The sequence below is a fragment of the Rhizobium sp. T1470 genome (assembly GCF_042140505.1).
Taxonomy (GTDB): Bacteria; Pseudomonadota; Alphaproteobacteria; order Rhizobiales; family Rhizobiaceae; genus Rhizobium; species Rhizobium favelukesii.
Map to the genome: position 1 here is coordinate 3,602,102 of NZ_CP148091.1, position 56,765 is coordinate 3,658,866.

The 56,765-nt window shown below is 60.9% G+C and carries 53 protein-coding genes, 1 other RNA gene and 2 pseudogenes (2 of these 56 running past the window's edge); 20 read left to right on the forward strand and 36 right to left on the reverse strand.

The features are described from left to right. Both WGT02_RS18155 and WGT02_RS18160 read right to left on the reverse strand, forming a co-directional pair. A protein-coding gene (locus tag WGT02_RS18155; RefSeq protein ID WP_208249749.1) for a bifunctional diguanylate cyclase/phosphodiesterase crosses the window boundary here: on the reverse strand, positions 1-535 show its 5' end (the start). It extends 1,556 nt beyond the left edge of the window; 535 of the gene's 2,091 nt are visible here — the first part of the coding sequence; it begins with the start codon at positions 533-535; its stop codon lies beyond the left edge, outside the window. 169 nt (positions 536-704) lie between these two features. Then, complete coding sequence (locus WGT02_RS18160; RefSeq protein ID WP_208249747.1) at positions 705-1,127, reverse strand: helix-turn-helix domain-containing protein; 423 nt, start codon at positions 1,125-1,127, stop codon at positions 705-707. Between the two features lie 71 nt (positions 1,128-1,198). Here WGT02_RS18160 and WGT02_RS18165 point away from each other — a divergent pair, with 71 nt between their 5' ends. Next, entirely contained in the window at positions 1,199-3,457 is a 2,259-nt protein-coding gene (locus WGT02_RS18165) for a heavy metal translocating P-type ATPase (protein ID WP_208249745.1), read from the forward strand. A gap of 62 nt (positions 3,458-3,519) precedes the next feature. Here WGT02_RS18165 and WGT02_RS18170 read toward each other — a convergent pair. Then, a pseudogene (locus WGT02_RS18170) lies at positions 3,520-4,686 on the reverse strand (transporter substrate-binding domain-containing protein). Positions 4,687-5,012: 326 nt separating this feature from the next. Between WGT02_RS18170 and WGT02_RS18175 the strand changes: the two are divergent. Continuing rightward, entirely contained in the window at positions 5,013-5,183 is a 171-nt protein-coding gene (locus WGT02_RS18175; RefSeq protein ID WP_157997367.1) for a hypothetical protein, read from the forward strand. A 145-nt stretch (positions 5,184-5,328) separates the two neighbouring features. On the opposite strand, the gene WGT02_RS18180 is transcribed toward WGT02_RS18175, so the two are convergent. The 15 genes from WGT02_RS18180 to ybgC form a co-directional block, all read right to left on the reverse strand. Then, positions 5,329-5,487: an entericidin gene (locus WGT02_RS18180; RefSeq protein ID WP_072378177.1), complete on the reverse strand. Its 159-nt coding sequence runs from the start codon at positions 5,485-5,487 to the stop codon at positions 5,329-5,331. A 135-nt stretch (positions 5,488-5,622) separates the two neighbouring features. After that, positions 5,623-7,218, reverse strand: coding sequence for a phosphoglycerate dehydrogenase (gene serA / locus WGT02_RS18185; RefSeq protein WP_208249743.1), 1,596 nt, complete (start codon positions 7,216-7,218; stop codon positions 5,623-5,625). Between the two features lie 86 nt (positions 7,219-7,304). Then, positions 7,305-8,483 (reverse strand): phosphoserine transaminase, encoded by a 1,179-nt coding sequence (locus WGT02_RS18190; RefSeq protein ID WP_208249741.1) that lies wholly within the window; start codon positions 8,481-8,483, stop codon positions 7,305-7,307. Positions 8,484-8,633: 150 nt separating this feature from the next. After that, positions 8,634-9,434, reverse strand: a complete 801-nt coding sequence (locus WGT02_RS18195) for an outer membrane protein (RefSeq protein WP_208249739.1) — start codon at positions 9,432-9,434, stop codon at positions 8,634-8,636. A 182-nt stretch (positions 9,435-9,616) separates the two neighbouring features. Then, positions 9,617-10,384 (reverse strand): outer membrane protein, encoded by a 768-nt coding sequence (locus WGT02_RS18200; RefSeq protein ID WP_208249737.1) that lies wholly within the window; start codon positions 10,382-10,384, stop codon positions 9,617-9,619. Positions 10,385-10,563: 179 nt separating this feature from the next. Continuing rightward, positions 10,564-11,916, reverse strand: a complete 1,353-nt coding sequence (gene glmM / locus WGT02_RS18205; RefSeq protein WP_024315425.1) for a phosphoglucosamine mutase — start codon at positions 11,914-11,916, stop codon at positions 10,564-10,566. A 238-nt stretch (positions 11,917-12,154) separates the two neighbouring features. After that, a complete protein-coding gene (gene ftsH / locus WGT02_RS18210; protein WP_024315424.1) occupies positions 12,155-14,086 on the reverse strand; it encodes an ATP-dependent zinc metalloprotease FtsH in 1,932 nt (643 codons plus the stop codon). A 98-nt stretch (positions 14,087-14,184) separates the two neighbouring features. After that, positions 14,185-15,510, reverse strand: a complete 1,326-nt coding sequence (gene tilS, locus WGT02_RS18215; protein ID WP_024315423.1) for a tRNA lysidine(34) synthetase TilS — start codon at positions 15,508-15,510, stop codon at positions 14,185-14,187. A 12-nt stretch (positions 15,511-15,522) separates the two neighbouring features. Next, positions 15,523-16,527, reverse strand: a complete 1,005-nt coding sequence (ybgF, locus tag WGT02_RS18220; protein WP_024315422.1) for a tol-pal system protein YbgF — start codon at positions 16,525-16,527, stop codon at positions 15,523-15,525. Positions 16,528-16,687: 160 nt separating this feature from the next. Next, positions 16,688-17,218: a peptidoglycan-associated lipoprotein Pal gene (gene pal, locus WGT02_RS18225; protein WP_208249734.1), complete on the reverse strand. Its 531-nt coding sequence runs from the start codon at positions 17,216-17,218 to the stop codon at positions 16,688-16,690. Positions 17,219-17,374: 156 nt separating this feature from the next. Beyond that, positions 17,375-18,685: a Tol-Pal system beta propeller repeat protein TolB gene (gene tolB / locus WGT02_RS18230; protein WP_024315420.1), complete on the reverse strand. Its 1,311-nt coding sequence runs from the start codon at positions 18,683-18,685 to the stop codon at positions 17,375-17,377. Positions 18,686-18,707: 22 nt separating this feature from the next. Continuing rightward, complete coding sequence (locus WGT02_RS18235; RefSeq protein ID WP_024315419.1) at positions 18,708-19,844, reverse strand: hypothetical protein; 1,137 nt, start codon at positions 19,842-19,844, stop codon at positions 18,708-18,710. Between the two features lie 8 nt (positions 19,845-19,852). Beyond that, on the reverse strand, positions 19,853-20,308 hold the full coding sequence (gene tolR / locus WGT02_RS18240) for a protein TolR (protein ID WP_024315418.1): 456 nt from the start codon (positions 20,306-20,308) through the stop codon (positions 19,853-19,855). A 23-nt stretch (positions 20,309-20,331) separates the two neighbouring features. Beyond that, the gene (tolQ, locus tag WGT02_RS18245; protein WP_024315417.1) at positions 20,332-21,051 is read right to left on the reverse strand and encodes a protein TolQ; all 720 of its coding nucleotides are present in this window, start codon (positions 21,049-21,051) and stop codon (positions 20,332-20,334) included. 462 nt (positions 21,052-21,513) lie between these two features. Then, on the reverse strand, positions 21,514-21,969 hold the full coding sequence (gene ybgC / locus WGT02_RS18250) for a tol-pal system-associated acyl-CoA thioesterase (RefSeq protein WP_024315416.1): 456 nt from the start codon (positions 21,967-21,969) through the stop codon (positions 21,514-21,516). A gap of 119 nt (positions 21,970-22,088) precedes the next feature. Between ybgC and WGT02_RS18255 the strand changes: the two genes are divergently transcribed. The 7 genes from WGT02_RS18255 (at position 22,089) to WGT02_RS18285 (ending at position 28,286) form a co-directional block, all read left to right on the forward strand. Next, the gene (locus tag WGT02_RS18255; protein WP_024315415.1) at positions 22,089-23,309 is read left to right on the forward strand and encodes an NAD-dependent epimerase/dehydratase family protein; all 1,221 of its coding nucleotides are present in this window, start codon (positions 22,089-22,091) and stop codon (positions 23,307-23,309) included. Then, the gene (locus WGT02_RS18260) at positions 23,306-24,136 is read left to right on the forward strand and encodes a glycosyltransferase (RefSeq protein ID WP_024315414.1); all 831 of its coding nucleotides are present in this window, start codon (positions 23,306-23,308) and stop codon (positions 24,134-24,136) included. Before WGT02_RS18255 ends, WGT02_RS18260 begins: the two co-directional genes overlap by 4 nt. Then, entirely contained in the window at positions 24,133-25,017 is an 885-nt protein-coding gene (locus WGT02_RS18265; protein WP_024315413.1) for an NAD(P)-dependent oxidoreductase, read from the forward strand. Before WGT02_RS18260 ends, WGT02_RS18265 begins: the two co-directional genes overlap by 4 nt. 77 nt (positions 25,018-25,094) lie before the next feature. Continuing rightward, positions 25,095-25,817 (forward strand): hypothetical protein, encoded by a 723-nt coding sequence (locus WGT02_RS18270; protein WP_024315412.1) that lies wholly within the window; start codon positions 25,095-25,097, stop codon positions 25,815-25,817. Between the two features lie 96 nt (positions 25,818-25,913). Beyond that, the gene (locus WGT02_RS18275) at positions 25,914-26,501 is read left to right on the forward strand and encodes a 5-formyltetrahydrofolate cyclo-ligase (protein WP_024315411.1); all 588 of its coding nucleotides are present in this window, start codon (positions 25,914-25,916) and stop codon (positions 26,499-26,501) included. A 2-nt stretch (positions 26,502-26,503) separates the two neighbouring features. Continuing rightward, positions 26,504-27,328 (forward strand): TIGR00282 family metallophosphoesterase, encoded by an 825-nt coding sequence (locus tag WGT02_RS18280; protein WP_024315410.1) that lies wholly within the window; start codon positions 26,504-26,506, stop codon positions 27,326-27,328. Between the two features lie 121 nt (positions 27,329-27,449). Next, complete coding sequence (locus tag WGT02_RS18285) at positions 27,450-28,286, forward strand: MBL fold metallo-hydrolase (protein ID WP_024315409.1); 837 nt, start codon at positions 27,450-27,452, stop codon at positions 28,284-28,286. Positions 28,287-28,318: 32 nt separating this feature from the next. On the opposite strand, the gene WGT02_RS18290 is transcribed toward WGT02_RS18285, so the two are convergent. Beyond that, complete coding sequence (locus WGT02_RS18290; protein ID WP_024315408.1) at positions 28,319-28,822, reverse strand: pyridoxamine 5'-phosphate oxidase family protein; 504 nt, start codon at positions 28,820-28,822, stop codon at positions 28,319-28,321. Between the two features lie 173 nt (positions 28,823-28,995). Between WGT02_RS18290 and WGT02_RS18295 the strand changes: the two genes are divergently transcribed. After that, the gene (locus WGT02_RS18295) at positions 28,996-29,742 is read left to right on the forward strand and encodes a YebC/PmpR family DNA-binding transcriptional regulator (RefSeq protein ID WP_024315407.1); all 747 of its coding nucleotides are present in this window, start codon (positions 28,996-28,998) and stop codon (positions 29,740-29,742) included. Between the two features lie 66 nt (positions 29,743-29,808). Here WGT02_RS18295 and WGT02_RS18300 read toward each other — a convergent pair whose 3' ends face one another. Beyond that, positions 29,809-30,597, reverse strand: coding sequence for an anti-sigma factor (locus WGT02_RS18300; protein WP_024315406.1), 789 nt, complete (start codon positions 30,595-30,597; stop codon positions 29,809-29,811). Next, positions 30,594-31,358 (reverse strand): sigma-70 family RNA polymerase sigma factor, encoded by a 765-nt coding sequence (locus WGT02_RS18305; protein WP_024315405.1) that lies wholly within the window; start codon positions 31,356-31,358, stop codon positions 30,594-30,596. The genes WGT02_RS18300 and WGT02_RS18305 overlap by 4 nt, the downstream gene beginning before the upstream one ends. Before the next feature lie 306 nt (positions 31,359-31,664). Between WGT02_RS18305 and WGT02_RS18310 the strand changes: the two are divergent. Both WGT02_RS18310 and WGT02_RS18315 read left to right on the forward strand, forming a co-directional pair. Beyond that, a pseudogene (locus WGT02_RS18310) lies at positions 31,665-32,640 on the forward strand (MBL fold metallo-hydrolase). A 23-nt stretch (positions 32,641-32,663) separates the two neighbouring features. Continuing rightward, the gene (locus WGT02_RS18315; protein WP_208250563.1) at positions 32,664-33,110 is read left to right on the forward strand and encodes a tetratricopeptide repeat protein; all 447 of its coding nucleotides are present in this window, start codon (positions 32,664-32,666) and stop codon (positions 33,108-33,110) included. Between the two features lie 136 nt (positions 33,111-33,246). Here the strand turns inward: WGT02_RS18315 and WGT02_RS18320 are convergent, their stop codons facing one another. The 8 genes from WGT02_RS18320 to WGT02_RS18355 all read right to left on the reverse strand — a co-directional run bounded on the left by WGT02_RS18320 (position 33,247) and on the right by WGT02_RS18355 (position 41,829). Beyond that, entirely contained in the window at positions 33,247-33,582 is a 336-nt protein-coding gene (locus WGT02_RS18320; RefSeq protein WP_024315402.1) for a cytochrome C oxidase subunit IV family protein, read from the reverse strand. Between the two features lie 9 nt (positions 33,583-33,591). Beyond that, positions 33,592-34,317, reverse strand: a complete 726-nt coding sequence (locus WGT02_RS18325; protein WP_024315401.1) for a heme-copper oxidase subunit III family protein — start codon at positions 34,315-34,317, stop codon at positions 33,592-33,594. Positions 34,318-34,327: 10 nt separating this feature from the next. Beyond that, entirely contained in the window at positions 34,328-35,038 is a 711-nt protein-coding gene (locus WGT02_RS18330) for a cytochrome c oxidase subunit 3 (protein ID WP_208249733.1), read from the reverse strand. Beyond that, positions 35,035-36,810, reverse strand: coding sequence for a cytochrome c oxidase subunit I (gene ctaD, locus WGT02_RS18335; protein ID WP_024315399.1), 1,776 nt, complete (start codon positions 36,808-36,810; stop codon positions 35,035-35,037). Before ctaD ends, WGT02_RS18330 begins: the two co-directional genes overlap by 4 nt. 55 nt (positions 36,811-36,865) lie before the next feature. Beyond that, positions 36,866-37,675: a cytochrome c oxidase subunit II gene (locus tag WGT02_RS18340; protein WP_024315398.1), complete on the reverse strand. Its 810-nt coding sequence runs from the start codon at positions 37,673-37,675 to the stop codon at positions 36,866-36,868. A 141-nt stretch (positions 37,676-37,816) separates the two neighbouring features. Beyond that, positions 37,817-38,203 (reverse strand): cytochrome c family protein, encoded by a 387-nt coding sequence (locus WGT02_RS18345; RefSeq protein WP_024315397.1) that lies wholly within the window; start codon positions 38,201-38,203, stop codon positions 37,817-37,819. Positions 38,204-38,393: 190 nt separating this feature from the next. Then, complete coding sequence (locus tag WGT02_RS18350) at positions 38,394-39,395, reverse strand: LLM class flavin-dependent oxidoreductase (protein ID WP_208250562.1); 1,002 nt, start codon at positions 39,393-39,395, stop codon at positions 38,394-38,396. A 124-nt stretch (positions 39,396-39,519) separates the two neighbouring features. After that, positions 39,520-41,829 (reverse strand): methyl-accepting chemotaxis protein, encoded by a 2,310-nt coding sequence (locus WGT02_RS18355; protein ID WP_208249730.1) that lies wholly within the window; start codon positions 41,827-41,829, stop codon positions 39,520-39,522. A 242-nt stretch (positions 41,830-42,071) separates the two neighbouring features. Between WGT02_RS18355 and ruvC the strand changes: the two genes are divergently transcribed. The 6 genes from ruvC to WGT02_RS18385 all read left to right on the forward strand — a co-directional run bounded on the left by ruvC (position 42,072) and on the right by WGT02_RS18385 (position 45,663). Then, positions 42,072-42,584, forward strand: a complete 513-nt coding sequence (gene ruvC / locus WGT02_RS18360; RefSeq protein ID WP_072378081.1) for a crossover junction endodeoxyribonuclease RuvC — start codon at positions 42,072-42,074, stop codon at positions 42,582-42,584. 55 nt (positions 42,585-42,639) lie between these two features. After that, positions 42,640-42,903 carry an AbrB/MazE/SpoVT family DNA-binding domain-containing protein gene (locus WGT02_RS18365; RefSeq protein WP_024315393.1) on the forward strand — a complete coding sequence of 88 codons (264 nt, stop codon included), beginning with the start codon at positions 42,640-42,642 and terminating at the stop codon, positions 42,901-42,903. Continuing rightward, positions 42,884-43,300 (forward strand): type II toxin-antitoxin system VapC family toxin, encoded by a 417-nt coding sequence (locus WGT02_RS18370; RefSeq protein ID WP_208249728.1) that lies wholly within the window; start codon positions 42,884-42,886, stop codon positions 43,298-43,300. Before WGT02_RS18365 ends, WGT02_RS18370 begins: the two co-directional genes overlap by 20 nt. 13 nt (positions 43,301-43,313) lie before the next feature. Continuing rightward, the gene (ruvA, locus tag WGT02_RS18375; RefSeq protein ID WP_024315391.1) at positions 43,314-43,931 is read left to right on the forward strand and encodes a Holliday junction branch migration protein RuvA; all 618 of its coding nucleotides are present in this window, start codon (positions 43,314-43,316) and stop codon (positions 43,929-43,931) included. Between the two features lie 79 nt (positions 43,932-44,010). Continuing rightward, the gene (gene ruvB, locus WGT02_RS18380) at positions 44,011-45,051 is read left to right on the forward strand and encodes a Holliday junction branch migration DNA helicase RuvB (RefSeq protein WP_024315390.1); all 1,041 of its coding nucleotides are present in this window, start codon (positions 44,011-44,013) and stop codon (positions 45,049-45,051) included. Between the two features lie 48 nt (positions 45,052-45,099). After that, a complete protein-coding gene (locus WGT02_RS18385) occupies positions 45,100-45,663 on the forward strand; it encodes a DinB family protein (RefSeq protein WP_024315389.1) in 564 nt (187 codons plus the stop codon). Between the two features lie 23 nt (positions 45,664-45,686). On the opposite strand, the gene WGT02_RS18390 is transcribed toward WGT02_RS18385, so the two are convergent. The 7 genes from WGT02_RS18390 to WGT02_RS18420 all read right to left on the reverse strand — a co-directional run bounded on the left by WGT02_RS18390 (position 45,687) and on the right by WGT02_RS18420 (position 54,326). Continuing rightward, entirely contained in the window at positions 45,687-47,069 is a 1,383-nt protein-coding gene (locus tag WGT02_RS18390) for a virulence factor family protein (protein WP_024315388.1), read from the reverse strand. Then, complete coding sequence (gene mprF / locus WGT02_RS18395; protein WP_024315387.1) at positions 47,066-49,669, reverse strand: bifunctional lysylphosphatidylglycerol flippase/synthetase MprF; 2,604 nt, start codon at positions 49,667-49,669, stop codon at positions 47,066-47,068. The genes WGT02_RS18390 and mprF overlap by 4 nt, the downstream gene beginning before the upstream one ends. A 240-nt stretch (positions 49,670-49,909) precedes the next feature. Continuing rightward, complete coding sequence (locus WGT02_RS18400) at positions 49,910-52,039, reverse strand: mechanosensitive ion channel family protein (protein ID WP_208250561.1); 2,130 nt, start codon at positions 52,037-52,039, stop codon at positions 49,910-49,912. Between the two features lie 107 nt (positions 52,040-52,146). After that, a complete protein-coding gene (gene gnd, locus WGT02_RS18405; RefSeq protein WP_208249726.1) occupies positions 52,147-53,166 on the reverse strand; it encodes a phosphogluconate dehydrogenase (NAD(+)-dependent, decarboxylating) in 1,020 nt (339 codons plus the stop codon). A 261-nt stretch (positions 53,167-53,427) separates the two neighbouring features. Continuing rightward, positions 53,428-53,586: non-coding RNA, 6S RNA (gene ssrS / locus WGT02_RS18410), on the reverse strand. A gap of 73 nt (positions 53,587-53,659) precedes the next feature. Then, on the reverse strand, positions 53,660-54,037 hold the full coding sequence (locus WGT02_RS18415; RefSeq protein WP_007802567.1) for a cell division protein ZapA: 378 nt from the start codon (positions 54,035-54,037) through the stop codon (positions 53,660-53,662). Positions 54,038-54,050: 13 nt separating this feature from the next. Then, a complete protein-coding gene (locus WGT02_RS18420; protein WP_024315384.1) occupies positions 54,051-54,326 on the reverse strand; it encodes a DUF4164 domain-containing protein in 276 nt (91 codons plus the stop codon). Positions 54,327-54,660: 334 nt separating this feature from the next. Between WGT02_RS18420 and tkt the strand changes: the two genes are divergently transcribed. Continuing rightward, on the forward strand, positions 54,661-56,634 hold the full coding sequence (tkt, locus tag WGT02_RS18425) for a transketolase (RefSeq protein ID WP_024315383.1): 1,974 nt from the start codon (positions 54,661-54,663) through the stop codon (positions 56,632-56,634). Between the two features lie 64 nt (positions 56,635-56,698). Further along, positions 56,699-56,765: the 5' end (the start) of a type I glyceraldehyde-3-phosphate dehydrogenase gene (gene gap, locus WGT02_RS18430; protein ID WP_024315382.1), read on the forward strand. Its footprint extends 944 nt past the window's final position; 67 of the gene's 1,011 nt are visible here — the first part of the coding sequence; the start codon lies at positions 56,699-56,701; its stop codon lies beyond the right edge, outside the window.

Genomic DNA, 56,765 nt, shown 5'->3' on the forward strand with positions numbered 1-56,765 from the left:
TCGGGTCATAGCCGACGATGCCGCCGCAAGCCTCGTTGAAAAGGATGTAGCGGCCGTCTTCGTCCATGTCCTTCACGAAGACGCCGACGGGCAGGTTGTCGACGATGCTGTCTAGCATCGAGCGCGTATCGCTCACCTGCTGCTGGGCTGCGTTGACCTCGGTCCGGTCCTGAACGATCGCGAGGATCGCATCCCGCCCGTCAAAACGAACCGCCCGCCCATAGGTAAGGACTTCCAGGGTTTCGCCGTTGGCCTTCACGTGCGTCCAACGCTCGGCGCGTTCCATGTCGGTTTTGCGCTGCACGGCATCGAGCATTCGCTTGCGCTCCTGCTCCGGCCGGATGTCGAGGACCGTCATGCGCGCATAGTCCTGGCGCGAATAGCCATAGAGATCGACAGCAGCGTTGTTGACGATCAGGAAGCGAAGGCTGCCGGGATCGTAAACCCACATCGGCGAGGGATGGGTTGCAAACAGCGACCGAAAATCGTCGTTCGGCGCATCGATCGGAACAAATGCTTTTTGAAGACCGGTCATGAGGAAATCACATGAAACAATGGCAGCGGATCGGCAGGTTATAGACAGAAAAGCTAAATAAAATCAGAATCATAGTGCGCACAAACTTTAGGCGAAACGCCCTTAGATTGGGCAGCATGTCTTCCGGCTCTGTTGTCGTTTCTTTAGCTTATCGATCCGGTATCCATCGTCAGTGATGGGCGTGACTGCACTGACCGTGATCCGCCAGAACCTCGATGACCCGGCACTGATCGACGCGACCATGACCGCAGCCTTCCACCATCAGTTCCAGTTCCGCCTTCAAGGCCATCAGGCTTCGGATTCTCTGCTCGACTTCGACGAGACGGGCCTTGGCGATCGCGTCCGCTGAAGCGCAGGACTGATGTGGATCGTCCTGCAGTGTCAGGAGCGCGCGGATCGCTTCCACCTCGAAACCAAGCTCGCGGGCATGACGGATGAAGGCGAGCCTGCGCAGATCTGCGGGCTCGTAGGAGCGTTGATTGGCCTCGCTGCGGTTTGGCTCCGGCAGGAGGCCGATGCTTTCGTAGTAGCGGATCGTCGGTACCTTAACGCCGCTTTTTCGGGAGGCCTCGCCGATCGTGATCTTTTTCATGATTTTCCTCTTGCACCTCTAGTCGCTAGAGGATGTAGGAAGGATGCCTCTGTCTGACAAGGAAGCGGATCATGGGTGAAACGGTGGAGAAACGTTACAGGGTTGCCGGCATGGATTGCGCCGGCTGCGCAGCCAAGATCGACACGGCCGTCCGGCGTATGCCAGGCGTCGAAGACGTTTCGGTCTCCGTGACGGCAGGAACGATGACGGTGCGCCACGATGGCAACAGCGACCTTGTCGCGATCGAAAGGAAAGTGACGAGCCTCGGCTATTCCGTCTCTCAGGTCGCCGGAAGGTTGCCGGCAGAAACACCACCGGCAAATCATGCACACCAGCACCACGACCACACTGACCATGACCATGACCATGACCATGATCATGCTAACCACGATCACACAGGTCGGGAACATACCGAGGAAAAGGCGACGGACGCACCGGAGGGCCTCCACGGTCACGACGTCCCAATCGCTGGACCTTGGTGGCAAGGCAAGAAGGGCCGCCTGACAATCCTTTCCGGCGCAGCGCTCGTTGTCGCCTACGTCATTGGTCACCTCGTGCCGGCAATTGCGCCCCATGCATTCATCGTGGCGATGCTCGTCGGGCTTGTTCCAATCGCTCGGCGCGCCGTCGTCGCCGCCTTCGCAGGCACACCCTTCTCGATCGAGATGCTGATGACGATCGCGGCAGTCGGCGCGGTGATCATCAATGCAGGCGAGGAAGCCGCGACAGTGGTCTTCCTGTTCCTGGTCGGCGAACTGCTGGAAGGCGTCGCCGCCGGCAAGGCGCGCGCGAGCATCCAGTCTCTGGCGACCCTGGTTCCGAAGCGTGCCTTCCTCGAAGAGGGTGGTGCGACCCGGGAAGTGCTGGCCGAGGGCCTCGCCGTCGGTTCGACCATTCTGGTTCGTCCGGGCGACCGCATCGCGGCTGATGGCACCATTCTGTCCGGCGAGAGTGCCATCGACGAAGCGCCGGTCACCGGCGAGAGTACGCCAGTGCGCAAAGGCGAAGGCGACATGGTTTTTGCCGGCACCGTCAACGGTGACGCAGCGCTTCGGGTAAAGGTGACGGCGGCGGCGGCCGACAACACGATTGCACGCGTCGTCCGTCTCGTGGAGGAGGCGCAGGAATCCAAGGCGCCGACGGAGCGCTTCATCGATCGTTTCTCTCGCTATTACACGCCTGGCGTCGTCGTCGTTGCAGCCCTCATCGCCATCCTGCCACCGCTTCTTGCAGGCGGCGCCTGGGACGAGTGGATCTACAAGGGCCTCGCCATATTGCTGATCGGTTGCCCCTGCGCACTGGTGATTTCGACCCCGGCCGCAATTGCTGCCTCGCTTTCTTCGGGAGCGCGCCGTGGCCTGCTGCTGAAGGGTGGCGCGGTCCTCGAGACGCTTGGCAAAGTCACCGCCGTCGCCCTCGACAAAACAGGCACGCTGACGGAAGGCAAGCCGCAGGTGACTGATGTGATTGCTTTCGGACTGGACGAAGCCGAAATCCTCAAATATGCCGCCGCCCTTGAGACAGGGTCTAGCCATCCGCTGGCGCTGGCGATCCTGGCAAGGGCAACGGCCTCGGGGATCACGCTCCCCGCAACGACAGACGCCAAGGCTCTAGGGGGCAAAGGCATTGCCGGGAGGGTCGAGGGCCAGCCGGTGTTCTTCGGGTCTCCCAAGGCCACCGGCGAGCGAATTCCTCTTTCGTCCGATCAGACGGCGCGCATCACGGCGCTCAACGACGATGGAAAGACGGTTTCGGTGCTCGTCGTCGGCGACACGCTGGCAGGAGCCATTGCCATGCGCGACGAACCGCGTGACGACGCCAAGTCCGGGCTCGAGGAATTGACTGAGGCAGGCATCAAGATCGTCATGCTCACCGGCGATAACCGCCGCACCGCCGAGGCCATTGGCAAGCAGCTCGGCATCGAGGTGCGCGCCGAGCTGATGCCGGAGGACAAGCAGCGCATCGTGAACGAGCTGAAGCGTGGTGGTTTGATCGTTGCCAAGGTTGGGGACGGTATCAACGACGCTCCGGCGCTTGCTACAGCCGATGTCGGTATCGCCATGGGTGGCGGCACCGATGTGGCGCTCGAAACTGCCGACGCCGCCATCCTGCATGGCCGCGTCAGCGATGTTTTGGCATTGATCGCGCTTTCCAAGCGCACCATGCGCAACATCGTCGAAAACATCACTATCGCGCTCGGCCTGAAGGCCGTGTTCCTGGTGACCACCATCGCTGGTATCACCGGCCTGTGGCCCGCGATCCTGGCCGACACCGGCGCCACGGTACTGGTCACCATCAATGCGCTGAGACTGCTGAAACCGGCCAAATAAGGATCGCCGGTCTCGCGTCTATCCACAGCGAGCGTCGGTCACGGAGACATCGGTCGTTCGTTCTACCGTTTCTCTCCGAGGTACTGAAACAGTGTCCGCCTCCAACGCTGGTCGTGGATTGCCTCGAGGACGGCAACGTCGATTGCCTTGCGATACGGGCGGGCGAGCGGCATGGCGAGCCCGTAGCTCTGCGGCTCGAAGTCGATGTCCAGGACTTGCACGGTGCTGGAGAAATGTTGCTCCACTGTCCAGGCGAGAAGCGGCTTGTCGTACACGAAGGCATCGATCGATCCGGCGTCGAGCGTCTTGAGCCCGTCGCCGATCTGGGCAAACGTGCGATGCTTGATGCGCTCGCCGTCCAGGAAGCCGATGGTTGCCGAGTTGGCCAGCGTCCCGACGTGCACGTTCGGCAGATCATCCACGCCGTTGACCAGTCCGCGCATCTGCCTGGTCGTCAATGCAGAAGGGACGCTGGCTGTAAAAACTGCGATCGTGATGATCGAGACCACCATCCAGATAATCGCGAGCGCCCTGCCCGCGATCGTGATCGGTCCGCGATGTCCGGTGCTGGCTTGCGTCATTGCCTCCGCGGACCACCAAATGCTCGCGCCCAATCCGCGTCCCACCGTTCCTCCGAAGTCGTCGTTATGGCGCCGCTCAAACAGCCATACCAGCGCGCCAACGAGCAGCGAGATGCCGATCAGCGCTCCTGCCGCCTGCAGGAAGCCCGCTGAGATCATCGTCCGGATGATTTCGCGCCACACCGACACGCTGTTGACGGATACCGCGATCCCCAGGCCGGTATCGTAGAAAGGCTGGCAGAAATCCACGCTGCGTTCGCGTTCGGCCGTGATCGTGATCGCCGCCACGGAAACATCGTAGTCGCGCCCCGCGACGTCGCTTCGATGAGCTTCTGGACATCAGGTTCTTCGGAGTCCGAGCTTTTGTGCAACCTCGCGCCAGAGCTCGATAGAAATGCCGCTCCAATTGCCGTCAGCATCCTTCATCGCGAAGGGCGGCGCCTCCTTGGTACCGATAACAAGCTCTCGCTGAGGAAAGTCCTGCCTTTTTGTTTGCTGCGGCATCTGGCCGTAGACACTGCCTTCACCAACCGCAGCTGCGCCGAGCGCCGCGAGACCAATTAGCGCGCGCCCGACATAGCGGAGCGCGCCGTGCAGCCAATTGCGTCCGCTGCTCGCGTCAGACACTGCAAGGGAGACTGCCATCATACCCGTTCCACCAGCCTCCAACGCCCGAAAAGAACCGCCCGCAGGGCCCCCAGTCCGCGCGATCGCCGGCTGGTCACCCCGGTTGGGCGGTGCTCCGAAGCGAGCCACGGAAGTGCGGAAATTGGAAGTACGTTACGGTAAAATTGCTCTTGGCTTAATGGCGTTGGTGTGCCTGCAAACCTCTTGCGCGGTTTACCCTTGGAATTTGCACGCGGCCCGGAACATTTTGCGCGCTAGGGAGTTAACGTTAAGAGGAGGAGTAACATGACGAATGACTTCAACAAACCAAACCCGATGAATACCTCAGCGTCCAAGAGCAAGACGCTATGGATTGTTTTAGCAGCCATTGTCGTTATCGTAGCTCTAGCAGCGACTTACTGGCCGAGATCACAGAGCAGCTCGACCGCGACAGCTCCGAACGCACCGGCCCCGACCACTTCCGAGCCGGCTTCGCCGCCACCCGCATCGACTACACCGGCAACACCGCCGGCAGCTAATCCGCCAGCAGCGAATGCGCCCGCTGAGGCTCCGGCAACTCCTGCGGCTCCTGCCGCTCCGGCTCCTGCGAACCCGCAGTAATCGCGAGCCCGCTTGCTCAGGCGGGCTTTACTGGTTCCCCAGAATAGAGGCCGGCTGTTGGACTTAGTTCGCGCCGGCCTTGAGGACACGATGCGTGCTGGCATCGAGCGCATTGCCCGCCTCCCTGCCGTCCCTGGCAAGACCATTCGCCGTGTTTGCGCAGGACGAGAGGCCGATTAGCGATGCAAGCGCAATGGCGATAGCGACGGCTGACTTTGTCATGGCAGCTCCCGAATTGACCATGAAAGAACGATAGTCGCCCGCGTGACGGTGATCAACTTGGACGACTGAGAGGCAAAACGAGAAAACCGGCGCAAGGTTCCCACGCCGGGTTTTCTCATTGCCTTGGGAGCAAACTCAATCGACCGCAAAGACCAGCGACTTTGCCTGGCGGATCGCCGTGTTTGCCGTCAGCTTGGCAAGCACCTCATCGCCAATCGGACCATCGACGTAAAGCAGCGCGATCGCATCCCCACCCTGCTTGTCACGGCCGAGTTGGAAATTCGCGATATTGACGCCGGCGGTGCCAAGCGTCGTGCCGATGAAGCCGATCATGCCGGGCACGTCGGTGTTGGTGATGTAGACCATGTGCGAGCCGACGTCGGCATCGAGGTTGATACCCTTGATCTGGATGAAGCGCGGCTTGCCGTCCGAGAACACCGTACCAGCGATGGAACGGGTCATCGAATCGGTCTTGACGGTCAACTTAATGTAGCCGTCGAACACGCCGGTCTTGTCCCGCTTGACCTCGGAGAGCACGATGCCCTTTTCCTTGATCATGATCGGCGCGGAGACCATGTTGACGTCGGCAACCTGCGTGCGGATCAAGCCGGCAAGCAGTGCGCTCGTCAGGGCGCGCGTGTTCATCGTGGCTGTCGCACCGTCGAAAAGGATCTCGATTTCCTTGATCGGCTCTTCGGTAACCTGGCCGACGAAGGCGCCGAGAACGTCGGCGAGCCGGATGAACGGCTTAAGGATCGGTGCTTCTTCCGCGGTGATCGACGGCATGTTGATGGCGTTGGAAACGGCACCCTTCACCAGGTAGTCCGACATCTGCTCGGCAACCTGCAGCGCTACGTTTTCCTGCGCTTCCGTGGTCGATGCGCCGAGATGCGGGGTGCAGACGACGTTCGGCAGGCCGAAAAGCGGGCTTTCCTTGGCCGGCTCGACTTCGAAGACGTCGAAACCGGCACCAGCGACATGGCCGGACTTGATGGCTTCGGCAAGGGCCGCCTCGTCGACGAGACCGCCGCGAGCGCAGTTGATGATGCGAACGCCGGGCTTTGTCTTCGCAAGGTTTTCAGCGCCGAGAATGCCGCGCGTCTTGTCCGTCATCGGCACATGCAGGGTGATGAAGTCGGCCTTGGCCAGCAGCTCGTCGAGCTCAACCTTGGTGACGCCCATTTCCTCGGCGCGTTCCTTCGAGAGGAAGGGGTCGTAGGCCAGAACGTGCATCTTCAGGCCGATGGCGCGCGCGCAGACGATCGAGCCGATATTGCCGGCACCGATGACGCCAAGCGTCTTGCCGGTGATTTCGACACCCATGAACTTCGACTTTTCCCACTTGCCGGCCTGCGTCGAGGCATCGGCAGCTGGCATCTGGCGGGCGACCGCAAACATCAGCGCAATGGCATGCTCGGCCGTGGTGATCGAGTTGCCGAACGGCGTGTTCATGACGATGATGCCGCGGCGCGAGGCGGCCGGAATATCGACATTGTCGACGCCGATGCCGGCGCGGCCGATGACCTTGAGGTTGGTCGCAGCAGAAATCAGCTTCTCCGTCGCCTTCGTGGCGGAGCGGATGGCGAGACCGTCGTAATTGCCGATGATCTCGGCGAGCTTGTCCTTGTCCTTGCCAAGCTGCGGCTGGAAATCGACTTCGACGCCGCGATCACGGAAGATCTGGACGGCGGTTTCCGACAGTTCGTCGGATACGAGAACGCGAGGTGCCATTGGGGGCTTCCTTCAAAAGTGTTCAGCGATGGATGAAATCAGGAATGCGAGGCTCCGCCCGTTCGGCGGAGCCGGATGCGATCAGCTCAGGCAGCAGCCTGGGAAAGCGTTGCCTTCTGCGTCTCGAAGGCCCAGGAAAGCCACGGCATCAGCTTCTGCATGTCGGCGGTTTCGATCGTGGCACCGGCCCAAATGCGCAGGCCCGACGGCGCGTCGCGATAATGGCCTATGTCGTAGGCGACACCTTCCTTGTCGAGCAGGCTGACGATGCCCTTGGCGAAGTTCGCCTGGCCATCGGCATCGAGCGCCAGAACGCCCTTGTCGACGATCTTCAGGCAAACGGAGGTGTTGGAGGCCGTCTCCGGCTTCACGGCCAGGTTGGCGATCCAATCGTTGGCGGCCACGAAATCGGCGATGACCTTGGCGTTCGCATCGGCGCGGGCCATCAGGCCCTTGAGCCCACCAACGTCCTTCGACCACAGCAGGGCATCGATATAATCCTCGACGCACAGCATGGACGGCGTGTTGATGGTCTCGCCGCTGAAGATGCCTTCGATCAGCTTGCCGCCCGAGGTCAGGCGGAAAATCTTCGGCAGCGGCCAGGCCGGTGCATAGTTGAGCAGACGCTCGACGGCTCGCGGCGACAGGATGATGACGCCATGTGCCCCCTCGCCGCCCAGAACCTTCTGCCAGGAGAAGGTGACGACATCGAGCTTGGCAAAATCGAGGTTCTGCGCGAAAGCGGCCGAGGTCGCGTCGCAGATCGTCAGGCCGTTGCGATCGGGGGGGATGAAATCGGCGTTCGGAACGCGGACGCCCGAGGTCGTGCCGTTCCAGGTGAAGACCACGTCGCGGTCAAAATCGATGCTCGAAAGATCCGGCAGCTCGCCATATCCGGCTTCGATCTTGCGGACGTCCTTCAACTTCAGTTGCTTGACGACGTCGGTGACCCAGCCCGCGCCGAAGCTTTCCCAGGCGACCATGTCGACGCCGCGCTCACCGAGCAATGACCAGAGCGCCATTTCGACAGCGCCGGTGTCAGATGCGGGAACGATGCCAATGCGGTAGTCCGCCGGCACTTCCAGAATTTCACGGGTAAGATCGATGGCCTGCTTCAGCTTCGTCTTGCCGACCTTCGCACGGTGCGAACGGCCAAGGGCCGCGTCGGAAAGAGCTTCAAGCGTCCAACCGGGGCGCTTCGAACAAGGGCCAGAAGAAAAATGAGTATTGTTCGGACGTACGTCCGGCTTTGCGGTCTTCGCCATGTGCTATCCTTCCAGATAGATAGCTCCTCGTTGGGGAGGAGTGTCCCGCCGCCGTCGTTATAGGGCGGTGAGATCGAAGTCAAGCAACCGGCGTCGCAACGAGAGAAATTTTTGGCGTGTCCGCGTCATCGCGTCGCAGATCAGCCGGCCCTACCAGCCGGCGATGCGCAGGCCGACGCGGACTTCGTGCCGGGTCATCCCGTCATCGCGCCCGCTTGCCGAGGAGGGACCTGTAAACATGCTACCGCCGGCAATATCGGAAAAGCGATAGCCAAGATCGACCTTGATGTTGTCGGTGACTTCATAGCTGACGCCAACCATCAGTGCATAGGTGAAGCGCCAGCTATTTTCTCCGTTGAAATCTTGCCGGGCAAAGGTGGCTCCCGCGCATGTCGAGGCGCCGTCGACGCACTCCGGTTGGGATCTCACACTCCCCCATCTGACGTTTGTTATCCCGACGCCGGCACCGACATAAGGGGTGAAGCCGGCAACGGTCGCAAGGTCGGCATAGCCGTTTGTCATGATGCCATACGCCCGAACATCGGCACGCGTGCCGTAGGAGCAACCGGTTCCGGCAGGAGCGGAGGCCGCACATGGCAGATCGAGGCGTGCTGTACCGGTAAAATCGCTTTTGAAGAAATCTGTCGTTAAATCGGCACGCCAGATGTCGGTGAATTGATAACCGATCCCGACGCCACCGGAAACGGGCTGGGAGAAGCGCGCCGGATCGAACTCGCCGGCGTCGGCACCACCGACGTGATACGTTGGCTCTTCGTTGCCCGTCCACGGCGCATAGCCAAGGTCACCCCGAAGATACCATCCGCTCGTCATGGAGCCGCCGGCGATGCTAACCTCCGGTACGTCCGTGATGAGCGGTTCTTCCGCCGCCACCGGACTGCCGAGCAGCACAAGGCTTGCTACAGTGGCGAGGATCACTTTGGACGATTTCATTGGAAATTCCCGGCCGGGCAATGAAACGCCCGCATGACTGACTAGCGGACATTATTCCAGCGAGATGCTAACGCGCGGTTAACCATATTTGTTAACTGCAATCAGCGTTCGGCCCATGCGAAAAAGGCTGCCGTGAAGGCAGCCTTGCAAGTGAGAACTCGCACGACAAAGAACGTGGCTGGCTATTGCAATGAGTAGCGCAAGGCGAGTTTGAAATCGTGCGAAGTAATGTTGTCGAAATGCATCGGCCCAGTGTTCACCGTGTTGTCATATGAGCGGATCCGGCCGGTCTGTGCATCGCCAAGATCAAGGTAGGTGTAACCGAAATCGACGGTGAGACGATCTGTCACCTGATAGCCGAGACCCGCATGCAGCGCCCAGGCAAAGTTCCAAGTGGAGTCGCTGTCGGCATAAGCGACGCCCTGGGTCGGGACGTTGACGTCCCTGAAACCGGAGATCGTGTTGCGGGAGGTACCGACACCGGCCCCGACATACGGCGTAATGCCGTACCAGGTGCCTAGATCGACATAGGCGTTGGCCATCAGCAGCCATTCCGACTTGGCACCGTCGTAATCATTCGTGGCATCCCAAACAGCCGTCCCCGTTGCATCGGTGTGTCCATAGCGATCGAGTGCGGAGAAGTCGGCTTTGCCGCGATACTGGACGATTGCGTCGGCGCGTAGCCACTGGTTGAATTGATAACCTACACCCAATCCACCAAGCGGCGCGCTGTCGAAGCCGCCATCGTCCAGAAATTCATGGAGCTCCACGTCGTCAAACAATTCTTGCTGCAACCCGCCAAGGCGCTGGTTGCTCATGCCCAATTCGCCGCGCAAATACCATCCGCCGAAGACAGGCGCCGGTGCCGGCGGATCCACATAGAGATCGGCCGCGAGAACTGGGGCAGTTCCCAGCACCACCGCAGCCACGGCAATCAAAAATCTCTTCATAATAATTCTCCAGGAACACAAATAATCCGCGTGTCAGTCGACCGCATCCGGCTCTTATTCGTCCCGAAGTCTTACAAATCAGAGTTAATGTCCGATTAAATTTACAAGATATTCATCATGACCTTATGCGAAAAAGGGCACAGCGGGGTCGAATCGACATCCGCCATGCACGGCCGCCTTCACGCCGCGTCGCGCACCCCACCGATCACGCCAGTCAGATCATTGACGATGCGTTCAATCTGGGCGCGGTCGTCGCCCTCGGCCATGACACGGATCAGTGGCTCGGTGCCGGACGGACGGATGACGAGGCGGCCGTTCTTGGCAAGCTCGGCCTCCGCATCGGCGATCGCCTTCTGCACCCGGATATCCTCCAGGGGCTTGCCGCCGGAAATGCGGACGTTGCGCAGCAGCTGAGGCACCGGATCGAAGCGACGGCACACTTCGCTCACCGTCTTGCCGGTCCGCTTGACCGCAGCAAGGATCTGCAAGGCGGCCACCAGACCGTCGCCAGTCGTGCCGTAGTCGGACAGCACGATGTGGCCGGACTGCTCGCCGCCGACATTGTAGTTGTGCTGGCGCATGTGTTCGACGACGTAGCGGTCACCGACCATCGTACGGACAAGACCAAGTCCCTTATCGCCGAGGAAGCGCTCCAGCCCGAGATTCGACATGACGGTCGCGACGATACCACCGCCGCGAAGCTGCTGGTTCTCGGCATAGCTTTCGGCGATAACGGCCATCAGCTGGTCGCCGTCGACGACCGCGCCGTTCTCATCGACGATGATGACGCGGTCGGCGTCGCCATCGAGCGCAATGCCAATATCGGCGCGCACTTCATCGACCTTCTTCTGCAGTGCGACCGGGCTCGTAGAGCCACAATTGAGATTGATGTTCGTGCCGTTCGGCTCGTTGCCGATGGTCACGACGTCAGCGCCGAGCTCCCAGAGAACGGCGGGAGCCACCTTGTAGGCCGCCCCGTTTGCGCAATCGATCGCGATCCTCAAGTCCTGCAATGTCACGTCGCGCGGCAGCGTGCGCTTGGCATGCTCGATATAGCGGTCGTGCACGCCATCAACGCGCTTGGCGCGGCCGATATCGTCGGCCTTGGCAAGCTGCGTCGACAGATCCTTTTCGAGCAGATCCTCGATCTGCGATTCCAGATCGTCGGACAGTTTGTAGCCATCAGGCCCGAAGAGCTTGATGCCATTGTCCTGATAGGGATTGTGGGAGGCAGAAATCATGACACCGATGTCGGCGCGCAGAGACCGCGTCAGCATGGCCACGGCCGGAGTCGGGATAGGACCGAGAACAAACGCATCCACACCGGCAGCGGTGAAGCCGGCGACCATCGCGTTTTCCAACATGTAGCCCGAAAGGCGCGTGTCCTTGCCAATGACGACGCGGTGACGGTGGTTGCCTCGGCGAAAGATCGTCCCAACTGCAATGCCGACCCGCATCGCGAGATCCGGTGTCATCGGAAACACGTTGGATTGGCCGCGAATGCCGTCCGTACCGAAATAGCGTCTTTTCATATGCACCCCTGTGCCTTGGCGCGCCTTCAGGCTGCGCATTATTGCTTGCAAAAATCACGCCGCCACAGGCGGAATGTCGCTACAAGAGCCTCGAATGAGGCCTCCCTATGTCACCGGCATGACATAAATCGCCGTGACCATCACGTAAATTCGCAAGAAAACCCATTACATCGCGTTACCGACGCAAAAGGCCGGAGTCCACAATGGACCCCGGCCTTTCAGTCATTTTCAAGAGAAATCAATGTGGCTGTGGCTCCAAGCCAGCTTCCGGCTCGTCACCCTTTGTCGCCGGCCGCGTACCGGTCTTCGGCACAGCCGAACCCCGGCTGGGCGGCGCATCGTCGCCGAGATCGCGGGAAGGCTTCTCGCCACGAATCAGCGCCTTGATTTCTTCGCCAGTTAGCGTTTCGTATTCGAGGAGCCCTTCGGCGATCGCCACGAACTCGTCGTGATTTTCCGTCAGGATCTGGCGTGCCTCGGTATAGGCTTCCTCGATCAGTCGGCGCACTTCGCTGTCGATCTTCTGCGCCGTGGATTCGGAGACGTTCTTCGACTGCGAAACGGAATGGCCGAGGAACACCTCCTGCTGGTTTTCGCCATAGGCGACCTGCCCGAGCACGTCGGAGAAGCCCCACTGGGTGACCATGGCGCGGGCAAGCTTGGTGGCCTGCTCGATATCCGAGGATGCACCCGAGGTGATGTTCTCCTTGCCGAAGGTCAGCTCTTCCGCAATGCGCCCGCCCATCATGATGACGAGGCGCGAGACCATCCACTTGTAGCTCATCGAGTAGCGGTCGCCCTCGGGGAGCTGCATGACCATGCCGAGCGCACGGCCGCGCGGGATGATCGTCGCCTTGTGCAGCGGATCGGCAACCGCAACCTTAAGCGCGGTGATGGCATGACCGGCTTCGTGATAAGCTGTCAGCTTCTTTTCGGCTTCGGTCATGGCGGACGAGCGACGCTCGGCACCCATCATGATCTTGTCCTTGGCGTCTTCGAATTCCGCCATGGTGACGACACGCTTGTTGCGGCGTGCAGCCATCAGGGCAGCTTCGTTGACGAGGTTCATCAGGTCGGCACCGGAGAACCCGGGCGTACCGCGAGCCAGAACCTTCAGATCGACATTCGGCGCCAGCGGCACGTTGCGGGCATGCACCTTGAGGATGCGCTCACGGCCGACGATGTCGGGGTTTGGAACGACGACCTGACGGTCGAAACGGCCCGGACGCAGCAGCGCCGGATCGAGAACGTCGGGACGGTTCGTCGCTGCGATCAGGATGATGCCTTCGTTTGCTTCGAAGCCGTCCATTTCGACCAGCAGCTGGTTGAGCGTCTGCTCGCGCTCATCGTTACCGCCGCCGAGACCGGCGCCGCGATGACGACCGACGGCGTCGATTTCGTCAATGAAGATGATGCAAGGCGCATTCTTCTTGGCCTGTTCGAACATGTCGCGGACACGGCTTGCGCCGACGCCGACGAACATTTCGACGAAATCGGAACCCGAGATCGTGAAGAACGGAACGTTTGCTTCGCCAGCGACAGAGCGAGCGAGCAGCGTCTTACCGGTGCCCGGAGGGCCAACCAGGAGTACGCCGCGCGGAATCTTGCCGCCGAGGCGCTGGAACTTCTGCGGATCGCGCAGGAATTCAACGATTTCCTCGAGGTCCTGCTTGGCCTCATCGACGCCTGCAACGTCATCGAAGGTCACGCGGCCATGCGCTTCGGTCAGAAGCTTGGCCTTGGACTTGCCAAAGCCCATCGCGCCGCGCGAGCCGCCCTGCATCTGCCGCATGAAGAACAGCCAGACGCCAAGGATCAGAAGCATCGGCAACAGCGTGCCGATATAGCTCAGGAAGCCCGACGAACCATCGGTTTCCGGGCGCGCGGAGACGAGAACGTTCTTCTGCTGCAGGCGATCGAGCAGGTTGTCGTCGACGACAGGCGTATAGGTCTGGAAGGTGGTGCCATTTTCAACATAGCTACCGGAGACGCGGTTGCCCGTGACGACGACTTCCTTGACGCGGCCCGCATCCACTTCCCGCAGGAATTGCGAGTATGGGATTTCGCGGGAGCTGGTCTGCGCCGGCGACGTCTGGAACATGCTGAACAGAGCAATCAGCAGCAGCGCTATGATTGCCCACAAGGCGAAATTACGTAAGTTAGGGTTCATCGAACTCCCCAGCACTGGAACAGCCGCCTCATGGCGACCGTCTTATTTGGCCTCTAACATAGGATTGCCTCAGGGGAATGCCAAGGCAAACTGGACTGTTAGATAGATTTTCCGTCAATAAGACCTAAAGGCGGTTTTGGATAGGGGCGTGTTCCAAAGGCAGCCGCAAGGCTATCGGCGAAGATGAAATCAAATCGTGTCAAAAAACGGTCGAAGGGCGAAAAATAGGGTGTGACACGGACTTTCTCGGCAACATTGCCGGGAGCCTCGTGTCCTGCCACGTCGACGATACCCGGCGCGGCCGCCAGGGCTCGCCTGGTGACGCCCCTGGGGAGTTGACCGCTCTGCGCCGCCGTTGCGCCAGCAACGATGCCGATTTCCGTTGGAGCCGCATTTTCAACCAGGAACCGGCCGTCCCAGACAGCGCGCGCGGCGGGTGCCAGTGTCAACGGCAGGATGCCGCGGTTTTCGCGGACAAGGAAGAGGCCGTCGCGCCGAAGGTCGAACACCACCCTGCCCGCGGTCATCCGGCCCAACTCACCTTTTGCGATAAGAGCCAGCACGTCGTCCGTCTGCTTGCGGCCAAGTGCGAACACCTGCCCGCCAAACACTGCGGCAAGGCGCGCAAAGGCATAACCAAGAATCTCGCGATCGGCCGCTAGCCCGGCCGGGATCACTTGGCCGATCAAGGGAGAATGCACGATAAAATACTGATCCAACCATTTCGACGCCACAGTAGCGACGCTTAACCGCAGATCACCCGCGCCGTCCGGAGCCGGGACAACGTCCGCCTCTTCAGCAAGGCGCGATCGCATCCGCACACGTTCGTACTTCGGGTCATCATTGCTTGGGTCGTCGATCCAGGCGACCTGCCGTGCGCGAAGGTAGTCACGGATCGCCTCCCGCCGGCAGCCGAGCAGCGGTCGAGCGACCCAAAGGCGCCGATCGAAAAGGACGAGATCCGCAATGCCGGTATTTGGCTGCTCTGAACGTCGCGAGCGCATGGCGAGTGTCTCGCGCTGGTCATCGGCCGTGTGCGCAGTCACGACAATGTCCGCATTCAGGCTTTCAGCGGCATCGGCAAGCAGAGCGTAACGGGCGTCGCGTGCTGCCGCCATCATACCGGTCTTCGGCTTTTCGCCACGCCATGTCGTGATGAGGTGCGGGATATCAAGCGACCGACAGAAGGCTGCGACCTGGTGCGCCTCCTCGGCCGATTCTGTGCGCAATGCATGGTCGACTGTTACGGCACAAAGAGAGATTTTCAAATTGGCTGTGGCCTTAAGAGCTTCGGCGAGCGCCAGAAGCAGGCCGGTTGAATCGCTTCCGCCCGAAATCGCGACAAGGATACGCGAGGGCTTGATCAGCGAACCAAGGAAACGGCGTGCTGCCGTCTCTGGTAGAAGGGGACCGTCCGGGCGCAAAACCGGAAGACCTTAGCAGGCGAGACGCTTTTGCTCGCTGGCAACCTTGGTTATCACGGCGCGCGAAGCCTTGGGATAACGCTTCGAGACTTCCCGCAGCGTCGCGCATGCGGTTTCCGTGTTGTCGAGCGCGGCAAGCGACATGCCGAGCTTGAGAAGCATTTCCGGCGCCTTTTCAGAGCTGCCATACTTCTTGTGCGCATCGAGGAACGTCTTGGCAGCCTCGTTGTACTTGCCTTGCGAGTAGAGCGCCTCGCCAAGCCAGAAGTTGGCATCGGCGGCGCGAGCGCTGGCGGGATACTGAGCGATATACTGGGTGAACTCCTGCTCGGCCGTCGAGTAGTCACCCGACAGCACGTGGCCGTAGGCAGCCTTGTACTGGTCGGCTTCGCTGCCGAGGGAGGCAGTCTGCGACGAACGGCCGGAATCGACGCCCGGAAGCGGGCGGGATCCAACTGTGGCACCCTCGTTGACCGAGCCGCCGATCGGATTGCCGCTCTGGTCGAACTCCATCGAACCGAGCTGTTTCGGCGGCTGGCCGAGGCCCTCGTTTGCGGGAACGTCGGTCGAGGGAGCCGTTTCGGCTCCCTGCGGTGCTTGGATAACGCGGGCGACATCGTCGCCACCGCTCCGACCTTGAGCCGGAGGAGGTACATCTGCCTCACTCTTTTTCATCGTCTTGGAGTTGCTGCCGGCACTACCGCCACCGCCGCCCTTCTCCAACTCCTGGAAACGGAATTCGTTGTCTTCCTGCGCCTTGCGGATCGTTTCCTGCATCTGCAGGAGCTGGAAGCTCATCTCCTCGATGCGGCCGTTCAGCTGACGCAGCTGCTCTTCCAACTGCTGGACGCGGACTTCGGCGCCGCCGGCCTGCACGTTTACAACCGGTGCCTGCGGCTGTCGATCCGCGGCCTTGCCGCCGATCTCCCAACCCAAAAGCGACGTCGCATTGGCCGATTGGCCCGCCCCGGCCACGGCCGCGAGACACAGCATGCCCGCAACGACAAGTTTTTTCATATGGTTCGTCCTGTCCCTGTGATTCTTCGCACCCATTGGCACGAACAGGAGATTTTTCCAATTGCTTTCAAAAAGCAACGGAAACTGGCCAAAGTGTGTTCAAAAAGAAAAGGCGGCCCGCGATGGAGCCGCCTTTCGAAATTGTAATATTTCCCGGTAATTACATGCCGGCGCCACCGAGAACGGTGACGGCACGGCGGTTCTGCGACCAGCAGGAAATATCGTCGCAGACGGCAACCGGACGTTCCTTGCCGTAGGAGATCGTCTTCATGCGCTGCGCCGGAACGCCACGCGAAGCGAGGTAGTCCTTGGTGGCGGCAGCACGGCGAGCACCAAGAGCAAGGTTGTATTCGCGCGTACCACGCTCGTCGGCATGGCCTTCGACAGTGATGGCGTACTTCGGGTAGCGGGCGAGCCACTGAGCCTGACGGTCGAGCGTCTGGGAAGCGTCCGCGCGGATCGAGGTGGAGTCGGTGTCGAAGAAGATGCGATCGCCGACGTTGACGGTGAAGTCCTGAGCGGAGCCAGGCGTTGCGGCGCCGGCGCCAAGGCCGAGGTCGCCGGCACTGTTCGCCACGTTCTTCTTGTTCGCGCAACCGGCCAGAGCAAGACCGGCGACAAGCGCGATCATGACGGGGTTACGGGCGAAACTCTGCATGCGGCTCATTGCCGGGGTGTGAATTCGGCTCATGGCCGGTCTCCTTGCGACTTGATTAAGGTTGCCGGACTGTAACCTCGTTGGGTTAATCGGCACTCAAGAATTATGGTTAACGGATGGTTGATTTGTCCCTTAGTCGCCCCAATCAGGGATTTTTGCGGCGACAAAAAGGCACATCCACAGGCTTTACTACTCGAGAAGCGGCGACCAGGCTGGGTCCGAAGCGTAGGTCGGGGTCTTGATGAGCTGCTCGTTGTAGCCCGTCAGATCGATCGAGTAGAGCTGCGGACCACCTGCACCCGCCGCCTGGCGGAAGAACATGATGACGCGGCCATTCGGCGCCCAGGTCGGGCCTTCGTTGTGGAAGCCCGTCGTCAGGATGCGCTCGCCCGAACCGTCCGGCTTCATGACACCGATCGAGAACTTGCCGCCCGACTGCTTGGTGAAGGCGATCAGATCGCCGCGTGGGGACCAGACGGGCGTGGAATAGTTGCCGTCGCCGAAGGAGATGCGCGTCTGGCCGGAGCCGTCGGCGTTCATGACATAAATCTGCTGCTTGCCGCCACGGTCGCTCTCGAAGACGATCCGCCCGCCGTCCGGCGAATAGGACGGCGACGTATCGATCGCGGCCGTCGAGGTCAGGCGCGTCGTGGTGCGCGAACGCAGGTCCATCGTGTAGATGTTCGCATTGCCTTCCTGCTGAAGGCTCATGACGACCTTCTGACCGTCGGGCGAGAAGCGCGGCGAGAAGGTCATGCCCGGGAAGTTGCCGACGACTTCGCGCTGTCCTGTCTCAAGCTGCAGCAGGTAGACCCGCGGCTGCTGGTTGGCGAAGGACATGTAGGTGACTTCCTGACGGTTCGGCGAAAAGCGCGGCGTCAGAACGAGGTCGCTGCCGTTGGTCAGCATGCGGACGTTGAAGCCGTCCTGATCCATGATGGCGAGCTGGCGCTTGCGCTCCTGCTTGGTGCCGGACTCCGAGACGAAAACGACGCGGGTGTCGAAATAGCCTTCCTCACCGGTGATCTGCTTGTAGATCGCATCGGCGATGATATGGGCCACGCGGCGCCAGTTCTCAGGCTGCGTGTAGAACTGCTGACCGGTCATCTGCGTGCCTGCGAACGTGTCCCACAGACGGAACTCGGCGCGGAGGCGACCATCGCTTTCCTGCGTCACGCGACCGGTGACGAGGGCCTGCGCATTGATGACCTTCCAGTCCTCGAAGCGCGGAGCGGCATCCGGGTTGGAAATCTTCTCGATGAAGGCGTTCTTGTTGATCGGCGCGAAGAGGCCGGAGCGCTGAAGGTCGGCAGCGATGACCTGCGACACCTGCGCGCCCATGTCGCCCTGCAGGAAGTCCGTGATCGCGATCGGCAGCGGCTCGACGTTACCCTTGTTGATGTTGATTTCGACAAGCGCGTTCGCCGGCGTGGCAACAACCGCAGTGGTTATCATGCCGACGGCGACCATCAAGGCGCGGATGAGGGAACACTTGGTCATGGAGGACAAGCCTTTCAGCATTTTAAAGGGCTAGATCGCTAGGATCGAAGTTGACGATAACTTCGCCCCAGGCGTCATATTTGTCTTTCGGAAGGTTCGTGAAGGGCGACGACTTCATGACAGCGCGCTTGGCACCGCTTGCCAACGCCATGCGCGTCGCCTCGTTGGTGCCGCCGACCGCTTCGACCTCGGGCGAGCCGATGATGTTGCCATCAGGGTCAAGCTTCATGTGGACCTTGATGCGAACGTCGCTGGCGCCTTCCATTCCGGGAATAACCGACCAGTTGCCGGCGATCGCACTGCGCAGAGCATCCATCTCGCTCATCGAGAGCTTGGAACCCGTGGACGGCTTGGTGGAGCCGGTCGAAGCAACTTCGGTTGACCGCTTGGCACCGCCGTTCGACGGGTCCTGCTTGTTCAGCAGGGCTGCGATGTCGTCGGCGTTGAAGTCGCTCTGCTTGGAGGAAGAGGCTTTCGCCTTCTCCTGCTTCTTGTCGGCCTTCTTCTTGTCGGTCGGCTTTTCGTCGGTCTGTGCCTTGTCTTCCGTCTTCTTTTCAGGCGGCTTTTCGGCCGGCTTCTGTTCGGGCGGCTTTACCTGCGGCTTGACGACTGGCGTCGGCACTTTGTCCGGCAATGCCTCGGCATCCGGCTTCGGTGGCTCGGGCGTTTCCTGTGGCTTCTCCTCGGCCTTCGGGGGCGTCGGTGTCGGCGGCGTGATCTCGGGCTTCGGGGGCGTGATTGACGCCACCTGCTTCGGCTCGACGTCCGTCTCCTCCTTCATGATCTCCTTCACCTCGTTCGGCACTGGATCATTCTGGGGAAGCGGTTTTTCGCTGGCCTTCGGCGCGGCCGCGCTCACATTGTTGTTCGGCTTAGCATTCGGGACCGGCGGCGTCTTAAGGTCGACCTTGTTGTCGCCCATGTTCTCGGCGTTTGCGACTTCGGTCGGCTTGGAGGTCGGCTTCGGCGCCGGCTTTTCGCTCGGCTTGGCCGTCTTGTCGCCCTGCTGCATCTGCGTCATTTCTTCGACAGGCACGAGGTCGACGGGCATCGCCTCGAAATCCTCGACCTTGAACTGCTCTGGGGAGCCGATCGAAATCAGCGCCCAGGCAAGCAGTGCACAGTGCAGAGCCGCAGATGTGACGATACTGGCCTTCATAGCGTTCGCTATTGGTCCTTCTTCTGCTGCGTCACGAGACCGATGTTCTTGTAGCCGGCACCCTGGATGCGGGCCATGACGTCGGCGATCACGCCATAAGGCGCGGTCGCGTCGCCGCGAACGAAGATGCGCTCGTTATAGCCGGTCGTTGCGATCGCCTCGAGCTTCGCGGCAATCTCCTCGGCCGGGATCGGCGTTTCCTGCAGGAACACCTGGCCGTCGTTCTTGACCGAGATCGTGATCGGCTGCGTTTCGGAATTCAGGGCCTTAGCCTGCGTTTCGGGCAGGTCGACCGGCACGCCGACGGTCATCATCGGTGCTGCGACCATGAAAATGATCAGCAGCACGAGCATGACGTCGACGAGCGGCGTCACGTTGATTTCGGAGATGACGGCGCCTCTGCGCCCGCCGCGGCGACGGCGTCCACCGCCCCCGCCGCCATTGCCTCCAACAGCCATACCCATTTGCGCTACTCCGTTTCCGTCCGTTACTGCGCGGCCTGGCGCGGCTGCAACTTCTCATCGATCTGGCGCGAAAGGATGGCGGAGAATTCATCCGCGAAACCTTCCATACGGCCCGAGAGCTTGCCGGCGTCGGCGGAGAGCTTGTTGTAGGCGATAACCGCCGGGATAGCGGCGACAAGGCCGATGGCGGTGGCAAGCAGCGCTTCGGCGATACCGGGAGCAACGACCGCAAGGTTCGTCGACTTCGAGCCGGCGATCGCCTGGAACGAGGTCATGATACCAACGACGGTACCGAAGAGTCCGATGAACGGACCTGCCGAGCCGATTGTCGCCAGCGAGCCGAGACGGGCCGAGAGGAATTCGGACTCACGAGCGAGCGTGACGTCCATGGCGCGGTCGATACGCATCTGCAGACCGATCGGCGACCGTGCGCCGCGCTCGAACGACTTCTTCCATTCGCGCATGGCGGCGACGAAGATCGAGGCAAGGCCGGTGTTGTTGCGTTCCGACAGCGTTCGATAAAGTTCTTCCAGCGACTGGCCCGACCAGAACACCTGCTCGAACTTGTCGAACTGGCGCCTCGCGCGGCCGTAAGCCAGATACTTGTCGATGACGATCGCCCAGGTCCAGACCGAGGCCGCGATGAGCCCGAGCATGACCAGCTTGACGACGAGGCCTGCCTGCATAAACAGCGACCAGAGGCTGACGTCGGCCGTTGCTGCTGCCAATCCTACTTGTTCCATTGATCCAAAATCCCCGAATCCAAACGCCCGGCACTTGACCGGGCGGCACAAAGTGATCTCGCAAGAAGTGTCTGGCGGCCGCCGCCCAAAGCCCTGGTCAAGCTTCCAAGCTCTTATCCGCCTTCCTTGCCGTCAAATTTGGTCAAAGGAAGGCGTGCACCGCACAAACTCTGACAATCCAAGTAAGACACTATTATGGTTAATAGTTCGTTAGCGCCGGATCATGACAGCGAAACTATCGGCGAAAGATTTATCCCTTGGATGACTTGGCCAGATCTAGGCCGATGACCACACAGCGCTCATCTTCCAGCGCGCGAATTCCTTCACACAAAACTCATGTTTATGCAAGGCCGGTAATCCTGCGTCTTTTCGGCGCTTCGCAATCAACCGACGCGAATCGCCGCGGCAGAACCTTGTCTGAAGCGGCACGATCACATTGCGCGTAGAAAACGCTCAATGTCGTCAGAGCGGCTTGCTGCCTTCCAGAAATTTTTCGGCAAGTGCCTCCGGCAATCGTCGCGGCCGCGCATTGGCATTAATGACGGCTATGATCACCCTGGCGACGATCAGCAACGTTTCGCCACGCCGGATTTGCTGATTGAGGACCATTTTGGCCCCGCCGGCTTTTTCGGTGTGTGTCAGCACGGTCAGGATGTCATCCATCCGCGCCGGCTGTTTGAAGTCGATCTCCATGCGGTGGACAACGAAGACGAGCCCCTCGTCGTCAGCATTGATGAGTTCCCGCTGCTCGACGCCGAGGCAACGGAGATAATCGGTGCGGCCGCGCTCGAGGAAGTGCAGATAGCGAGCATGGTAGACGAGGCCGGAAAAGTCAGTGTCCTCGTAATAGACGCGCTGCAAGAGCCGGTGGCCCGTTTGCGTGAGTTCGCCTGAGATCGAAAAACCGTTGTCCGCCATAATTTTCTCCAAAGTCACGCGCCCTCTTTGGCGGAAGACTTTCCGCCTTGCAAGCATTGAACAATTGTCACGCTTCCTAAGTAATTTTCGACAGAGACAATCAAGCAGGAGACGACGCGATGAAGATTGCAGTGATGGGCGGGGACGGATTCATCGGCTGGCCGACATCATTGCATCTCTCCGACACGGGACATGACATCCATATCCTCGACAACCTCTCGCGACGCTGGATCGACACCGAACTCGGCGTCCAGTCGCTGACCCCGATGGACTCGATCCAGGAGCGCACGCGCATCTGGCACGCCGAAACCGGTCGGCGCATCCATTTCAACCTGATCGACCTCGCCAAGGACTACGAGCTCCTGAAGAAGTGGCTGGCCGAGAACCGTCCGGATGCCATCGTCCATTTCGCCGAGCAGCGTGCCGCCCCGTACTCCATGAAGAGCGACCGCCACAAGAACTACACGGTCAATAACAACGTCAACGCCACCCATAACCTCCTGAATGCGCTCGTCGAACTTCAGCTCGACGCGCATCTGATCCACCTTGGCACGATGGGTGTCTACGGCTATTCGACGGTCGGTGCCGCGATCCCCGAGGGCTACCTGCCGGTGGGGATCGAGACGTCCAGCGGCGAGACTGTCAGCCAGGAAATCCTCTATCCCTCCAATCCCGGCTCGATTTATCATGTGACCAAGTGCCTGGATCAGCTGCTTTTCCATTTCTATGCCAAGAATGATGGCCTGCGCATCACGGACCTGCACCAGGGGATTGTCTGGGGCACGCACACCGAGCAGACGCGCCGGCACCCGCAGCTCGTCAATCGCTTCGACTATGACGGCGACTACGGCACGGTGCTGAACCGATTCCTGATCCAGGCGGCAATTGGATATCCGCTGACCGTTCACGGAACCGGCGGACAGACCCGCGCCTTCATCCACATCCAGGACTCCGTGCGCTGCATCGAGCTGGCGTTGAACAACCCGCCCGCCCGCGGCGCCCGCGTCGAGATCTTCAACCAGATGACGGAAACGCATCGCGTGCGCGATCTGGCTGAAATGATTGCCAAGATGAGTGGCGCCGAAATCGCCTGGCTGCCGAATCCGCGCAAGGAAGCGGCGGAGAACGAGTTGATCGTCAAGAACGAGAAATTCCGCAATCTCGGCCTCGATCCAATCACGTTGCAGGCGGGGCTTCTCAGTGAAATCGTCGACGTCGCCAAGAAGTTTGCCTATCGTGTCGACCGGTCGCGCGTTCCTGCGGTTTCCGCCTGGACGAAGGACATTGCTGCTACGATCAACCATGATCCGGAAGGCAGGAGGCTGAAGTCGGTTTCATGAGTGAGCCCCGGTCCCTGCGGCACGCCTACGTCACGCTCGTCACCAACAACGACTACGCCATGGGTGCCAAGGCGCTCGCGGCGTCGTTGCGCCGGACCGGCACCTTCGCCGATATCGTCGTCCTCCATACGGCAGATGCTGGCAAAGCCAGCCTCGCCCCGCTCTTGCAACTCGACTGCCGACTCGTGCCGGTCGATCATCTGCCGCTGTCGACCGCATTCAACGCGCGCCACGCGCGAGCCAACCTGCACTCCGCCGCCCCTTTTACGAAGGGACGTAAGCCAGACTTCCATTCGCCGCTCGACAATTTCTGCAAGCTGCGCCTGTGGCAGCTGAGCGAATACACCAGTTGCGTCTTCATCGACGCCGATGCGATCGTGCTGCGAAACATCGACAAGCTCTTCCACTACCCGGAGTTTTCGGCCGCCCCGAATGTCTACGAATCTCTTGCCGACTTTCACCGGCTCAATTCGGGAGTTTTCGTCGCACAACCGTCCGAAGACACATTCCAACGCATGCTGGAGCGACTGGATCAGCCGGACGTGTTCTGGAAGCGGACGGACCAGACGTTCCTGCAGGATTTTTTCCCGGATTGGCACGGCCTGCCGGTCTATTTCAACATGCTCCAATATGTATGGTTCACCATGCCCAGGCTTTGGGACTGGCGGAGCATTTCCATCCTGCACTACCAGTACGAGAAGCCATGGGAGGCGAATCATCCGAAGGTCGAGAAACTGCGGCCGCTGATCGACCTGTGGCACGCATTCTATGCCGGCGATGATCTGCCGGATATTTCGGCAATGGCCAACCCTGAAGAGGCGGCATGAAGGTACTGGTATCGGGCGGAACGGGTCTCGTTGGACGCTATATCGTCGAAGAACTGCTCGCCGCCGGCTATACCGTGATCATCGGCGGTCGCCACGCGCCGCTACCGCGCTTCTTTTCTCGTCCGGTCGAATTCGCGCCGCTTTCGCTCGATCCGGCGCATGACCATATCGAAGCCTTCGACGACGCCTATTTTTTTGTGCACGCCGCCTTCCATCATTTGCCGGGACAATACCGCGGCGGTGAAGGCGACGACCCCGAGACGTTCAAACGCTTCAATTTGGACGGCACCGTCCGGCTTCTCGAGGCCGCCAAACGCGCCGGCACACGGCGCTGTATCTTCATTTCCAGCCGTGCTGCCTATGGCCAACATGCGCCGGGAACCACCCTGACGGAGGGGATGCCCGACAAGCCGGAAACCCTCTACGGCCAAGTCAAGCTGGATGCGGAACGCAGCCTCGCGCATCTTGCGGCGCCGGGCTTTGCAACGGCCAGTCTCCGATTGACCGGCGTCTACAGCGACCTTCGACCCAACAAATGGGACAAGCTGATCGAAGATTACCTGGCTGGCCGTCCTCTGCCTTCACGTGCCGGAACCGAGGTCCACGCAAGAGACGTCGGCAAAGCCGTCCGGCTCATGCTGGAAGCGGACGCCGCGCGCATCTCCGGCGAGACCTTCAACGTCTCAGACGTCGCTTTGGATACATGGGACATCCTGGAGCCCATTCGCTGGGAGCGTGATTGCCTGAACAGGCTGCCGCTGCCCGCCGACAAATCGCTGCTCACACCGATGGACACGACGAAAATCCGCGCGCTCGGTTGGTCGCCAGGCGGCATGCCCTTGTTCGACGAAACGATCCATGCGCTCGCCGCGGGCATATAGGTGGCAGGTGAAGGCGCACAGGTCCACGCTAGCCTGAGGTTGCAGACTACCACGGATAGTGCAATCCGGAGAATAGTATGCAAGTCGGTTCCACATCAGCGCTCAACATCCTGCGCAACACCTATTCAACCGACAAGCTCAATACGTTGACTGACAGCGCCAGCGCGCGACTGAAGATATTACAGAATTCGGCAAAGGCGCGGGAGAGCCTGCGCGAGAACATGACGACCTCCGCCGAAGCCGCCAAGAGCCGCGCGGCGCGCAAGCTTGAGGAAGCCAAGCAGCAGTTGGAGATGCTGAGAAGCGGCGGCTACCCGCCCGAAGTGGTTGCACGGCTGGCGGCCGAACTTGCTCACAAGATCAGCGCCGCAGCTGCGGAATTCGCCTCCGCCGTCGCTACGAGCGCGACGAGCATCGCATCTGCAGCCGTTGCAACCGCCGATGCGGGCACGGGTGCGGCTACGGTGGCCACAACCGATGCGCCCGCGTCAACCGCAACGGCATCCTCAAACGATACCAAGAGCGGTACTGCCCAGGCGGACGAGCCTGACGGCGCGACTCCGGCTCGCAACGCTTACCAGCGCATCGTCGAAGATGGAAAACGGGCGTCCTCCGGCATCTCCGCCGAGGATCGCAAGACAATGGAAGAGTTCAAGTCCATCCTGCAGGAAGTTCGGCAGCTCATGGACAGGGCGGTGCGCGAACTGCGGGCGGGACGCGGCCAATCCGGTTCGGGTACGACCTCTCCGGTGGAGGCCAAGGTTGGCATCTCGGCCATACCGACTAGCTTCACGATTTGACGTCCTCGGTTCGGGCAGGCAGCCAAAGGTCGCATTGTCACGTTGAAATCATCGCTTGGCCCACTATGGTCTGCTGAAAACAGCGCGATGGACCGCATGACCCCGAAAGAACTGAAAGCCGAAATGCGTACCGGGCGGCTCGCACTGCGCGACGCGATCCCGGAAGATACTCGCATCGAGATGAGCCTCGCAATGGCCGAGCATGCCGGCGAGGCGGTCGCATTCGAGCCTGGGACGACCGTGTCCGGCTTTCTGCCGATCCGCTCCGAAGCGGATATCCGGCCGCTTATGGCGCGATTCCAAGCGCGCGGAGCACGGCTTTGCGTACCGGCGATACTCGACAAGCAGACGATCGTCTTTCGTCAGCTCGTACGCGGTGCCCCGTTGGTCAGCACAGGCTTCGGCACCTCGGGTCCACCTGCGGACGCCGCCGTACTCGATCCCGAGATCATGCTGGTGCCCCTCTCCGCTTTCGACCATCGCGGCCATCGCATCGGTTATGGCGCCGGCTACTATGACCGCGCCATCGAGCTTTTGCGGCAAAAAGGCCTGCATCCGAAACTGATCGGCATTGCATTCGACTGCCAGGAAGTGGCACATGTGCCCGACGAGCCGCACGACGTCAGTCTGGACGCCCTCCTGACAGAAAGCGGGCTGCGTTTTTTTGCCTCTTGGATTGGATAGCAATGCGACTGCTTTTTCTGGGTGACATGGTGGGTAAGACCGGACGCACCGCCGTCTGGAACCGCCTCCCCGGCCTTATTTCCGACCTGAAGCTCGATTTCGTCGTCGTCAACGGTGAGAACGCCGCAGGCGGTTTCGGCATCACCGAGGATATCTTCCTCGAGACGATCAATGCGGGCGCGGATGTCGTCACGACAGGCAACCACGTCTGGGATCAGAAGGAAGCGGTCGCCTTTGCCGCACGTCACGACCAGTTCCTGCGGCCGGCCAACTACCCGCAGGGCACGCCGGGGCGCGGCTCAGGCCTGTTCTATGCCCGCAACGGTGCACGCGTGCTGGTCGCAAATGTCATGGGCCGCGTCTTCATGCACCCGGAGTTGGACGATCCCTTCAAATCCGCCGAGACAATCCTGGATGCCTGTCCGCTTAAAGAGCAGGCGGATGCAATCATCTTCGACTTCCACGCCGAAGCGACCAGCGAGAAGCAGTGCTTCGGCCATTTCGTCGACGGCCGCGCCAGTTTCGTCGTCGGCACGCATACGCATGTGCCGACAGCCGATCACCAGATCCTGAACGGCGGCACCGCCTACATATCGGATGCAGGCATGTGCGGCGACTACGATTCCTCGCTCGGCATGGACAAGGAAGAACCACTGAACCGCTTCATCTCCAAGATGCCGAAAGGCCGCATGGAGGCAGCGACCGGCCCGGCCACCATCTGCGGCGTCGGTGTCGAAATATCAGATGCGACCGGCCTCGCTGAAAAGATCGCGCCGCTGCGCCTTGGCCCCAGGCTCGCCGAAACCATTCCGGAATTTTGGCGCTAGAGCCTTTCAGGCAGGCTCCCGCCATGACGCAAAAGTGAGCAGCGGCTCCGGATTTCAACTGGACCACTGCGGCGGCTTGCCGCATCCTCCCAACGACCCGTGAAAGCGCCGGAGGAGTGGCATGACGCCACGTTTTCTTGTCTTCGCAATCGCCTGCCTGATGGTCCTGATCGCGGCCGAAGCGGCCGTCGCCCAAGAAGAACGAAAAAACGTCAGCCAGTGCCAGGCCATCGCCCAATCGATCCCGCAAGCGACCTTTGCCAGCGTCACAGGTCCAGCACCGATCGTTGGCGCCGGCGCTACCGGCCAATCGGTCACGCTGACCTACATCGGACATTCCACCTTCCTTATCGAAACGCCGGGCGGCGTAACCATCGCGACCGACTATAGCGGCTGGTATTCGCCGCCGCACGTGCCGATGGTCGTCACCATGAACCGCGCCCATTCCTCGCATTATACGCTGGCGACCGACCCTGGCATTCAACACGTCCTGCACGGATGGAGCGACGTGCCGGGGGAAAGGGCGAAGGTAAACCTGGTGGTGGGCGACACCTACATCCGCAACGTCACAACGGATATCAGAGGCGGCTTCGGTGCGCCGCAGACGGACGGCAATTCAATCTTTATCTTCGAGATTGCCGGGCTCTGCATCGGCCATCTCGGCCACCTTCATTATGAGTTGACGGAAGCGCACTATGCCGAGATCGGCCGGCTTGATGTCGTCATGGTTCCCGTCGACGGCGGCCTGACGATGGGCTCGGACAGCATGAGTCGAGTCATCAAGCGCCTGCGCGCCTCTCTCATCCTGCCGATGCACCAGCCGAGGCCGCTGCAAAGTTTCCTGTCGATGTTCGGACCCGATTTCGATATCAGCTACGCACCGACGAACACGATCACCGTGTCGCTAGGGACATTGCCGAAGAAGCCATTGATCTACGTCGCCAAAGGCATGCAGTAAAGGACCCGGAAGGCGCCGGGTCTATTTCATTCTCAAGCGAATTGCAGATGCTGCCGGATGCCGACATCGGGCATCTTGTCATCATCGAGATTGGCCTTGGCAATCTCCCAACCAAATTTGAGCTTACTGCCGGTAGAGACCCAGATCTCTGCGTCGTCAACATGCATCACGAGCATCGTCAGCTTCGGATCCTTCTTGCCGTCCTCATACCAGGCGGCGACGACGGAATCCCAATACTCATTGATCTTCGACGGATCGGACCGCACCTCGATCTTGCCGGCAAGGCAAGCGTGATAGTCGTGATGCTTTCCGACGACGCAGAAATGTGCCCTGGTGCCCGGCTTGATGGCACGGGCGATTTCTGCGTCCGATTTCGAGTAGAACCAGATCGTATTGGTCTTCGGATCGGCATGTGGCGCCATTGGCTGCATATGCATGTCCGCTCCGTCCACGCCGAGCATGCCGGCATGAATGTCGTTGACCTGATCCCAGAGCTGACGTGCGGGGTGTTTCCGCGCCTCGTCGAAACTAGCCATAGCACTTCCTTCCGTTTCAAGGGTCCGTATTTTGAAACGCCAGCTTCGGGGCTTTGTTCCGTAATTCCGGACGAGCGGGTCCCCCGGAGAATGAAGCCGTTTTCCCTTGAATACGGCCCATTTCGCTCTTATAAGGCGGCCCATTCCGACAATGAGACGTGAACAGGGGTGCCATGGCTGGCCATTCACAGTTTAAAAACATCATGCATCGCAAGGGCCGTCAGGATTCCGTGCGATCGAAAATGTTCTCCAAGCTTGCGCGCGAAATCACCGTTGCCGCCAAGGCTGGCTTGCCTGATCCTTCGATGAACGCCCGCCTGCGCCTGGCGATCCAGAACGCCAAGGCCCAGTCCATGCCGAAGGACAACATCGACCGTGCCATCAAGAAGGCCGCCGGTGCCGACGGCGAGAACTACGATGAAGTCCGCTACGAGGGCTACGGCCCGGGCGGCACGGCGATCATCGTCGAGGCGCTCACCGACAACCGCAACCGCACCGCTTCCAACGTCCGCTCGATCTTCACCAAGGCCGGCGGCGCACTCGGCGAAACCGGCTCGGTCTCCTTCTCCTTCGACCACGTCGGCGAGATCACCTACAAGCTGTCGGCAGGCGATGCCGACAAGATGATGGAAGCAGCCATCGAAGCTGGTGCCGACGACGTCGAGACCGATGATGACGGCCACTACATCACCTGTTCCTTCGAATCCCTCGGCGAAGTTGCCAAGGCACTGGAAGCGACGCTCGGCGAAGCGGAAACCGTCAAGTCGGTCTGGCGCGCCCAGAACAATGTGCCGGTCGACGAAGAGAGAGCTCAATCGCTGCTGAAGCTCATCGACAGCCTCGAAGACGATGACGACGTCCAGAACGTCTACTCCAACTTCGAAGTCTCCGAAGAAGTTCTTGCCAAGCTTTCGGCCTGATTTCTTCAGCAATCTGCAGATTCCAAGAAGCCCGGCCGCCCTCTCGTGCCGGGTTTTTTCTTGTCCTCAGATGCCCGCCGCGCGGGTAAAACTGTCGCGGAAGGCGGTCAAATCGGTGGCGTTGACGTCTGACACAGCCGAAAACAGCAACCCACCGGCCGACCACTCCTCGATATTGTAGCCGTCGCGAAGTGCCGTCGTGCGAGCGGCGGGCGGGCCGGGCCAGACGAAGACGTTGATGACGTGTCCGTGCCGTCGGTAGATCAAGGCTGCGACGACGCGGCCGCCGACATAGTCGACGCGGCCGCCGACCAGCGCAAAACCCTCTGCCGCCAGATCGACCACCGGCGGTGAGAAGTCGAGCTTGCCGTTGAACCAGGGCTTGACCGTATGCTGGTCGGAGGTTTCGACGTCGGTCAGGTGGTCGGCCAGCAGCGAGCGCACGTGGCTTGCCAACAGCTGGTCCTGGATCGAAAGATCCTGACGCGGCACGTTCACGAAGAGAAAGGCGCTTGCCGCCAGCGCCGCAAGCGAGGGCACCAGGCTCCAGCGCTGAATGAAGCCAAGGAGGTGCCGTCGCGCCTGTTCGGGAGGCAGGGGCATGGCGGCCGCACTCTCGCGCCCGACCATCGCCAGTATGCGCGCCCTGAGTGCCTCGGGAGCCTGCCAGCGGACGCCGTCGCGGCCGATCGCGCCGCGCACGGCGCGCAGGCGTTTGACCTCGCCAGCGCAATCGGGGCAGGTAGCGAGGTGCGCCTCGACTTCCGCCGCGTGCGCTGAATCGAGCTCTCCGTCGATGAAGCCATGCAGCATGGCGCTCCATTCGGGGCGATGGGTCTGGTTTGCCGCGGTCATGGCGTCGCCTCGTTGGGATCGATCAGGCGCCAGGCCTTGCCGAATTCGTCGCGTGCGCGGGCAAGACGCGACATGACGGTGCCGATCGGCGCATCGATGATGTCGGCGATCTGGCGGTAGGAGAGGTCCTCCAGCTCGCGCAGCACTAAGATTTCACGCATTGCAGCGGGAAGGCCGTGGATGACGGCGCGGACGCGCTCGGCATCGCTCTTGTGGATCATCGCCATTTCCGGCGTGTCTTCGTCGGACGCGATGTCGCGCGAAGCCGGCGGGTCGTCTTCACCCGCCGTATCGTCCGGCAGCGGCTGCTCGAAATGCGCCTTGCGGCGGTAGTCGTGCCACCAGGCGCGATAGCAGTTCCTGACGATACTGAAGAGCCAGGCGCGTGGATCGCCGCCGCGATAACCGTCGAAATGCCGATAGGCGCGCAAAAACGCCTCCTGCACGATGTCCTGTGCGGCTTCGGCGTCGCGGCTGAGAAAACATGCGAAATTATAGGAGGCGTCGAGATACGGGACGATCGTTTCGTGGAAGCGACGGGCAGTCTCAGCCGACGCGCGGCTGCACACGGCTGGCGGCTGCTCCGGCCGCACAATGAGAAGGATGTTTCCCGACATTCCGCCCGACTTGACCGCCGTCCGGTCCCGGGCGGGGTTTCGCCCGGCACCCGTGGCAACGGCCCCAAAGAACAGGTCGCGCACGGCCAGTATCCATGGCCGGACGTCGAAGAAAACGGGCGAAAGACTGCGGATGCCTGTCATTCCTTCTCCTCGGTTCCCCCTCGGATCCTATGCCTCCGCCGGCAGCACGCGCAATGTCGCGTTGTCTTCTTGATCATCCTCGGCCGCTGTTTATTCCGCCGTGCATCGATTTTTTTGGAGCGCCGCGTCGGGTCGGCGGGTGGCGGCATCGTTCTGGCGGGATACTTCCGAGCGGGTAGGAATTATCTCTTCTTTTTCAATCAGTTGCAAGAATCTTTCGCGCTACAGGGAATAACTGCCGGGCGTCGCCGCTCTTGTTCGGCAGCGGCGGATTTTGTCTGCCGCGCCATCAAGGGAGTGATCGCAATGTTGGTCATGTCACGTCGCACCGTTCTTGGAACGGCTGCCGCCGCTGCGGCTTTCGGCCTGTCGTCGAAACTGGAATTCATGGCGCCCGGCGCTTGCCGAGACGTCGCTCGAGCCCGCCGTCGGCTTCTACCGCTACAAGATCGGAAACGTGGAAGTTACCGCCATCTATGACGGCATCTGGCGCAAGCCCCACGACCCAGCCTTCATCAAGAACGCCTCGATCGAGGACACTCAGGAAGCGCTCGCGAAAGCGGGCCTCACCACGGAGTTCATGCCCATCCCGCTCACCGTCGTCGTGCTCAAGACGGGCGACCGGCTGATCATGATGGATGCGGGCTCCGGCATCGGTCAATGGCAGGCGAACGCCACGCATCTGCCGGCCAATATGGCAGCGGCCGGCATCGACTACCGAAAGATAGGCACGGTCATCATCTCCCATTTCCATCCGGATCACGTCTGGGGCCTGATGGAGAAGGGCACGAACGCACCGGTCTTCCGGGATGCGGAGCTGATCGTCAATGCCGACGAATACAACTGGTGGACCGAGCCCGGCCGCGTCGACAAGCTGGCGCCGGCGCGCAAGGAGGCGGGCAAGCGCATCGCCCAAGTCTTCCCGACCTGGAAGAACTGGCGGCAGGTGCAGGACGGCGCGGAGGCCGCGCCTGGTATCCGCCTGATTGCAGTACCCGGCCATACGCCCGGCCATTCCGCGTTCCTGGTCGACGGCGGCAACGAACAGCTGATGGTGTCAGCCGATACCATGTACGTGCCGGCGCTGCTCGCGCCGCATCCCGAATGGCAGGGCACTTACGACCAGGACGGGCCGATGGCTGTCGGAAGCCGCCGCAAGCTCATCGACCGCGTGATCGCCGACAACATCAAAATCTGCGGTTCGCATTTCCCATTCCCGGGTTCCGGGACCTTCGTGAAGGATGGCAACGCCTATGTCTTCACACCCACGCTGCAAGCCTGAAAACGCAAGGAGCTGACATCGTGATGAAGCATATCCTTCTCGGCCTCGCCATCGCTGTCGCGGCACCGGTTGCCGCCGCCCTACCCGCGCACGCGGTCGACAATGTGGAGACGACGGAGGCGCCGGATCTGACCGGCGTGCGCGCCAAGATCGCCGCGAAAAACTATGCCGGGGCGCTTGCCGAGCTGCGCGGGCTGGCGCAAGGCAGTCCCCAGGCAGATATCTACAATCTGATGGGATTTACGCTCAGAAAGACCGGCGACTACCGGACGTCGCTTACCTATTACACCAAGGCGCTGGAGCTTCAGCCGGACCACCGCGCGGCCCGTGAGTATCTCGGCGAGCTCTATATCGAGACCGGCGACATGGCGCATGCCCGCCAACAGCTTACTGAGCTGACGCGGCTCTGCCCAGGCGGCTGTGAGGCACGCGACGATCTGCAGCGCGCAATCGCCGCCGGTGGCAACTGAGGCAGCTGGATCAACGCCGCCCCGTGTCTTATGCGGGGTGGCGTCCATCGACGCAACCGCCTTTGCGACCTGTCCAAGCCGGCGTCTCTCACTTTATCGACAGGAAAATGCGGCAGGCCTGTTCCCGGGGCACCGGTCAGGAACCGGCGCCGCCGAGGAAGGCAAGCCGGGTGAAGATCGTGTAGTGCGACTCAGACGCCATCATCGCCACGAAGACCAGAACGAGCAGCGGCGGCAACAATATCGCATAGACAAGCGCCAACCGCTCCCATGCCATATGCATGAAGATGGCAACGATAAGCCCTGCCTTCAGCATCATGAAGACGATGATGAGCGTCCAGCGCAGATAGCCCTGAATGCCGAGATAATCGACGAGATAGGAAAAGGTGCTGAGGACGAAAAGCAATCCCCAGACGACGAGGTAAAGCCTGATCGGATGCTGTTGACCGGAATGCGCTTGTGCCTGTGCCATTATGCGACCTCACCACAGATAAAAGAACGCGAAGATGAAGACCCAGACGAGGTCGACGAAGTGCCAGTAGAGGCCCATGATCTCGACGACCTCATAATTGCCCTTGCGGCTTGTGAAGAAGCCGCGCCTGCCCGTATCGAAGTCCCCGCGCCATACCTTGCGCGCGGTAATCAGCAGGAAGATCACGCCGAACGTCACATGCGTTCCGTGAAAACCGGTGATCATGAAGAAGGATGATCCGAACTGTGCCGCACCCCACGGGTTTTCCCAAGGTCGCACGCCTTCGGTGATGAGCTTTGTCCATTCGAAGGCCTGCATTCCGACAAATGTGGCGCCAAGCATTGCGGTCAGAAGCATCAAGGCAGCCGTTTTCCCGCGCTCGCGGCGATAACCGAAGTTGACGGCCATGGCCATCGTGCCACTGCTGCTGATCAGAACGAAGGTCATGATCGCGATCAGGATCAGCGGAACCTCCTGCCCGCCGATATTGAGCGCAAAGACCTCGCTTGGATTGGGCCAGGGAACCGGCGTTGACATCCGGGCGGTCATGTAGGCCAGCAGGAAACAGCCGAAGATGAAGGTGTCGCTGAGGAGGAAGATCCACATCATGGCCTTGCCCCAGGAGACATTCTTGAACGCCCGCTGGTCCGAGGCAAAGTCGGCCGCAACGCCACGCAGCCCACTGGCGTGCGGGAGGGCTACATCTTCGGTGTCCATTCGGGTCAGTTCGGCCATTATCCACCCCTTAGGAAACGAGTTGGCGGCAGAGGTCGACGAAGTCGTTCGCCCAACCGGTGAAGAGCGCAAAGAGAAGGAGCCACACAACGAGCATGAAGTGCCAGTAGGTGGCGCAGAGTTCGATGCCGAGGCGCAGCCTGGCGGATGGAGCGGTGCTGCCGGCCAGTGATCTCACCCGTGTTCGCGCAAGCACTGCCAGCCCACCGAGAATGTGGAGGCCGTGCAACCCGGTCAGCATGTAGAAGAAGCTGTTCGCCGGGTTATCGGCCAGCACATAACCCGCCGCAACGAGCTGCAGCCAGGCCACGATTTGCCCGGCGAGGAACAGCACCGCGGTCGCCAGCGCCACATCGAGCCCCAGTCGCATGCCGTCATCGGCGCCGCGGCGCGCTTCGACCACGGCCCATTGCAGAGCTGCACAACTGGCGATCAGTACCGCCGAATTCGCAAAGAGAAGCCGAGGAACGGGGATCGCCCACCAATCGGCACCACTCATTCGCGAAAGATAAGCGCTGGCCAACAGGGAGAAGAGGGCGCCGACAACTGCGAGGAAAATGCCGAGGCCGATCTTGGCGGCGGGGATCGGCGGCTTCGCCGGTCCTTGGATATCGTCGAGCGTGCCGACCTCCATCCATGGCTTCGACATCAACCCTTGCCCCGACATCCACCAGATGACGATCGCGGCTATTCCCGCGAGGAAGACGAGAACGACGCTCATGAAGGCGCCCTCGACAATCCGGTCGTTGGCGGCTGGTTCTGGGGTATGAAGTCTTCGGCCGCACCCGGGACACTGTAGTCGTAGGCCCAGCGATAGACGATCGGAAGGTCCTTACCCCAATTGCCATGGGCGGGCGGGGTCTGTGGCGTCTGCCATTCGAGGGTCGTCGCCCGCCACGGGTTGCCGCCGGCCTCCCGACCTCGCAACAGGCTCCAGACGAGATTGAACAGGAACACCAGCTGAGCGGCGCCGACAACAAGCGCGGCGACGGAAATGAACATGTTCAGCGTATGCACAGAAGGCGGAATGAAGACCGTGTCGCCAAGCTCGAAATAGCGGCGCGGCACGCCCACAAGACCTACATAGTGCATGGGGAAGAAGATCGCGTAGGCGCCGATGAAAGTAACCCAGAAATGGATCCGCCCGAGAACCTCGTCGAGCATCCGCCCGGTAACCTTCGGGTACCAGTGATAGATTGCGCCGAAGATCACCATGATGGGAGCCACACCCATTACCATGTGGAAGTGCGCAACCACGAACATCGTATCGGACAGCGGCACATCCACCACGACATTGCCGAGAAAGAGCCCAGTCAAGCCGCCATTGACGAAGGTTACGATGAAGCCGATGGCAAACAGCATCGGCAAGGTCAAATGGATATCACCCCGCCACAGCGTCAGCACCCAGTTATAGACCTTGATCGCGGTCGGCACGGCTATGATCAGCGTCGTCGTGGCGAAGAAGAACCCGAAGTTCGGGTTCATGCCGCTGACATACATGTGATGTGCCCAGACGACGAAGCTCAGCGCCCCGATGATCACGATCGCCCACACCATCATGCGGTAGCCGAAGATATTCTTTCGGGCATGCGTGCTGATCAGATCGGAGACGATGCCGAAAGCCGGAAGCGCGACGATATAGACTTCCGGATGGCCGAAGAACCAGAAGAGGTGCTGGAAGAGGATCGGGCTGCCGCCCTCGGATTTCAGCTGCTCCCCCATCTCGACGATGGCAGGCATGAAGAAGCTGGTGCCGAGCAGCCTGTCGAACAGCATCATGACTGCAGCGACGAACAGTGCCGGGAACGCGAGCAATGCCATGACGGTGGCGGTGAAAATGCCCCAGACGGTCAATGGCATGCGCATCAGCGTCATGCCGCGCGCCCGCCCCTGCAGCACTGTGACGACATAGTTCAGTCCGCCCATCGTGAAGCCGATGATGAAGATGATCAGCGAAGACAGCATCAGGATGATGCCCCAGTCGCGCCCACCCGGCGTACCGGAGGTCAATGCCTGCGGCGGGTAGAGCGTCCAGCCGGCGCCTGTCGGACCTCCGGGCGCAAAAAAGCCGGCGACAAGCACGATGACGGCGAGCAGGTAGAGCCAATAGCTCAGCATGTTCGCATAGGGAAACACCATGTCGCGAGCGCCGACCATCAAGGGGATGAGGTAGTTGCCGAAGCCGCCGAGGAAGAGCGCGGTCAGCAGATAGATCACCATGATCATCCCGTGCATGGTGATGAACTGGTAATAGTGATCGGCGTCGATGAAGGAGAAATAGCCGGGAAAGCCGAGCTGCAGGCGCATCAGCCACGACAGGACCAGCGCCACGAAGCCGATCGCGAACGCCGTCATGGAATACTGGATGGCAATGACCTTGGCATCCTGGCTGAAGACGTACTTCGTCCACCAGCTCTTCGGATGATAGAGCTCGACATCCGCCACCTCGGCAGGCGGGATAACGTCGCCGGCACCGGTTGGAATATCAACCATCGCATGCCTTCCTTCCTCCTCCCGCCACGGCCGCTCCCCCGGCCGCAACGCCGGCCTATTTGGCCGGTTCAACCGCTGCCATCAGCTGCGAGAACGTCTGTTGCTGCGCAAGCCACGCCTGATAGGCGTCCGCCTCGTCGACAACGACCGTCCCTCGCATCTGTGGATGTCCGACGCCACAAAGCTCCGCGCACAGCACTTCGAACGTGCCCGTGCGCGTCGGCGTGAACCAGAAATAGGTGACCGAACCGGGGATCATGTCCATCTTTGCCCGGAACTCTGGAACGTAGAAATCATGCAGCACATCGACCGAGCGCAGGTGAACGCGGATCGGCTTGCCGAGCAGCAGATGCAGTTCGCCCCCTGAAATGATGATATCGTCGGGCCCTGCCGGATCGTTCCTGATCACGCCAAGTGGATTGTCGGCTGAAACCGCCCGATTGTCTGCTCTCCCGAGCTTGCCGTCGGCGCCTGGCAGCCGGAAATTCCAAAGCCATTGCTGCCCGACGACTTCGATTTCGCCAGCGTCCGGCGGAACCGTCACGAACTGGTTCCAGACGACGAGGCCAGGTGCCAGCATCGCCCCCACGCCAAGGGCCGTGCTTCCCGCAAGCCACCATTCGAGGCGCTTGTTCTCCGGCTCGTAGGCCGCCTTGTGGCCGGGCCGGTGACGGAAGCGATAGATGCAGTAGGCCATGAACGAGATCACCGCCACGAAGACAATGCCGGTGATCCAGAAGGTGATGATGATGGTATTGTCGATGTAGTTCCAGTTCGAGGCGATCGGAGTCCACCACCACGGGCTGAACAGATGGAATGCCACCGACCCGATGACGATCAGAACGAGAACCAGCACGACAACCATGCGTTCCTCCCAAGCCGTCGCATGCGGAAATTACCCGCAATCCGTTGGCACTTACGTTACGACTATCTCATAAACGATGCATGACGGCAATGCCACGAGTGAGGCCTCCAAATCAGTCGGCGAGGCCGCAATAAGCTGATTTCATTTTGAGAATTGCTTGAGATAGGCAATCAGATTGGTAATCTCGCCATCATCCTTCAGGCCGACGAATACCATCTTCGTTCCCTTAACCTTCAACTTTGGGTCGTGAAGATAATCGCGTAGCGTCGCCTCATCCCAGACCAACCCGGCTGTGCCCGCGGCCTTCATCGCCGGTGAATAGGCAAAGTTTGGATGCGTCCCGGCAGTTCGACCGAACACGTGGTTCAAGGACGGTCCGACCTTGTTCTTGTCGCTGTCGGCAATGTGACAGACCGCGCACTTCTTAAATACCGTTTCCCCGGCCGCCGCATCGCCTTCTTGGGCGATGGCAGCCGAGGTGGGAAGACAGATCAGTGAAATCAAAACAGCAAGACCATCGTAACGCATCGCAAGCCTCATCCTCCAAAGGTTGCTCGAAACCGACGGCGCGCGATTTGCGGCGTGCGCCGTCCATCCCATTTGTATCGCCACTACGCCGTGCAAACGACATGTGTGATCAAGCAAAGCTATGGTCCGGCTGCATTAAGTCAATTCGCACAAATGGCTGTGGGGCCTGAACCGCCCGCGATGCGCGACATTAGGCCGCAGCGCGGAGGAAGTTTCGGAGCCCGGCGAACAGTTCGACCGACTTCAATCTCGCCTCGATATCGTGGATCGGCATGGAGATGATGACTTCGTCCGCTTCCGTCTCGGCCAGGAAATCGGTCAGCTTTGCCTCCGCCGTCTTCTGCGAACCGACGACGGCATAGCGCAGGGTATGCTCCACCGTCAGTTTCTCCATCGGCGACCAGAAGCCCTCCATATCCTCGACAGGACGCGGAAACTGGCCGCGGACGTTGCGGCGCAGATTGACGAACTGCTGCTGGGCGGAGGTGAAAAGATACTGCGCCTCCTCGTCCGTCGCGGCGACAGAACCCATGACGCCGACCATGACATAGGGCTTGTCGAGCACGGCAGATGGCTTGAAGCGGCTGCGATAGATGTCGATGGCATCAAGTAGCGAGTCCGGTGCGAAATGCGAGGCGAACGCATAGGGCAACCCCAGCATCGCGGCGAGTTGCGCACTATAGAGACTGGAGCCCAGCAGCCAGATCGGCACGTTGGAATTCATGCCTGGAACAGCGAGGATCGCCTGATTCTCAATCGGCGCGCCGAGCAACTGCTGTAGCTCGACGACGTCGTTCGGAAAGCTCTGCGCCCCGGCGTCGAGATTGCGTCGCAGAGCCTGTGCGGTGCGCATATCGGTGCCGGGCGCACGTCCAAGGCCGAGATCGACTCGGCCCGGAAACAGAGCCTCAAGCGTTCCGAATTGCTCTGCAATGACCAGCGGCGAATGGTTCGGCAGCATGATACCGCCGGAGCCGATACGGATGCGCTTCGTCGCCGCGCCGACATGGCTGATCACCACGGCCGTCGCCGCACTGGCGATGCCCGGCATGCCATGATGTTCGGCAAGCCAAAAGCGGTTGTACCCGAACGCTTCGGCCGTCTGCGCCATGCGCGCGGAGCCCTCGAGCGACTGGCGGATCGTCCCGCCTTCTGAAACAGGAGAGAGATCGAGGATGGATAAGGGAACCATGGCGATGCCTGTCGATAGTTGGAAGGACAGGTCTATGTAGGTGTGCACTGCGCCCATTCCAAACGAGCTGAAAAGGAAAAAGGGGCGGTCTCCCGGCCCCCTCGTTCATCTCCCGAGCGCGTATTCAAGCCCGACGTCTCAGGACGTGCACCTCGGCACTCTGATGCCCCTGGGTCAGCGTGAAGTTCGCCAGCTGTCGGTCCATCTCCACAGCTTCGGTGGCGAGCCGGTGGATCGCTGCAGTGGTCTCCTCGACCATTGCAGCGTTCTGCTGCGTCATCGCATCCAGCTCGGACACTGCCGTGTTTATCTGCCGCAACGTGTCGGCCTCTTCGCGCGTCGTTTCCATGATCTCGCTGATCTGGCCGTTGATCGCCTCGACGTGGCTGCCGATCCCCATCAGCGCGTCGCCGGCACGCTCGACGAGAGATACGCCCATTTCCACCTCGCGCGTCGACTTCTGCAGCAGGCTCGCGATCTCCTTGGCAGCGCTCGACGAACGCTGCGCCAGTTCGCGCACTTCCATGGCAACGACAGCAAAGCCCTTGCCGGATTCGCCGGCACGCGCTGCCTCGACGCCGGCATTGAGAGCCAAAAGGTTGGTCTGGAAGGCAATCGCGTCGATAACGGCGATGATCGAGTTGATCTGGCGCGACGAGGCCTGGATCGCCTCCATAGCGGCAATCGTCTCGCGCATGATCTGGCTGGAGCCGGTCGTCTCCCGCTTGGCATCGCGGGCGATGCGCTCTGCCTGTTCGGCACGCTCGATCTGAACGCGGACCGACTGGGTGATCGCATCGATTGCGTTTGCAGTCTCGGTGATCGAGGCGGCCTGACGCTCGGTGCGGCCCGCCAGTTCGTCGGCGCCCGTGCGCATTTCCTCCGAACCCGAGCGCACGGCCATGGAATTGCCGCCGATCGCCGTCATCGTTTCGCTAAGGGCAGCCAGCGCTTCGTTGAAATTGATGCGCAGGCTTTCGAGCTCGTTCGGGAAGCGGGTCTCGATCTGATAGGCAAGATCGCCATTGGCAAGGTGATGCAGGCCCTGGTCGACCGCTTGAACGACCTCCTGCAATGTCCGGGCTTCCGTCTCGCGCTCGGCCATGTGCTGCTGGCGATCCCGCTCCGCGCGGGCCCGGGTTTCGTTGCTGGCGGCTTCCAGTTCACGGCTTTCAACCAGCGACTGCTTGAACCTTGCCAGTGCCTTCGCCATCGTGCCGATCTCGTCGCCGCGGTTCTGGCTGCCGATCTCGACCGCGAGGTTGCCGTCGGCGACATCGCGGGTGACGCCGGCAAGGCGGGCAAGCGGCGAGAAGAGCCGCTTGGTGATCACCCAGGTCGCCACGGCCATGACGACGAGAACACCGAAAGCAATCATCGTCAGCAGCGTCGCGATTTCGAGAGAGCCGGCGTTGAGTTCGCTGAGCCGCACGCTTTCCACCACGAGGAAGCGGGAACCCTGATAATCGATGCCGCGGACATAGGCCCGCGCCAAGCCATCGGCACGATCGAAGTCGTCGACCGTCATGCCGTTTGCCAAAAGCGCGTCCTTGGCGAATGTGAAAGGCGCGGTATCGAGCGTGACGAGCTGGCCGCTGGCGTTCACGCCGATAGCTGCGCCGCCATCCGAGATGATCGCCGCCTGTGCTGTGCTGCCGGCGACAATTCCCTTGGCGAGAATGCTGGTGATGATGTCCTCACGCACCTTAAAGAGCATGACACCCTTGGCGGCACCAAGCTTGACGATCGGCACGGCGTAGAAGATTGCCGACTTGCCGCTCGCCGCGTCGACGCGAAGACCGGAAAAGCCCGTCGGCGCGGAATCGTCTGTCGCCTTGGCCGTGTTCTCGATGGCCTTGGCGAAGGCGAGACCGGCGCCGGTCGACTTCCATGCGTCGGTCTTCAGATTTTCAGCGAAATCGTCGTTCTTTCGGTAGGAGTAGAGAACGTTGCCATCGAGATCGGCAATCAGCAGGTCGCTGAAGGCGGTGTTCTCGAGATCACGGGCCACCTCGGCCTGCGTCGTCTCATGGTTGGAATAGTAGAAGCCGCTTGGCGCCTCCGGCTTCATCAGCTTCTCGCGGTGGTCGGCCGGGTTCGGATTGTTGGTGATGAACACCTTCTTCAATTCGGCCCGAGCATCGCCCGAAGTCTTCTCGATGGTCTTCCAGCCGCTTTTCAGGCTTGTGATCGACATTTGCAGCGCTTCGATGCGCGCAATCGAGTTCGCCTGGTTTTCCAGCTGCTCAAGCTGATCCTGCAGCATGTCGCCGCGGAAGATCAGGACGCTTTCCTTTGCCTTGAGGGCCTGTTCGCCGGAAATGCGGCTGCTGGCGAAGTAAGCGAGGACGTTGATGACCGCGATCGACAGTGCGGTTAGCAGAATGAAGGTGGCGATGACCTTGAAGGACAGGGATTGAAATCTCTGAACCATGAACGATGAACCCTTCCGGAACGGCCCTTACCGGCAGGACGCGGAAACGCCCTGCCGACTGACCTGAAAACAGAGCACGGGAGCCTTGCCTTCTCAGGAAGGGAGCTCCTCTGACATTTTATGGATCAAAACTCGGCTACGGAGCTTAAATTGCCGTAAACGGCCGCCCTCAAAAACAAGCAATGTTTTTGTTTTGTTCACTTATCGATGGCAGTTATTTCACGAGTGCAATAGGGTGAAGCATGCAAAATACGATTCGCATCATCGGCGTTGATCCGGGCCTGCGCCGCACCGGTTGGGGAATTATCGACACGCTCGGCAACTCCCTGCGCTTCGTCGCTTCCGGGACTGTCACCTCGGACGGCGACATGGACCTCGCCTCGCGCCTTTGCCAACTGCACGACGGCCTGGCGGACGTCGTGCATAGCTACAAGCCGGATGAGGCTGCAGTCGAACAAACCTTCGTCAACAAGGATGCCGTGGCGACACTGAAACTCGGCCAGGCCCGCGGTATTGCCATGCTGGTGCCTGCCCGTGCCGGATTGCCGGTCGCAGAATACGCTCCAAACGCCGTCAAGAAGGCCGTGATCGGCGTTGGCCACGGCGAGAAGAAACAGATCCACATGATGCTGAAGATCCTGATGCCGAAGGTCGAGTTCAAGGGCGACGACGCCGCCGACGCGCTCGCGATCGCCATCTGCCACGCCCACAACCGCGGCAGCAGTCGCATTCGGCAGGCAGCGCTTGCAGGATAACCTGTTCTTGACTTGTTCTCATTGCATGATAAGTAATACCGGAGAGGTATTACCATTGCGCGTGACTGAAAAAGGCCAGGTGACTATCCCAAAGGACATCCGCGACCGATTGAACATCGGCCCTGGATCGGAAGTGGATTTCATTGCCGACGACAAGGGCGCCAGGCTGGTTGTCGTCGCCGACGGCAGATCAGTATCCGAGGCCGACTTCGAAACCTGGCTGAAAAGCGTTTCGGGGACGTTCGACACCGGTGGCATGACTGCGGACGAGTATATCGAATGGCTTAGGGGACCGCGCGATGACCTCGGTCCTCGTTGACACCAACGTCTTCATCGAAGTGTTCGGTCCGGAGACACGTTTCAAGGAATGGTCTTCCGAGATGATCCTGCGGCTCAGGCCGCAGGCACGGTTCATCCTGACACCGATCGTCTGGGCCGAATTGGCGAGCATGGCGCCAAGCGAAGACGAACTGATGTTCATGCTGGCGCGTCTCAATCTGGTCCGCGAGGCCTTGCCATTTTCCGCGGCCTACCATGCTGGAATGGCCCATTTCGCCTATCGCCGAGCTGGTGGCCTGCGCGAGCGAACCCTGCCGGACTTCCTGATCGGGGCGCACGCATCGGTGCGTTCGCACCGCCTGCTGACACGCGATGCCGAGCGCTATCGCGCCTACTTCCCCTCGCTCGACATCATCTCCCCTGAAACCCATTCCTGACGGACTTCCATTTATGATCGGCAAGCTCAAAGGCACCATCGATGAAATCGGCGACGATTATGTGCTCGTCGACGTCCACGGCATCTGCTACGTCGCCTTCTGCTCGGCCCGCACCCTGTCGCGGCTCGGCTCTGTTGGCGAGGCCTGCGTGCTTTTCATCGAAACCTACGTTCGTGAAGACCAGCTGAAGCTCTTCGGCTTCATGACTGCCCTGGAGCGGGAGTGGTTCAACCTCCTGCAAAGCGTTCAGGGCGTCGGTGCGAAGGTGGCGCTCGCCGTGCTTTCAACGCTGCCGCCGAGCGAACTTGCGACCGCCATCGCGCTGCAGGATCGCACGGCCGTCTCGCGTGCCCAGGGTGTTGGCCCCAAGGTTGCCGTGCGCATCGTCACCGAACTCAAGAACAAGGCGCCGGCCTTCGCGGGAGAAGCCTCCGGCACCATCGGCCTCAAACAGGAGCTCGGCGAAGGTGTTGCCGCGGCTCCCGTTGCCGATGCGGTATCCGCGCTGACAAATCTCGGCTATTCGCGTGATCAGGCTGCCAATGCCGTTGCGGCAGCAATGAAGACCGCCGGTGAAGGCGCCGATAGCGCCAGGCTGATCCGGCTCGGGTTGAAGGAATTGGCTCGCTGATCCATCTGCCCGGGCGGGTGCCAAAGCCGCCCGCTTGGTGTATTGGTCGCGAGCGTTTGAAGATTGGGAAAATGCCAGCATGAGTGAAGCCGCGCGCCTGATATCCTCGCAAAAGCGAGGCGAAGACCTGGATGTGACGCTGCGGCCGCAATCGCTTGACGAGTTCACCGGCCAGGCGGAGGCGCGCGCGAACCTGAAGGTCTTCATCGAGGCTGCGAAGAACCGTGGCGAAGCACTCGACCACGTGCTTTTCGTCGGCCCACCCGGGCTCGGCAAGACGACGCTCGCGCAGATCATGGCGAAGGAACTTGGCGTCAATTTCCGCTCGACCTCCGGCCCGGTGATCGCCAAGGCAGGCGATCTTGCGGCCCTCCTGACCAATCTCGAAGAGCGTGACGTGCTCTTCATCGACGAAATCCACCGGCTCAACCCGGCTGTCGAAGAAATTCTCTATCCCGCAATGGAGGATTTTCAGCTCGACCTTATCATCGGCGAGGGCCCCGCAGCACGCTCGGTCAAGATCGACCTGTCGAAGTTCACCCTCGTTGCCGCGACAACGCGCCTTGGCCTGCTGACCACGCCGCTGCGTGACCGCTTTGGCATTCCCGTCCGTCTGAGCTTCTACACCGTCGAGGAACTGGAGCTGATCGTTCGTCGTGGCGCACGCCTGATGAACCTTCCCATGACCGACGAGGGCGCGCGCGAAATTGCCCGGCGAGCCCGCGGCACGCCACGCATTGCCGGTCGCCTGCTGCGCCGGGTGCGCGATTTTGCTGAAGTGGCCAAGGCCGAGGCTGTCACCCGCGAGATCGCCGACGAGGCGCTGACACGGCTCCTCGTCGACAATATGGGCCTCGATCAGCTCGACAAGCGTTATCTCAACATGATCGCGGTCAATTTCGGCGGCGGCCCCGTCGGTATCGAAACCATCGCCGCAGGCCTTTCCGAGCCGCGCGATGCGATCGAGGACATCATCGAGCCCTATATGATACAGCAGGGTTTCATCCAGCGTACTCCACGCGGCCGCGTCCTGACCGCGACGGCCTGGAAGCATCTCGGCATGCAGCCTCCCAAGGATCTCGAGGCCGCACAGTTTCGGTTGTTCCAGGAAGACGACTGAGGCTTGCGGAGCTATTCGGGTGGCGCCGTCAAGAATGGGAGTTATCTGATGCCGACGTTCGACCCGTGCAGGACCGCCCGCAAGCTCGCCTACAACAACGCGCTCGCAAACCACCGGCTGCATGACGCCTGCCGCCGCTTGATGCCCGGGGAGTTCGAGGCTGTTCGAGCAAGTTTCTTTCCGTCGATCAAGGCAACGCTCAACCACAGTCTGACGGTCGATTGGTTTTACGTTGATGCGCTGGAAGGCGGCACGTTGGGGCCGTCGGCCTGGGACATCGAGGAGCCGTTCGACGACATCGCAACGCTTGCGACCGAACAGGCCAAAGTCGATCGCCGGCTGGTCGCACTCTGCGAAGCGGCGACCCCGGAAAAGCTGGCGTCGGTGACCGAGATCCATCGCACCGAACGCATCCAGCGCGAGCGGATGGAAGACGTTTTGAACCATCTGTTCCAGCACCAGACACATCACCGCGGTCAGGTTCACGCGATGTTGGCGGGAACGAGCGTGCGCCCGCCACAGCTCGACGAATTCATCGTCGCAGACGACAGTCGCTTTCGGAGCGGCGATATCGCCGCCCTCGGCTGGAGTGAAGACGACTTGATGCGCTAGAACGTTAAGGCGCGCGACGCGCCCTAGTCCTGCAGTCGCGTCTTCAGCCCGTCGATGATCGTCTTGGTCAAGAGGTCATAGTTCTCATCGAAGTGGTGGTCGCCGGCAAGAGCGATCACATCGACACCGCTGTCCTTGAGGTCAGGACAAGCCACCTCGTCGTCATCTTCCTTGCCGTAGATGCACTGGACGATCTTCGGATCGAGCTTCTTCAGGTCATCAACCGGGTCGCCACCGGCACCTTCCGTCTTCTGGCCGAGCCAGCCCATGACTGAGATCTGGTAATCGACCTCGTGCGAGAGGGACAGCAGCGACATCTGCGTGACAGCTGTCTTGGCGGCTGGCTTCAGTCGCGAATAGGCGGCAGGCACGACGTCGGCGCCGAAGGAATAGCCGATGAGCAGAACGTGCTTCACCTTCCACTGCTTTCGATAAAGCTCGATAATCTTGCCGAGATCGTCGGCCGTTTGCTGCGGCTCCCGTTGCGACCAGAAATAATGAAGCGAGTCGACGCCGACCACAGGGATGCCCTGCTTCTGAAGCGAGGCACCAACCTCCTTGTCGATGTCGCGCCAGCCGCCGTCACCGGAAAAGATGACCGCCATCGTGTCGAAGGCCGGCTTGGCATCCAGAATGGTGAGCGGCAGGCCGAGCGGATTGTCGGCACTGCCGGAAGCGTCGATCAGGTCCGAGAGCGTTTCGCCGAGCGTCGTCTGTGCATTGTCCGCGGAGTCGCGGATCTCGATGTCGGAATGCTGCTTCTTGAGCTCCTCGACGTGGGCGCGCCCGTCCTTGCTTGCTGAGGCCGTGAACGACGCGATGATCGGGTCCGGCAGCGATGTATCGCTCAGCCCATAGATCATGCGATCGCCGACCGTCTGCTTCTTGGCCGGCGTGCAGAGCTCCTTGGTAAGCGGGATGCCCGCAACCGGATCGATCGCCAGCGTCTGGCCGATGGTCGCATCCGGGGTCTGTGCAGCAATCGCCAGTGCCAGCGCGCCGCCCTCGCCGACGCCGGCAACGATCGGTAGATGGTATGCGCTGTTGCCCGCTGCGCGCTGGACCTGCTGGCTCAGCGATTCGATATCGGACACCATATAGATGCAGCCGTCATTCTGGCTGACGTCGTCGTTTCTGAGCGCATCCATATAGGACGCGAAGTCGATGCCGATGACGACGGTCCCTTGTTCGACAAGCCGGTCGGCCTCCGCCTTCTCGTTGTCGCCCCAGCCGGCGCCATCCGATATCAGCACGACGGCCCCTTTGACGTCACCGTCGGGAAGGAAGATGTGTGGTGAAGGAATTAGTCCGGTTTCGAAGCTCTGCGTCGTCTCGGTCGCCGCCATTGCCGCCGGAACGAACAGTGACAGGGCGCAGACGGCTGCAAGAAGGTGTCTTTTCATCATTTCCTCACTACCCCTCTCAATCCGCCGCCGATCAGGAATGTTGCGTCCATCAGAGCGATCATCGGATTGCCTCCACCCGAAACCGCAAGATACCGCGGATGCCATTGCGGATGAAACTTTGATTTGAAAGCCCTGAGGCCTTTGAAGTTATAAAATCGCTCGCCGTGCTCGAAGACGGTGCTGCCGATACGATCCCATACCGGCGCCATCTCGCGCTTCGACATGCCCGAGAGCGGCGCCATACCGAGATTGAAATGCGAAAACCCTTGGTCGCGCAGGTATTCCATGATCTGGACGAAGAGAAAGTCCATCGACCCCTTCGGCGCATCCGGCGAGAAGCGCATCAGGTCGATGGTCCCCTCATCCTTCGCCACCGTTATCAGGATATTGGCGAAAGCGACAATCTTGCCTTCACGCTTCAGGATGCCAACCGGCTGAGCAACAATATAGTCAGGATCGAACGCACCCAGCGAGAAGCCCTTCTCCTTGGCATTGTGATCCTCGAGCCAGGCATTCGAAACCGCCGCAAGCTCATCCATCGCCGCCGGAACATTTTCAGGCGCGATCACCTCGAATTCAAGGCCGTCACGTTGCGCACGGCTCGCCGTTTGCCGCAGGTTTGCCCACTTGCCACCTTTCATCTCGAACGTTTTCAGATCGGCAACAGCGAGCTCGCCCAGTTTGAATGCGCGCAGCCCCGCATCGGCACAGTGGGAAAGAAGCGCCGGCGAGATCTGGTAGAAGACCGCGCGGCATCCGGCGGCGCGTGCAGACTCCACGAAACGCCAGACCAGCTCCGGAATGGCGCTGCGCTCACCGATCGGATCGAAGAGAGCGATCCATGAGCGTCCCTGCCTTCCGTACATGATGAAGGCATCGCCTTTCTCGGAGAACATGATGCTCTTGTCGCCCATGCGCACCAGATTGGCGTCGGCATAACGCTGTTTCTCGACGATATCGACCGCCCGCTGCAAGGCGTCCGTTGACGCAGGCTCCGGCTTGACCGCCACCGGACGAAGCAGACTGAAAATCGCAATCGCCGAGGAAATGATGGAGATGCCGAGTACGGCGCGCAAACCTCGCGGCGCTTCGCCGGCGAATTCGAACTGCCACCAGAGCTCGCTGGAGTACTCGACGTCGCGGTAGACGAAGAGCAGGATCACGATCGCACCGACGCAGATGACGGCGATGGCCATCAGCCACGAGGCCGTCAGCGTCTGGTTGAGAAGAGACGCATGTCTGCGGAACAAACGGCGGCTGACGAAGAGGCCAAAGATCAGGAAGCCGAGGAAACATGCCTCAACCAGCGCAATCGCCTTCAGGAGAGACAGCGTCAGCGCCGCTGCGGCCGACAGGATCGACACCCACCAGGCACCGTCGAGCTTCTGCCCGAGTCCCCGTGCGGCAACGACCAGTGCCAGTCCGAGCAAGCTCGACAGGAAATGCGCGCCTTCGACGATTGGCAGCGGCAGGTAGTTCGCAAGGAATTCGAGATTCTGGTCCGGCGTTGGCGTCACGCTCGAGAAGACCAGCATGACGCCGAGGAGCAGCGACAGCGTCGAGAGCAACTGCGGCATCAACCGGATGCCGATCCTGCGGATGCCTGACGCAACCGGGTGATCTGCAAACCGGCGAAGCTCGGTCGCCGACACCGCAAGCACGGCGATCAGTAGCGGCAGAACATGGTAGATCAGGCGATAGAGCACCAGCGAGCCAAGCACCGCGTCGATGTTCACAGCACTGCCAAGCGAAGCGATGATAACGGTCTCGAACACGCCGAGACCGGCCGGCACGTGGCTCAAGACACCAAGGCCAACGGCGATCGCATAGACCGCCAGGAACACCGGCCAGCTTATCGCGGCCTGTGGCAGCAAGACATAGAGGACAGTCGCCGAGGCGGCGATGTCGAAGGCGGTGACCAGGAACTGCCGCGACCAGGTGCGTGAATCCGGCAGCCGGATCTCGACCGGACCAAGGTGGATCGCGCGCCCGTCGCGCCCCATGAACATGATGACGCCAAGGCCGGCGATGACTGCACCGGCCAACAGCCGCAGGGTAAGGCTACCGACATTGATCAGAGGCGCAATCTCGTCGGCAATGATCAGGAGCGCGATTGCCGCGACCCCTGCAAGCCCGAGCCCGAATGACAGCGTCACGAACGCAATGACGCGCCCGATCTCCTCAGGCGTCAAACCGAGGCGCGAATAGGCGCGGTACCGGATTGCACCGCCGCTCAATGCCCCGAAACCTGCGGTGTTGCCCACCGCATAGGCGCTGAAGCCGGTTAGCGCCACCTGCGGAAACGGCAGCTTGCGGCCGACATATTCGATGGCGTTCACGTCATAGAAGACAAGGGCGAGGAAGCTCAGGCCCGTAAAGACCAGCGCAAGCACGATTGAGCTGGCCTTTGTATCGGCCAGTGCCCGAACCACGTCGTCGTAACGCACTTCGTTCGTCAGCTGAACGATCGCAAAGCCGACGAGACAGAAGAGCGCGAGCGTCGCCAATGCCGTCAGGAGCGCGCGGTAGCGCCTGAACAATCCACGCATCGAAGATTCGTCGGCGCCTTCGATTTCTTCCAAATTGCCGTGCCCCGCCATCTCGTACCGTCGCCATATCCCAGTTCAGCGGGAATCATCTTCGAAACACGTAACATGGGCGGCCCGTAAGCTCTATGAACGCCTGTCCGACCCTGACCCGCCGCTGTCGCCTGCTTCGTCTCCAATTGGGGCAAATTTGGCGCAGGGCGCGCCCGCGCACATTGCAATTTCGTAACGTTGACGGGGCTGGGGCGGCAATAAGAGAATTGCGCAAGCTCGGCTCGGTCCGACAGTCGAACGTCACACCGCAGGCTCCTCCGAACTTGGCCGTTGCGAAAGGCGGCTTGCGGCGGCCGCGCGCGCGTCGGCCTCATGCCCTTCGCTGGAGACCTGCACCGTCGGCACAGCAAACTCGATGCCGTTCTCCTTAAAGGCGTTGCGGATCATGGCCAACGCATTGCGCCGGATGACGAACTGCTCGCCCGGTTTCGTCATCATTGCAAGGCGGATAACAATCGCGAACTCGCCAAACTGCTCCACGCCTTTCATCTTCAGCGTCTCGATGATGTGCGGACTATAGTCGGGATTGTCCAACAACTGCTGTCCGATCTGCTTGATCACCTTCTTCGCCTTCACCAGATCGGTGTCATAGGTCACGTTCAAGGTGATCTTGTCGATCGTCCAGTCGCGATTGAGGTTCTTGACCGCCCCGAGTTCGCCGAACGGCACCGTCGTCAGCGGTCCCCTATGATGCCTGAGCTTGACGGAGCGCAGGCTGAAGGCCTCGACTACGCCCTTGTGGCTGCCGCTCTCGATGTATTCCCCGACACGGAAGGCATCGTCCCAAAGATAGAACATGCCGCTGATGACATCCTTCACGATGGTTTGCGCGCCAAAGCCAACGGCGACACCGACGACGCCGGCACCTGCGATCAGAGGAGCGATCTGGACTCCGAGACCGGACAACACCATTAGAACCGCGATGACGGCGATGATGACGGCAAGAATGTTGCGAAAGATCGGCAACAGGGTCTGCAGACGCGCCCGCCTTGCCTTCTCCTCGTCCGTGGCGGCGCCATCGACGCGAGCTTCGTCCAGCTTGCCGTTGATGTAGGCACGGGCCAGGTGCCAGAGCAGATCCGCGGCAAGCAGAATGACGATCCCGCCGATCGCACCGCGGGCAATGCGATCGACCATCGTCTCCCCCGCTGCCATTCGATCCGCGGCAAGGCCAAGCATGCGGCCGAACCAGAATGCTGCGGCGGTGATGATGAGGGCCCGAACGCCGCGATCGAGCAGCACGGTGGCGATCGTGCGTTTTGCAAGTAGCCCGGCCTCCGCCCGGTGCAGGGAGCGAACCGCCAGCGTGGCAACGGCAAGCGCCCGCGGCAGCAGCACGGCGTAGATACCGATCCACAGCAAAAGGTTGAACCCCGTGACCCAGAGAACCCAGAGCAATCCGAAGTAGATCGTCAGCGCCCAGGACAGCGTGAGGCTACGATGCTCCCCTTCCTCCACCGGACGGGACCAGACAGCCTCGACGGCGATCGCGAACAATCCAAGGCCAAGGATATAGGCGACGAAATAGCGGGCGCCATCGGAGAAGCCGAGCGGGACCATGACCTGGATCGCCGCCCAGCCGAAGGCGAAATAGATGAGGAAGAGGGCGCAGCGGCGGAACCAGAACAAGGCCTTCGCGCGCGAGATCTGACGCTCGCCATCCGCCCGTGGCAGGGTGACAAGTGCAACCAGCAGCCGTCCCGACGCGACGGCGAAGCGGGCGACGATCAGCGCGATCGCAATCGCGATCGCCATGGACCGCGTGATCGGCGGCCAGTTGAAGGCCAGCAGCGGCACCAGCGTGGCCACGGCGAACACGACAGCCGGCACGATGCGATAGAAGAGATTTGCCGTGGCATGGTGCGCGACCGTCATGACCTCGTCGTCACTTTGCCTAATCTGCGGTTTCGGAACGACGATGCGGAACAGCAACTCGACCAACGCTCCGGCCAGAAACAGCATAACGACTTCGGTCGTTATCAGCACCCAACCGCTCGGCGCGACCTCACGCTCGACGATATCGGAAGCGGACGCCACCTCGTCGGGAATCGCCATCGCCGCGTCGGAGACCATCTCGACATGACGGCGCGCTTGGCCGACGAGCTCCGACAATGCCGACACCTCTGCGGTCTCGGCCTGTGTGGATGTCGGCGCGGCTTTCATCTGCGTCGCCATCCACTCTTTCACCTGCGGCGTCTGCATCAGCTCGAGCATCTGCCGCACTTCCGCAGGTGGTTGCGCAGCGGTGGCCGAGGAAGGAGCCGAAGGTGGGTTCGCAGTCTGGGCGATAGCAGCCCCAGCAAGAGCAAGGACGAATGTTATCGATATTAGCAGGTGCAATATGCCACGTGCGCCAATTGCAAGACCCATCATTCATTGTCCCCTGATGCGATCTCTCGACAATATATCGCGCTGTATAAAAGAAAAGCCCGCACAGATGGCGCTGTGCGGGGCTTCAAAATGCAAAGGATAGCAGCCTACCCCTTCGGCTTCTCGACGTGCCCGCCGAAGCCGGCGCGCATCGCCGAGAGCACCTTGTTGGCGAACTCGTCATTGTCACGCGACGAGAAGCGGCCGTGAAGCGCCGCACTCAGGACCGGCGTCGGCACACTTTCATCGATCGCAGCCATGATCGTCCAGCGGCCCTCCCCTGAATCGGAAACGCGACCCGCAAACTTGGTGAGGACGGGATCGGCATGCAGAGCGTCGGCCGTCAGATCGAGGAGCCACGACGTAATGACGCTGCCGCGGCGCCAGACCTCTGCAACATCTGGCAGATTGAAGTCGTAACGATAGTGTTCGGGATGAGCCAATGGCGCGGTTTCCGCATCGACCGCATGCGTCGCCGCACCGATGTTCGCATGCTTCAGGATGTTCAGGCCCTCGGCATAGGCGGCCATCAGGCCATACTCGATGCCATTGTGCACCATCTTGACGAAGTGACCGGCGCCATGCGGACCACAATGAAGGTAACCTTGTTCCGCTGTGCTTTCCGTATGTGCGCTGCGACCCTCCGAAGGAGCGGTGCTTCCTTGCCCTGGCGCCAGAGACGCAAAGATCGGCGACAGCGACTGGACGATGCCCTTCTCGCCGCCGATCATCAGGCAATAGCCGCGTTCGAGGCCAAAGACGCCACCGCTGGTGCCGACGTCGACATAGTGGATGCCCTTGGTGATGAGCTCGGCACCACGCCGGATATCGTCGTGATAATAGGAATTGCCGCCATCGATGATGATGTCGTCGTCGTGCAGCAACGGCAGAAGTTGGGCGATGACCTTGTCCGTGATCGCCGCCGGCAGCATCAGCCAGACGGCGCGCGGGCGCGACAGCTTCGAGACGAACTCCTCGAGAGAGGGGCTACCGACAGCTCCCTTATCGACGAGATCGGCAACGCTCTCCGGCTTGGCGTCGTAGACGACGCATTCATGGCCATCGCGCATCAATCGCTGGACCATGTAGTTGCCCATGCGGCCCAAACCAACCATGCCAAGCTGCATCTCAAGTCTCCTGGAAAATTAAATCGATATGGTTCCGGAAACTAGCACTCGCAATACAGCAAGCAAGAGACGTCTCTGTCACATTTGGATCATGACGCCAAGCATGAGACCGACCCACGGTGGCAGCGAACGGCAGGCAAGAGATCGAGCCTTGTCGATACTGGATCAGTTGAACGAAGATCTTGGAAGGATGAACGATGAGGTCCGCCGCGCGGAGCACACGAAGACTGCAGGCGGGGAAAGCGGGCGGAAAAAGGGAAAGCGCGATCCACGGCAACCGATGGATGTTTACGATCCTGGGTGCCTACAAACGTAGGTGGGCACCGTGTGTCCAGGCCCACGAGCCTGGTCAGGGACAGCTCCCTTTGGATCGAGTATGGCCCCAGGGATTGTGGTTCCTGTCGAGGGGCGCAGACCGCATTCCGATATATAAGGCTGATTTCCGCGGCGCGCCAGAGGGTGCGGGACGCCGCACCTATTTAATTGAGTTCGTTCAATTGAGCTCGGCTGGCGCCCTGCCGTTCAGCTTGTCGGTAATGCCGCGGATACGGCTCGTCACCTCGCCGAGCGCCGCAGCAAGGCTCTCTTCGGTGCGGGCATTCGCCGCCAGCACCGTGTCGCTGGTGTTGCGCAAGGTGCCGAGTTCGGATTCGAGATCCGCGACGCGGCGGTTCAGCTCCGAAATTTCGTCCATCACCATGATGCCTGCCATGACGGTAATTCGAAGGTCACCGATTTCGCCGAACTGACCCTTGAGGTGGCCGACATAGTTGTCGAAGCGCGTCGCGAGATCCGTCAGGTGGTCTTCCTGCCCTTCCTCGCAGGCCATGCGGTAGGCCTTGCCATCGATCGTTACAGTTACCTGCGCCATGTGCTGCGCCTTTCTATCGGTCCAGAACCGCGCGGATTGTCTCCATGGCCGTCACCAGCCGCCGCGAGACCTCGCGATTGACTTCCTCGAGCCGATTCGCGCGGAACTCGGCCTGGTCCAGCTCCTGGGCAAGCTTCGAGCGATCGGCATGAATACGGCGAACCTCGCCTTCGATCTCGCCCTGCTCTCGCTGGTGCTCGATACGCATCTCGACTGCGTTCTCGAGCCCCGAGATTGCTTGCCGCAGCTCGTTGAGTGCTGCTTCCATGATTTTGCCTGTAGGCGTCATGTCTCTTCCGGTTCCCCGCACAAGACCCCGAATCGGCGCCCGAGACCGATCCAGTATTTCCAAAAGGATACGCACCTCGCCAACGGTGCGTCAATAAAGCCGGCACCGCGGCTGCCGACCTATTCTGTGGATGACGACAATCAACTGCTGGCAGGAGCAGCATTCAACTTTTGTAAAAATTGATGGTCAAATGTCTAAAATCGATTGGAGCGGCGCTCAGCGGACCTTCAATTTATTGACTTGGCCGTTCCAACTGCTATGTGTCACCCGCTCTCATTGATGGTCTCCACAGGCTCGAGGCCATCCCCCGACACCGGAACTCCGTGGAACAGCCATGACCTCTCCTGAACAAAACGACCGGATGGCAAATGCGATCCGTTTCCTCGCCATGGATGCAGTGGAAAAGGCGAACTCCGGGCATCCCGGCATGCCGATGGGCATGGCCGACGTGGCGACGATCCTCTTTACAAAGTATCTGCGGTTCGACCCGAAGAAGCCGCATTGGCCGAACCGCGACCGCTTCGTTCTGTCGGCCGGCCACGGCTCGATGCTGCTCTACTCGCTGCTCTATTTGACCGGCTATCCTGACATGACGGTGGAAGACCTGAAGCAGTTCCGCCAACTCGGCTCCAAAACCGCCGGCCATCCTGAATACGGCCACGCAACCGGCATCGAAACGACCACCGGCCCGCTCGGCCAGGGGATTGCCAATGCCGTCGGCATGGCGATCGCCGAGCGCAAGCTGCGCGAGGAATTCGGCGCCGAACTGCAGGACCACTACACCTATGCCATCTGCGGCGATGGCTGCCTGATGGAAGGCATCAGCCACGAAGCGATCGCGCTTGCAGGCCATCTGAAGCTGAACAAACTGGTTCTTTTCTGGGACAACAACTCGATCACCATCGACGGCGCCGTCTCCTTGTCGGACTCCACCGACCAGGTTGCCCGCTTCAAGGCCGTTCACTGGAACACGATTGAGATCGACGGTCACGATCAGGCTGCCATCGCGGCTGCCATCGAAACCGCCCACACGTCTGATCGCCCGACGTTTATCGCCTGCAAGACGATCATCGGCTTCGGCGCTCCGAACAAACAGGGCACCCACAAAGTCCACGGCAACCCGCTCGGTGCCGACGAAATCGCGGCGACCCGCAAGGCGTTGGACTGGGAATACGAACCCTTCGTCGTTCCCTCCGACGTTCTCGACGCATGGCGCGCAGCCGGCAGCCGCTCGATTGATCTCGTCAACGCCTGGGAAGACGGCCTCGCCAAGTCCGCACACAAGGCAGAGTTTACCCGCCGTTTCGCCGGCGAACTGCCGGAAGGCTTCGATGCCGCGATCAGCGCCTACAAGAAGAAGCTCATCGAAACCAAGCCGACGATCGCCACCCGCAAGGCATCGGAAGATGCGCTGGAAGTCATCAACGGCTTCCTGCCGGAAACGCTCGGCGGTTCCGCTGACCTGACGCCGTCGAACAACACCAAGACCAGCCAGATGCATTCGATCACGCCGACGGATTTTGCCGGACGCTACATGCACTGGGGCATCCGCGAGCACGGCATGGCTTCTGCCATGAACGGTGTGGCGCTGCACGGCGGCCTCATTCCCTACGGCGGCGGCTTCCTGATTTTCTCGGACTATTGCCGCCCGCCGATCCGCCTCGCATCGCTGATGGGCATCCGTGTCATCCACGTATTGACGCACGACTCGATCGGCGTTGGCGAAGACGGCCCGACCCACCAGCCGGTCGAGCAGATCGCCGGCCTGCGCGCCGTTCCGAACCTGCAGGTGTTCCGTCCGGCCGACGCTACCGAAACGGCCGAATGCTGGCAGATCGCCATCAAGTCGAAGGTTCACCCGTCCGCTCTTGCGCTCACTCGCCAGAACCTGACGACGGTGCGCACCGAGTACAGTGAGAAGAACCTCTGCGAACAGGGCGCCTACACACTCGCTGGCAATACCGACGCGAAGGTGACGATCTTCGCCTCGGGCTCGGAAGTCGAGCTTGCGGTTGCCGCCCGCGCAACGCTGGAAGCCAAGGGCGTCAGCGTCCGGGTCGTATCCGTTCCCTGCACCGAACTGTTCTTCGAGCAGCCGGAAGCCTACCGCAAGGAAGTCATCGGCAACTCGCCGGTCAAGATCGCCGTCGAAGCCGCCGTCCGCGAGGGCTGGGATGCCTTCATCGGTCCGGAAGGCAGCTTCGTCGGCATGAAGGGCTTCGGCGCGTCCGGCCCGGCGAAGGACGTCTTCAAGCATTTCGGCATCACCGCGGACGCCGTGGTCGCTGCCGCAGAAGCAAAACTCTAAGAGAGCGCTCAGGCGCTCTCCAACAACTCAATCCGCAAGCCCCATCTCTAGGGAGTGAATGCACATGACTGTAAAGGTTGCCATCAACGGCTTCGGCCGCATCGGCCGCAACGTTCTCCGCGCTATCGTAG

Excerpts from the sequence above, each read along its gene's own strand:
- WGT02_RS18355 (WP_208249730.1), bottom strand. The coding sequence starts at position 41,829 with ATGGTTCAGAGATTTCAATCCCTGTCCTTCAAGGTCATCGCCACCTTC.
- WGT02_RS18325 (WP_024315401.1), bottom strand. The coding sequence starts at position 34,317 with ATGGCCGAACTGACCCGAATGGACACCGAAGATGTAGCCCTCCCGCAC.
- WGT02_RS18280 (WP_024315410.1), top strand. The coding sequence starts at position 26,504 with ATGCGACTGCTTTTTCTGGGTGACATGGTGGGTAAGACCGGACGCACC.
- tolQ (WP_024315417.1), bottom strand. The coding sequence starts at position 21,051 with ATGGAACAAGTAGGATTGGCAGCAGCAACGGCCGACGTCAGCCTCTGG.
- WGT02_RS18350 (WP_208250562.1), bottom strand. The coding sequence starts at position 39,395 with ATGGTTCCCTTATCCATCCTCGATCTCTCTCCTGTTTCAGAAGGCGGG.
- WGT02_RS18195 (WP_208249739.1), bottom strand. The coding sequence starts at position 9,434 with ATGAAATCGTCCAAAGTGATCCTCGCCACTGTAGCAAGCCTTGTGCTG.
- ruvC (WP_072378081.1), top strand. The coding sequence starts at position 42,072 with ATGCAAAATACGATTCGCATCATCGGCGTTGATCCGGGCCTGCGCCGC.
- WGT02_RS18340 (WP_024315398.1), bottom strand. The coding sequence starts at position 37,675 with ATGGTTGTCGTGCTGGTTCTCGTTCTGATCGTCATCGGGTCGGTGGCA.
- WGT02_RS18260 (WP_024315414.1), top strand. The coding sequence starts at position 23,306 with ATGAGTGAGCCCCGGTCCCTGCGGCACGCCTACGTCACGCTCGTCACC.
- WGT02_RS18265 (WP_024315413.1), top strand. The coding sequence starts at position 24,133 with ATGAAGGTACTGGTATCGGGCGGAACGGGTCTCGTTGGACGCTATATC.
- WGT02_RS18190 (WP_208249741.1), bottom strand. The coding sequence starts at position 8,483 with ATGGCGAAGACCGCAAAGCCGGACGTACGTCCGAACAATACTCATTTT.
- WGT02_RS18290 (WP_024315408.1), bottom strand. The coding sequence starts at position 28,822 with ATGGCTAGTTTCGACGAGGCGCGGAAACACCCCGCACGTCAGCTCTGG.
- pal (WP_208249734.1), bottom strand. The coding sequence starts at position 17,218 with ATGAGCCGAATTCACACCCCGGCAATGAGCCGCATGCAGAGTTTCGCC.
- ruvA (WP_024315391.1), top strand. The coding sequence starts at position 43,314 with ATGATCGGCAAGCTCAAAGGCACCATCGATGAAATCGGCGACGATTAT.
- tkt (WP_024315383.1), top strand. The coding sequence starts at position 54,661 with ATGACCTCTCCTGAACAAAACGACCGGATGGCAAATGCGATCCGTTTC.
- WGT02_RS18300 (WP_024315406.1), bottom strand. The coding sequence starts at position 30,597 with ATGACCGCGGCAAACCAGACCCATCGCCCCGAATGGAGCGCCATGCTG.
- WGT02_RS18315 (WP_208250563.1), top strand. The coding sequence starts at position 32,664 with ATGAAGCATATCCTTCTCGGCCTCGCCATCGCTGTCGCGGCACCGGTT.
- ftsH (WP_024315424.1), bottom strand. The coding sequence starts at position 14,086 with ATGAACCCTAACTTACGTAATTTCGCCTTGTGGGCAATCATAGCGCTG.
- ruvB (WP_024315390.1), top strand. The coding sequence starts at position 44,011 with ATGAGTGAAGCCGCGCGCCTGATATCCTCGCAAAAGCGAGGCGAAGAC.
- gnd (WP_208249726.1), bottom strand. The coding sequence starts at position 53,166 with ATGCAGCTTGGCATGGTTGGTTTGGGCCGCATGGGCAACTACATGGTC.
- WGT02_RS18415 (WP_007802567.1), bottom strand. The coding sequence starts at position 54,037 with ATGGCGCAGGTAACTGTAACGATCGATGGCAAGGCCTACCGCATGGCC.
- ybgC (WP_024315416.1), bottom strand. The coding sequence starts at position 21,969 with ATGGCGGACAACGGTTTTTCGATCTCAGGCGAACTCACGCAAACGGGC.
- ctaD (WP_024315399.1), bottom strand. The coding sequence starts at position 36,810 with ATGGTTGATATTCCAACCGGTGCCGGCGACGTTATCCCGCCTGCCGAG.
- WGT02_RS18330 (WP_208249733.1), bottom strand. The coding sequence starts at position 35,038 with ATGAGCGTCGTTCTCGTCTTCCTCGCGGGAATAGCCGCGATCGTCATC.
- WGT02_RS18420 (WP_024315384.1), bottom strand. The coding sequence starts at position 54,326 with ATGACGCCTACAGGCAAAATCATGGAAGCAGCACTCAACGAGCTGCGG.
- WGT02_RS18305 (WP_024315405.1), bottom strand. The coding sequence starts at position 31,358 with ATGACAGGCATCCGCAGTCTTTCGCCCGTTTTCTTCGACGTCCGGCCA.
- WGT02_RS18370 (WP_208249728.1), top strand. The coding sequence starts at position 42,884 with ATGACCTCGGTCCTCGTTGACACCAACGTCTTCATCGAAGTGTTCGGT.
- WGT02_RS18180 (WP_072378177.1), bottom strand. The coding sequence starts at position 5,487 with ATGACAAAGTCAGCCGTCGCTATCGCCATTGCGCTTGCATCGCTAATC.
- WGT02_RS18390 (WP_024315388.1), bottom strand. The coding sequence starts at position 47,069 with ATGATGAAAAGACACCTTCTTGCAGCCGTCTGCGCCCTGTCACTGTTC.
- WGT02_RS18160 (WP_208249747.1), bottom strand. The coding sequence starts at position 1,127 with ATGAAAAAGATCACGATCGGCGAGGCCTCCCGAAAAAGCGGCGTTAAG.
- tolB (WP_024315420.1), bottom strand. The coding sequence starts at position 18,685 with ATGACCAAGTGTTCCCTCATCCGCGCCTTGATGGTCGCCGTCGGCATG.
- mprF (WP_024315387.1), bottom strand. The coding sequence starts at position 49,669 with ATGGCGGGGCACGGCAATTTGGAAGAAATCGAAGGCGCCGACGAATCT.
- WGT02_RS18275 (WP_024315411.1), top strand. The coding sequence starts at position 25,914 with ATGACCCCGAAAGAACTGAAAGCCGAAATGCGTACCGGGCGGCTCGCA.
- ybgF (WP_024315422.1), bottom strand. The coding sequence starts at position 16,527 with ATGAAAAAACTTGTCGTTGCGGGCATGCTGTGTCTCGCGGCCGTGGCC.
- glmM (WP_024315425.1), bottom strand. The coding sequence starts at position 11,916 with ATGAAAAGACGCTATTTCGGTACGGACGGCATTCGCGGCCAATCCAAC.
- WGT02_RS18320 (WP_024315402.1), bottom strand. The coding sequence starts at position 33,582 with ATGGCACAGGCACAAGCGCATTCCGGTCAACAGCATCCGATCAGGCTT.
- WGT02_RS18165 (WP_208249745.1), top strand. The coding sequence starts at position 1,199 with ATGGGTGAAACGGTGGAGAAACGTTACAGGGTTGCCGGCATGGATTGC.
- WGT02_RS18385 (WP_024315389.1), top strand. The coding sequence starts at position 45,100 with ATGCCGACGTTCGACCCGTGCAGGACCGCCCGCAAGCTCGCCTACAAC.
- WGT02_RS18255 (WP_024315415.1), top strand. The coding sequence starts at position 22,089 with ATGAAGATTGCAGTGATGGGCGGGGACGGATTCATCGGCTGGCCGACA.
- WGT02_RS18285 (WP_024315409.1), top strand. The coding sequence starts at position 27,450 with ATGACGCCACGTTTTCTTGTCTTCGCAATCGCCTGCCTGATGGTCCTG.
- WGT02_RS18400 (WP_208250561.1), bottom strand. The coding sequence starts at position 52,039 with ATGGGTCTTGCAATTGGCGCACGTGGCATATTGCACCTGCTAATATCG.
- WGT02_RS18345 (WP_024315397.1), bottom strand. The coding sequence starts at position 38,203 with ATGCGTTACGATGGTCTTGCTGTTTTGATTTCACTGATCTGTCTTCCC.
- WGT02_RS18235 (WP_024315419.1), bottom strand. The coding sequence starts at position 19,844 with ATGAAGGCCAGTATCGTCACATCTGCGGCTCTGCACTGTGCACTGCTT.
- tolR (WP_024315418.1), bottom strand. The coding sequence starts at position 20,308 with ATGGGTATGGCTGTTGGAGGCAATGGCGGCGGGGGCGGTGGACGCCGT.
- WGT02_RS18295 (WP_024315407.1), top strand. The coding sequence starts at position 28,996 with ATGGCTGGCCATTCACAGTTTAAAAACATCATGCATCGCAAGGGCCGT.
- WGT02_RS18175 (WP_157997367.1), top strand. The coding sequence starts at position 5,013 with ATGGATTGTTTTAGCAGCCATTGTCGTTATCGTAGCTCTAGCAGCGAC.
- serA (WP_208249743.1), bottom strand. The coding sequence starts at position 7,218 with ATGGCACCTCGCGTTCTCGTATCCGACGAACTGTCGGAAACCGCCGTC.
- WGT02_RS18200 (WP_208249737.1), bottom strand. The coding sequence starts at position 10,384 with ATGAAGAGATTTTTGATTGCCGTGGCTGCGGTGGTGCTGGGAACTGCC.
- WGT02_RS18270 (WP_024315412.1), top strand. The coding sequence starts at position 25,095 with ATGCAAGTCGGTTCCACATCAGCGCTCAACATCCTGCGCAACACCTAT.